The organism is Corynebacterium sp. LaCa_70 (genome assembly GCF_058182015.1).
This window is the reverse complement of sequence record NZ_CP190914.1, coordinates 690,540-748,210: the sequence shown is the minus strand read 5'-3', so window position 1 is coordinate 748,210 and position 57,671 is coordinate 690,540. Positions and strand designations below refer to the sequence as shown.

The 57,671-nt window shown below is 56.4% G+C and carries 44 protein-coding genes, 1 tRNA gene and 3 rRNA genes (2 of these 48 cut by a window edge); 26 read left to right on the top strand and 22 right to left on the bottom strand.

Annotated features, from left to right (window positions below):
* Window positions 1-656, bottom strand: the 5' portion of a protein-coding gene (locus ACP8MI_RS03350) for a cell division protein PerM (RefSeq protein WP_126844407.1). It extends 1,027 nt beyond the left edge of the window; the window shows 656 of its 1,683 coding nt (coding positions 1-656); the start codon lies at window positions 654-656; its stop codon lies beyond the left edge, outside the window.
* A 363-nt stretch (window positions 657-1,019) separates the two neighbouring features.
* Between ACP8MI_RS03350 and ACP8MI_RS03345 the strand changes: the two genes are divergently transcribed.
* Window positions 1,020-1,778 (top strand): M23 family metallopeptidase, encoded by a 759-nt coding sequence (locus ACP8MI_RS03345; protein WP_018121200.1) that lies wholly within the window; start codon window positions 1,020-1,022, stop codon window positions 1,776-1,778.
* 472 nt (window positions 1,779-2,250) lie between these two features.
* Window positions 2,251-3,030, top strand: coding sequence for a M23 family metallopeptidase (locus ACP8MI_RS03340; protein WP_018121199.1), 780 nt, complete (start codon window positions 2,251-2,253; stop codon window positions 3,028-3,030).
* Window positions 3,031-3,096: 66 nt separating this feature from the next.
* On the opposite strand, the gene ACP8MI_RS03335 is transcribed toward ACP8MI_RS03340, so the two are convergent.
* Window positions 3,097-5,748, bottom strand: a complete 2,652-nt coding sequence (locus ACP8MI_RS03335) for a UvrD-helicase domain-containing protein (protein ID WP_284589916.1) — start codon at window positions 5,746-5,748, stop codon at window positions 3,097-3,099.
* A gap of 96 nt (window positions 5,749-5,844) precedes the next feature.
* Here ACP8MI_RS03335 and ACP8MI_RS03330 point away from each other — a divergent pair, with 96 nt between their 5' ends.
* The 7 genes from ACP8MI_RS03330 (at window position 5,845) to pgi (ending at window position 13,988) form a co-directional block, all read left to right on the top strand.
* Window positions 5,845-6,159: a chorismate mutase gene (locus ACP8MI_RS03330; RefSeq protein WP_018121197.1), complete on the top strand. Its 315-nt coding sequence runs from the start codon at window positions 5,845-5,847 to the stop codon at window positions 6,157-6,159.
* A gap of 286 nt (window positions 6,160-6,445) precedes the next feature.
* Window positions 6,446-6,991, top strand: a complete 546-nt coding sequence (locus ACP8MI_RS03325) for an OsmC family protein (protein ID WP_018121196.1) — start codon at window positions 6,446-6,448, stop codon at window positions 6,989-6,991.
* Between the two features lie 100 nt (window positions 6,992-7,091).
* Window positions 7,092-8,147 (top strand): acyl-CoA dehydrogenase family protein, encoded by a 1,056-nt coding sequence (locus tag ACP8MI_RS03320; RefSeq protein ID WP_490290708.1) that lies wholly within the window; start codon window positions 7,092-7,094, stop codon window positions 8,145-8,147.
* A gap of 3 nt (window positions 8,148-8,150) precedes the next feature.
* Complete coding sequence (locus ACP8MI_RS03315; RefSeq protein ID WP_018121194.1) at window positions 8,151-8,678, top strand: flavin reductase family protein; 528 nt, start codon at window positions 8,151-8,153, stop codon at window positions 8,676-8,678.
* Between the two features lie 291 nt (window positions 8,679-8,969).
* Window positions 8,970-11,165 carry an N-acetylmuramoyl-L-alanine amidase gene (locus ACP8MI_RS03310; RefSeq protein ID WP_337891821.1) on the top strand — a complete coding sequence of 732 codons (2,196 nt, stop codon included), beginning with the start codon at window positions 8,970-8,972 and terminating at the stop codon, window positions 11,163-11,165.
* Between the two features lie 13 nt (window positions 11,166-11,178).
* Complete coding sequence (locus tag ACP8MI_RS03305) at window positions 11,179-12,327, top strand: cation diffusion facilitator family transporter (RefSeq protein WP_284589919.1); 1,149 nt, start codon at window positions 11,179-11,181, stop codon at window positions 12,325-12,327.
* Window positions 12,324-13,988, top strand: coding sequence for a glucose-6-phosphate isomerase (gene pgi / locus ACP8MI_RS03300; protein ID WP_420361716.1), 1,665 nt, complete (start codon window positions 12,324-12,326; stop codon window positions 13,986-13,988). The genes ACP8MI_RS03305 and pgi overlap by 4 nt, the downstream gene beginning before the upstream one ends.
* A gap of 22 nt (window positions 13,989-14,010) precedes the next feature.
* Here the strand turns inward: pgi and ACP8MI_RS03295 are convergent, their stop codons facing one another.
* Both ACP8MI_RS03295 and ACP8MI_RS03290 read right to left on the bottom strand, forming a co-directional pair.
* Window positions 14,011-14,862: a DNA-formamidopyrimidine glycosylase family protein gene (locus tag ACP8MI_RS03295; protein WP_239211809.1), complete on the bottom strand. Its 852-nt coding sequence runs from the start codon at window positions 14,860-14,862 to the stop codon at window positions 14,011-14,013.
* A gap of 97 nt (window positions 14,863-14,959) precedes the next feature.
* Window positions 14,960-19,909, bottom strand: coding sequence for an Lhr family helicase (locus tag ACP8MI_RS03290; RefSeq protein ID WP_284589920.1), 4,950 nt, complete (start codon window positions 19,907-19,909; stop codon window positions 14,960-14,962).
* 30 nt (window positions 19,910-19,939) lie between these two features.
* Between ACP8MI_RS03290 and ACP8MI_RS03285 the strand changes: the two genes are divergently transcribed.
* The 6 genes from ACP8MI_RS03285 to ACP8MI_RS03260 all read left to right on the top strand — a co-directional run bounded on the left by ACP8MI_RS03285 (window position 19,940) and on the right by ACP8MI_RS03260 (window position 23,830).
* A complete protein-coding gene (locus tag ACP8MI_RS03285; RefSeq protein ID WP_018121189.1) occupies window positions 19,940-20,698 on the top strand; it encodes a 3'(2'),5'-bisphosphate nucleotidase CysQ in 759 nt (252 codons plus the stop codon).
* A gap of 98 nt (window positions 20,699-20,796) precedes the next feature.
* Window positions 20,797-21,639: a thymidylate synthase gene (locus ACP8MI_RS03280; RefSeq protein WP_284589921.1), complete on the top strand. Its 843-nt coding sequence runs from the start codon at window positions 20,797-20,799 to the stop codon at window positions 21,637-21,639.
* Window positions 21,640-21,644: 5 nt separating this feature from the next.
* Window positions 21,645-22,184 (top strand): dihydrofolate reductase, encoded by a 540-nt coding sequence (locus ACP8MI_RS03275; protein WP_049150493.1) that lies wholly within the window; start codon window positions 21,645-21,647, stop codon window positions 22,182-22,184.
* Window positions 22,185-22,472 (top strand): glutaredoxin domain-containing protein, encoded by a 288-nt coding sequence (locus ACP8MI_RS03270; RefSeq protein ID WP_018121186.1) that lies wholly within the window; start codon window positions 22,185-22,187, stop codon window positions 22,470-22,472.
* A 116-nt stretch (window positions 22,473-22,588) separates the two neighbouring features.
* Window positions 22,589-22,661, top strand: a tRNA-Arg gene (locus ACP8MI_RS03265).
* Window positions 22,662-22,816: 155 nt separating this feature from the next.
* A complete protein-coding gene (locus ACP8MI_RS03260) occupies window positions 22,817-23,830 on the top strand; it encodes a DUF1906 domain-containing protein (RefSeq protein ID WP_239211817.1) in 1,014 nt (337 codons plus the stop codon).
* Window positions 23,831-23,874: 44 nt separating this feature from the next.
* On the opposite strand, the gene ACP8MI_RS03255 is transcribed toward ACP8MI_RS03260, so the two are convergent.
* The 10 genes from ACP8MI_RS03255 to ACP8MI_RS03210 all read right to left on the bottom strand — a co-directional run bounded on the left by ACP8MI_RS03255 (window position 23,875) and on the right by ACP8MI_RS03210 (window position 33,999).
* Window positions 23,875-24,522 (bottom strand): citrate/2-methylcitrate synthase, encoded by a 648-nt coding sequence (locus ACP8MI_RS03255; protein WP_490290707.1) that lies wholly within the window; start codon window positions 24,520-24,522, stop codon window positions 23,875-23,877.
* Complete coding sequence (locus ACP8MI_RS03250) at window positions 24,479-25,027, bottom strand: citrate/2-methylcitrate synthase (protein ID WP_490290706.1); 549 nt, start codon at window positions 25,025-25,027, stop codon at window positions 24,479-24,481. Before ACP8MI_RS03250 ends, ACP8MI_RS03255 begins: the two co-directional genes overlap by 44 nt.
* A 68-nt stretch (window positions 25,028-25,095) precedes the next feature.
* Complete coding sequence (prpB, locus tag ACP8MI_RS03245) at window positions 25,096-26,013, bottom strand: methylisocitrate lyase (protein WP_239211819.1); 918 nt, start codon at window positions 26,011-26,013, stop codon at window positions 25,096-25,098.
* On the bottom strand, window positions 26,013-27,524 hold the full coding sequence (prpD, locus tag ACP8MI_RS03240; protein WP_239211820.1) for a 2-methylcitrate dehydratase PrpD: 1,512 nt from the start codon (window positions 27,522-27,524) through the stop codon (window positions 26,013-26,015). The genes prpB and prpD overlap by 1 nt, the downstream gene beginning before the upstream one ends.
* A gap of 114 nt (window positions 27,525-27,638) precedes the next feature.
* The gene (locus ACP8MI_RS03235; RefSeq protein WP_249606413.1) at window positions 27,639-28,574 is read right to left on the bottom strand and encodes a hypothetical protein; all 936 of its coding nucleotides are present in this window, start codon (window positions 28,572-28,574) and stop codon (window positions 27,639-27,641) included.
* A 152-nt stretch (window positions 28,575-28,726) separates the two neighbouring features.
* Window positions 28,727-30,415: a solute symporter family protein gene (locus tag ACP8MI_RS03230; RefSeq protein ID WP_049150484.1), complete on the bottom strand. Its 1,689-nt coding sequence runs from the start codon at window positions 30,413-30,415 to the stop codon at window positions 28,727-28,729.
* A gap of 3 nt (window positions 30,416-30,418) precedes the next feature.
* Window positions 30,419-30,700 carry a DUF485 domain-containing protein gene (locus ACP8MI_RS03225; RefSeq protein WP_018121179.1) on the bottom strand — a complete coding sequence of 94 codons (282 nt, stop codon included), beginning with the start codon at window positions 30,698-30,700 and terminating at the stop codon, window positions 30,419-30,421.
* Between the two features lie 465 nt (window positions 30,701-31,165).
* Entirely contained in the window at window positions 31,166-32,017 is an 852-nt protein-coding gene (locus ACP8MI_RS03220; protein ID WP_049150482.1) for an aldo/keto reductase, read from the bottom strand.
* A 107-nt stretch (window positions 32,018-32,124) separates the two neighbouring features.
* Window positions 32,125-32,493 carry an FKBP-type peptidyl-prolyl cis-trans isomerase gene (locus ACP8MI_RS03215; protein WP_049150480.1) on the bottom strand — a complete coding sequence of 123 codons (369 nt, stop codon included), beginning with the start codon at window positions 32,491-32,493 and terminating at the stop codon, window positions 32,125-32,127.
* 210 nt (window positions 32,494-32,703) lie between these two features.
* Complete coding sequence (locus ACP8MI_RS03210; protein ID WP_284589926.1) at window positions 32,704-33,999, bottom strand: citrate synthase; 1,296 nt, start codon at window positions 33,997-33,999, stop codon at window positions 32,704-32,706.
* Window positions 34,000-34,321: 322 nt separating this feature from the next.
* On the opposite strand from ACP8MI_RS03210, the gene serC reads away from it, so the two are divergent.
* Genes serC through ACP8MI_RS03195 form a run of 3 tightly spaced genes read left to right on the top strand, consistent with a single transcriptional unit; the run spans window position 34,322 to window position 37,882 of the window.
* Complete coding sequence (gene serC / locus ACP8MI_RS03205) at window positions 34,322-35,455, top strand: phosphoserine transaminase (protein ID WP_284589922.1); 1,134 nt, start codon at window positions 34,322-34,324, stop codon at window positions 35,453-35,455.
* 36 nt (window positions 35,456-35,491) lie between these two features.
* Complete coding sequence (gene sepH, locus ACP8MI_RS03200) at window positions 35,492-36,937, top strand: septation protein SepH (protein ID WP_126844396.1); 1,446 nt, start codon at window positions 35,492-35,494, stop codon at window positions 36,935-36,937.
* 27 nt (window positions 36,938-36,964) lie between these two features.
* Window positions 36,965-37,882, top strand: coding sequence for a DUF6928 family protein (locus ACP8MI_RS03195; protein ID WP_126844394.1), 918 nt, complete (start codon window positions 36,965-36,967; stop codon window positions 37,880-37,882).
* On the opposite strand, the gene ACP8MI_RS03190 is transcribed toward ACP8MI_RS03195, so the two are convergent.
* Together ACP8MI_RS03190 and ACP8MI_RS03185 are read right to left on the bottom strand one after the other, a co-directional pair.
* On the bottom strand, window positions 37,879-38,880 hold the full coding sequence (locus tag ACP8MI_RS03190; RefSeq protein WP_126844392.1) for a TrmH family RNA methyltransferase: 1,002 nt from the start codon (window positions 38,878-38,880) through the stop codon (window positions 37,879-37,881). The genes ACP8MI_RS03195 and ACP8MI_RS03190 overlap by 4 nt on opposite strands.
* 15 nt (window positions 38,881-38,895) lie before the next feature.
* Window positions 38,896-40,461: an NCS2 family permease gene (locus ACP8MI_RS03185; protein ID WP_238635843.1), complete on the bottom strand. Its 1,566-nt coding sequence runs from the start codon at window positions 40,459-40,461 to the stop codon at window positions 38,896-38,898.
* 154 nt (window positions 40,462-40,615) lie between these two features.
* On the opposite strand from ACP8MI_RS03185, the gene ACP8MI_RS03180 reads away from it, so the two are divergent.
* On the top strand, window positions 40,616-41,440 hold the full coding sequence (locus ACP8MI_RS03180) for a glutaminyl-peptide cyclotransferase (protein WP_126844390.1): 825 nt from the start codon (window positions 40,616-40,618) through the stop codon (window positions 41,438-41,440).
* 106 nt (window positions 41,441-41,546) lie between these two features.
* Window positions 41,547-42,113 (top strand): DUF2771 domain-containing protein, encoded by a 567-nt coding sequence (locus tag ACP8MI_RS03175; RefSeq protein WP_026168004.1) that lies wholly within the window; start codon window positions 41,547-41,549, stop codon window positions 42,111-42,113.
* 21 nt (window positions 42,114-42,134) lie between these two features.
* On the opposite strand, the gene ACP8MI_RS03170 is transcribed toward ACP8MI_RS03175, so the two are convergent.
* Window positions 42,135-42,518, bottom strand: coding sequence for a cold-shock protein (locus ACP8MI_RS03170; protein ID WP_018121168.1), 384 nt, complete (start codon window positions 42,516-42,518; stop codon window positions 42,135-42,137).
* A 535-nt stretch (window positions 42,519-43,053) separates the two neighbouring features.
* Between ACP8MI_RS03170 and ACP8MI_RS03165 the strand changes: the two genes are divergently transcribed.
* Entirely contained in the window at window positions 43,054-43,734 is a 681-nt protein-coding gene (locus ACP8MI_RS03165) for a resuscitation-promoting factor Rpf1 domain-containing protein (protein WP_126844389.1), read from the top strand.
* A gap of 315 nt (window positions 43,735-44,049) precedes the next feature.
* On the opposite strand, the gene ACP8MI_RS03160 is transcribed toward ACP8MI_RS03165, so the two are convergent.
* A complete protein-coding gene (locus tag ACP8MI_RS03160; protein WP_018121166.1) occupies window positions 44,050-44,232 on the bottom strand; it encodes a hypothetical protein in 183 nt (60 codons plus the stop codon).
* A gap of 80 nt (window positions 44,233-44,312) precedes the next feature.
* Between ACP8MI_RS03160 and ACP8MI_RS03155 the strand changes: the two genes are divergently transcribed.
* The 5 genes from ACP8MI_RS03155 to ACP8MI_RS03135 all read left to right on the top strand — a co-directional run bounded on the left by ACP8MI_RS03155 (window position 44,313) and on the right by ACP8MI_RS03135 (window position 51,726).
* A complete protein-coding gene (locus ACP8MI_RS03155; protein WP_284589923.1) occupies window positions 44,313-47,081 on the top strand; it encodes a helicase-associated domain-containing protein in 2,769 nt (922 codons plus the stop codon).
* 424 nt (window positions 47,082-47,505) lie between these two features.
* Complete coding sequence (locus ACP8MI_RS03150; protein WP_249606410.1) at window positions 47,506-49,176, top strand: DNA repair helicase XPB; 1,671 nt, start codon at window positions 47,506-47,508, stop codon at window positions 49,174-49,176.
* Window positions 49,177-49,273: 97 nt separating this feature from the next.
* Entirely contained in the window at window positions 49,274-49,924 is a 651-nt protein-coding gene (locus ACP8MI_RS03145; protein WP_026168002.1) for a DUF3239 domain-containing protein, read from the top strand.
* 172 nt (window positions 49,925-50,096) lie between these two features.
* Window positions 50,097-50,630: a fibronectin type III domain-containing protein gene (locus ACP8MI_RS03140; protein WP_236588375.1), complete on the top strand. Its 534-nt coding sequence runs from the start codon at window positions 50,097-50,099 to the stop codon at window positions 50,628-50,630.
* Complete coding sequence (locus ACP8MI_RS03135; protein ID WP_249606409.1) at window positions 50,563-51,726, top strand: purple acid phosphatase family protein; 1,164 nt, start codon at window positions 50,563-50,565, stop codon at window positions 51,724-51,726. Before ACP8MI_RS03140 ends, ACP8MI_RS03135 begins: the two co-directional genes overlap by 68 nt.
* Before the next feature lie 341 nt (window positions 51,727-52,067).
* Here ACP8MI_RS03135 and ACP8MI_RS03130 read toward each other — a convergent pair whose 3' ends face one another.
* The 4 genes from ACP8MI_RS03130 to ACP8MI_RS03115 all read right to left on the bottom strand — a co-directional run.
* Complete coding sequence (locus ACP8MI_RS03130) at window positions 52,068-52,889, bottom strand: sulfite exporter TauE/SafE family protein (protein ID WP_126844385.1); 822 nt, start codon at window positions 52,887-52,889, stop codon at window positions 52,068-52,070.
* A 218-nt stretch (window positions 52,890-53,107) separates the two neighbouring features.
* Window positions 53,108-53,226 (bottom strand): 5S ribosomal RNA (gene rrf / locus ACP8MI_RS03125).
* Window positions 53,227-53,360: 134 nt separating this feature from the next.
* Window positions 53,361-56,426: ribosomal RNA gene (locus tag ACP8MI_RS03120) — 23S ribosomal RNA — on the bottom strand.
* Window positions 56,427-56,809: 383 nt separating this feature from the next.
* Window positions 56,810-57,671 (bottom strand): 16S ribosomal RNA (locus ACP8MI_RS03115); it runs 654 nt beyond the window's last position.
* Together the 16S, 23S and 5S rRNA genes form the textbook arrangement of a ribosomal RNA operon.

The following is a 57,671-nucleotide window of genomic DNA, read 5'->3' as shown; positions in this document are numbered from 1 at the left end:
AAACCAACCACAAACGCCATCAAGTGCACGAGAAGAACCGAAACCAGCACTGGTCCGATCGGCGGCACCGCCACGGGATACACCGTCTGAGCGTCGGCAAGCATCAATAAGGCAATTACCGTAAGCAGCAACGGCGTGCTTAAGCTCCAGGCGAAAACCATCAACAGATCAATAATGCTGAACCGTTTCCGTACGCTGGCATGCACTTGTCGGGCAGACAATGCGATCGTCAGCAATGCTGGTAATAACGGTACTGCGGCAATCACAACATCCTCGCCAGCCACTGGCGCAGCGTGAAAGACCAACCATGCCGTTGCGATGACCGTGGGCAACACCGCAATGGACGAGGAAGTCATCAGTAACGTCGCAACCGCTACGACGATGATCGACATGATGATCACCGCGTGTGGAATGGCAAGTGTGAGCCCAACTTTGCGGATTCGCTGGCCCATTGTTAGCTGCGCAGCAGCGGGTAGCGCAGTAGAGCTTGCCGACGTCTTCTTCCGACGCTGCGACCGTGTTGCATCACGACGCGTCACACCACGAGAGCGTCGGGCGCTACTCTGTAGCTCTGCATCGTGAGCAGAACCAGCAGTACGAGGGCGTCGTTGTGGACGTCGCGCGGGACGGGAATGCGGGCTCGAATTGCTATTCATCGTGTACTACTTTGCCATGTCCAACGAATAAGACCACCGTGGCGCGTCGAAAATCCCAATGCTATCGATACTCTTATGAAGTCCGATCTGGCAGCGTCCTGGAATTCACACCCAGCCCACAGGCCCCAGAATTTACAGTGGCACCATATTTTACGGTTAATTACACCCATGTAAGGGATAACACAGCTAACGGTGAAAATTTTTCCGAAATTGAGTTGATCGATCAGGGCCGAGACATTATTGTTACATTCGTTAGATAACAGACAGGTTACAATTCAACGCTCGTTTACTGGCCAGCATGCTGATCGGAAAACGATGCACCGAATTAGTCGAGAATTGCTGAAACAGGAACGGAAACTATTGATGCAAAGTTCTTCCATTCGCTCCCGTGGGGGCCGCCACCGCAAGGTTAACGCGTCACAAACCGCTAAGGGACGCATCGCCCTGGTCACGGTGGCAGCGGGAACCGTATCCTCCGCTGGTATCGGTGGCGCCACGGCTGCACAGATCAACGCCGCGGAAGTGACAGAGCAAGACGCAACCGTAGACGCTGGCACCACAGATGTGGACTACACCCTCGCCAACGACGCAGACACCTTCCTCCCAGAGGTCGGTGCAGCTCCGCAAATTCTAGAGATCAACGAATTCCGTCCTGTCGCCAACCTGGCCGAACAGCTCGACAAGGCGGTTGCTCACTCCACGGAACGCATCGCCGAGGACCTGAGTTCCCGCCTGCCAAGCGTCGTCAAGCCAGCCGAAGGCGCCTTCACTTCCGGTTTTGGCCCACGCTGGGGTTCTTTCCACAACGGCATCGACATCGCCAACGCAAACGGCACCCCAATTCTGGCAATCATGGACGGCACGGTTCTGGATTCCGGCCCAGCTTCCGGTTACGGCAACTGGATCCGTATTCAGCACGACGATGGAACCATTTCACTGTACGGCCACATGGAATCATTGGATGTTTCCACCGGGCAGCGCGTGCATGCTGGTCAAAAGATCGCGGGCATGGGCAACCTCGGCTTCTCCACTGGTACACACTTGCACTTCGAAGTACACCCAGGCGGTGGCGGCCCCGTAGACCCAGCTGCATGGCTGGCAGAACGTGGCATCCACGTTTAAGCACGCGTCCTGCACCAGGTATATCCGGGCTCTCTGAAACAAACTAGGAGGCCCCAACTTTTAACCGCTTATCCCGCAACTTGTCTGTATTTGTTCCTGCAGCGGGATAAGCGGTTTTTGCGTGCCATAAACTTTCTGGGCCCCAAGCTCCGCCAGCAATTCAGCATCCACCCCATTGATTCACCCCCATAAATCACCCCTAAAATACGCGCCATAAAATCACATTATTCACACAAGCCACACCAGCAACACGCCGCATGAGCTGGAATCTTTAGCGTTGTCGAGTAAATCAACCCATTAACCAGCGTTTATGGCATTGCTATCACAAATAAATAACGGTAGCTTAAACAATGTTCTGAACACGGCTCTAAATAAGGCTCTAAACAAGCCGAAGCCGGACGGGCAATCCATGGCCGTTCCTGGCAAGAGCCTTTCAGTAGTTGTAAGACTGCACGATTAGACAGGATCTTGTATGAAGCCTTCCCACCGCTTTCGACGGCTCACCCTTGGCGTGAGCGCCGCCGGCCTCGCGGTCGCTGTGAGCCTGCCGGGTTCCACACCAGCAGCCCACGCTGATCCAGCCCTGACCGCAACAGTCAACCCAGGCAGCGCCAAAGACCCCGTCATTAACGGTTATGATCTAGACGCTCTGCTCAAGGTTGCCGAAGGATTGGCATCCACTGTGCAGCAGCTCAACCAAGGTGGATCCCCGAGTCTCCAAAACAGCAGCGATGCCCTGGAGATCATTATTGACCCCCTCACCTCCCCGGAAGCAAAGCCTGCGGAGAAGGCAGCACAAGCTTCCCCATCGACGTCGTACATGACCGCGGAAAGAGGTACGACTGCCGACGGCCGCACCGTGGTCTTTCCTACCGAGGGAATTTTTACCTCACCATTCGGACCGCGCTGGGGCCGGATTCACCAAGGCATCGACATCGGAAATGGTATCGGCACCCCAATTTATTCCATTATGGATGGCACCGTTATCAGCGCCGGCCCGGCACAGGGATACGGCAAATGGGTACGTGTTCAGCACGACAATGGCGAAATCTCCGTATACGGTCACGTGAATTCATACAACGTGAGCGTTGGCCAAAAAGTTACCGCCGGCGAGCAGATCGCCACCATGGGCAACGAAGGCCACTCCACCGGCCCACACCTACACTTTGAGATCCGCCCAGACGGTGCCACCCCGGTAGACCCAGTCCCATGGTTCGCCAAGCAAGGCATCACCGTCCGAGGCGCTAAATAGCGCCCCGAGAGTTTTTCTCAAACTTTAGCGCCCCGGGAGCACTCCTAGAGTCTCGCTAGAGTTTTCCTAAAGTTTTTCCATAGGCGGCGCACCCACCAACATCAAGCGGATCGTTCCTGAAGAACCAAAGTCAATGGTCACGGTTGCCCGCGCACCTTGGCCATCCGCAGAAATCACGGTGCCCAAACCATATTTGGCGTGATTGACCTTGTCTCCAACGGCAAGATCTAATTTCGCGCCACCGGTTTTCTTTTCCGGAATACCGGAACGGTTCCGTTGCGAAGGGGAAGACGCAGCAGAACCACGCATCCGGCGCGAACGGCGTGCGCCGTACGACATTTCCGCCCAAGAATCGTCATCGCCTCCACCAAAGCTAGTGAAGCTAGAACCACCAGTGCCCCATCCAGTGCCCAGGCCTGCGGTGGGTTCTTCGCGTTTCCAGGTGATAACTTCCGACGGGATTTCTGCCAAAAACCGGCTCGCGGGGTTTTCCACCGGGCGGCCCCAAGCAGACCGCATCATTGCCCGGGTCAGATAGAGTTTCTTCCGCGCTCGAGTAATGCCCACATACGCCAGGCGGCGTTCTTCGGATAATTCGTGTGGATCACCAAGTGCACGCATGTGTGGAAATTGTCCGTCTTCCCAACCACTGACAAACACCACCGGAAATTCGAGTCCCTTGGCTGTGTGCAGGGTCATGAGGGTAACGACGCCATGCTCGTGGTCTGGAATCTGATCGGCATCAGCAACCAGGGATACCTTTTCCAGAAATGCGGCCAACGAGCCTGCTGGGGCTGCACCATCGTCCAGCCCATCGTCCAGCCCGTCGCCTGCAGCAGCGGAACCATTGGCAGCATTGATATCTGCTTCGTCTAATCCAGCGGCGTTGGCTGCATCAGAGGAAAATTCGCGCGCTACCGAAACCAACTCGTTCAGGTTGTCCAAACGGGTGCCATCTTGCGGGTCATTGGACGCTTCTAATTCCGCTTTGTAGCCGGTGACATCAAGAATCCGACCAATCAATTCACCGAGGTGCGGCTGGCCAGTGGCTTCATTAGTCATCGCAGGAATTTCTTCCCGCACGGTAGCGAGCATCTCGGCAAAACCACGCAGTGCATTCCGCGCCCGAGCACTGAGGCCAGCAATGTCTCCGTCAGCTGCTGCTTCCAGGGCTTTGCCGAAACTGATGTTGTGGTTTTCCGCGTGCACAGCGAGTTGCCCCTGGGCTTTATCACCAATGCCGCGCTTGGGAACATTGACGATTCGTCGCATGCTGACGGTGTCATCCGGGTTTTCCAATACACGCAGGTAGGCCACAATGTCGCGAATCTCTTTACGCTCGTAGAACTTCGTGCCACCGACCACCTTGTATGGGATACCGGAGCGGATGAAAATATCTTCCAATGCACGCGAGGCGTTATTCGTCCGGTACATCACCGAAATATCGTTGTAGCTATACCCTTGGTCGCTGAGCGTATCGATCTCGGAAGCGATAAACCGCGCCTCATCGTGCTCATTGTCCGCCACATACCCAATAATGTTTTCGCCTGCGCCCTGATCGGTCCACAGCTTTTTCTCTCTCCGCCCCGCATTATTAGTGATCACGGCATTGGCAGCGGTCAAAATATTCTGCGTTGAGCGGTAATTTTGCTCCAACAAAATCGCGCGTGCCTGCGGATAATCGCGTTCAAACTCTTCGATATTGCGGATGGTGGCGCCGCGGAAGGCATAGATCGACTGGTCAGAATCGCCAACCACGCATAACTCTGGGGCGCTCATGCGTTCCGGATTTGACTGCGCACCGCTGTTCTTGCCGACGAGCGCTGCCACCAGCGCGTACTGTGCATGGTTGGTGTCCTGATACTCGTCGATCAGCACGTGACGGAAGCGCCGCCGATAATATTCAGCGACTTGTTCGTGTTCCCGGAAAATCCGCACGACTTCTCCGATGAGATCGTCGAAGTCCACGGCATTCGCTGCCCGCAGACGACGTTGATATTCGGCGTAAACTTCTGCAACCGTAGTGTCGAAGGGATTTTTCGTGGTCGCTGCCGCAGAGGCCGCCGCGGCTGGATCCTGCAATTCATTCTTATGATGTGAGATCGCATTCGCCAGCACCCGGCCGGTAAATTTCTTCAGGTCTAAATTCATTTCCTTGGCGATCATCGACAGCAATCGGTGGGCATCGTCGCCGTCGTAAATGCTGAAATTCGTATTCAAGCCGTCGACAAGATGAGCGTGCTGACGTAAGATCCGCACGCACGTCGAGTGGAAAGTGGCCACCCACATGCGCTCAGCGACAGGGCCAACGAGCTGGCCGACGCGCTCGCGCATTTCTCGCGCAGCCTTATTGGTAAAGGTAATCGCCAAGATTTGGTGGGGTGCTACGCCCCGCTGCTGCATCAAATACGCAATGCGACGAGTCAACACCGCAGTTTTGCCCGAACCTGCGCCCGCAACGATCAACAGCGGGCTTCCAGAATGCTCCACTGCCTGCCGTTGTTGCTCGTTCAGCCCGGCAATAAGGTGCTCAGCCGATTGTGAGCTCGGTCTGGTTCTGTTGACGCCCTGCGATAGCTCGGTATCATGTGGCGGAAAACCACGGGGTTGTCTACCGCCGAATAACGATGGCTCAGGACTATATGCTGCAGGATTGTCTGGTGAATTGCTCTGTGCATCATTAGCTTGCGGGCGAGGCTGAAACGGCGATGAATTCATAATCTTCCAAACTACTATTTCGCCTACTATTTCACCGTTTTGCTGTGTCACCATCTCATTCCATCTTGTAACCGCCACCACAGTAGAATGCCCCGTATGAACCAGATGGACAACGTGGCTTCGAATTTCTCAGTGCGTACTCCGACCGGAACTGATGATCCGCTGTCGGATAAAGAAATTGAGACTTACCGCAAAGAGATCGACAAGATGAACGACATCATCCTCACTGCGGTAAAACGGCGCACTGAGGTGGCCCAGGCGATTGGTAAAACGCGTATGAGCTCCGGTGGCACCCGCTTGGTACACACCCGCGAGGTAGCGATCATCAATTTTTTCCGCGACGAGCTCGGTGCCGACGGCGTAGATATCGCAAATGCGCTGTTACGTTTGGGCCGAGGACATTTAGGGTAATTCACTTGCCCTAGCCCAGAGACACCGTCTGGCAAAGCCCAGAAGCACAGTGTGGCGCATAAAGGAACAGTGATAGGAAATTTTTATTCACCTATTTCGCCACCAATTTTGGGGACGAATCAACTTCCATTTATGCAGTACAACAACCCATTCTCCCACTTCTAACCCATTCCGTTCAGCAGACATAGACCGCTTTGTCTAACACAAGCAGACCAAGAGTGCTACCGTAGCGGTCATTCCACGTGGCAAGCAGGAGCGCCTGCCACAGCAATTCAAGGAGGTTCTCATGTCTGATCTGACTCCAAACCACAAGGCCGGCGAACCACTCGCACCAATCGATGGTGACAACCTGCAGGCAATGGCCAACAAGAACACCGAAAACCCTGAAGGCGGCAAGAAGGTCATCCGCACTCACACCGAGGCAGACGGCCAGTTCCGCAACTACACCCAGGTACGCGATCTGGAACCAACCTTGGTTGCCGAACCACCAAAACTGCTCGGCGATGATTCCGCACCTAACCCCACTGAGATCGCCCAGGCCGGTCTGGCTGCCTGCATCTCCGTCGGAATTCAGGCTATCGCTACCCACCGCAATATCACGTTGACCAAGATCAACATCGATATCGAATCCGATATCGACATCTCCCCAACCTGGGGTGTAAGCCCACGCGAGGACGCCCGCCCGGGTGTTTCCGACGTTCGTGTCAAGGTGGATATCGATGGTGATGCTGAACGCGAGACCCTCGAGAAAGTCGTCGCAGACGCTATCCAGTGGTCCCCAGTGGTCAACACCTACACCCGCCCAGCCAACCTGACCCACGAGCTGGTCTAGCCTCTCAGTCGGTTATCCACCCTGCTTATAGCGATTAGAACCCAGGGCAGCAGCCTAGGAAAAAATAGGCTGCTGCCCTACTGTTAATAAGGCGACTTTCATGACTACCGAAGCAAAAACTATTGAATTAGCTCCCTTGGACATTCCCGAGGATATCCGCACAACACTGCAGGAAAACGCTTCTGCTGTCGACAAAGGCGAAAAGTCAGCACGCTATGGCCTCGAACTTTTGGCTCAGCACGGCCTGCTTAACACCGACGACCTCGTTGCCACCGTTCGCTTGGTACGCGGTTTGGCCCGTGAGGATCTGTCTGTAGCTTTCAGTACCTGGGCAGACCTCATGGTTTTGACTTACTTGAAAGCCGCCGACAGCCAGCACCCACAGCTCATTGAAGCTATTGAAAATGGTACCCGCCCCGGCGTCACGGGCATGGCTTCAGTCTTTAAATATGCTGCCGGTGCCGGGGATCTTGATTTGCAGGCACAAGCAGTTAACGGAGGATATAAAGTATCCGGCAAGTTAAAGTGGGCCTCGAACTTGGCTGATGATTCCATCATTGTCTCTGGCGCACACTCCGATCAGGGCGGGCAGATTTTATTTGTCGTCGACGGCAACGCGGAAGGTCTCACCCTCGGCACCCCATTCAGGCTGTTGGGGCTCAATGCCACCGCTTCTGCATGGGTGGAATTCGACGAAGTCTTCGTTGCAGAAGAAAACATCCTGACTACAAGCTTTCCGGATTATCTGCCGCGGGTGCGCCCTACGTTCTTGCTTCTGCAGACCTCAGAATGCCTCGGGGTTGCAGAATCCGCGATTGCCGCAGCAAGCGGCAAAACGGTGGGCATCAACGAAGTTTTTGCCGATGACGTGGCACAGACCTATGACAAGATCACGGAGCTGATCTCCATCCAGGAATCCATTGCAGAAAAAGCCGCGTCCGGTGAGCAGGTAGCGTTCACGGATCTGCTACGCCTGCGTCTCAACGCGGCGGAAGCTGCCGTTCAGGCCGCCAATCTTGAGATCCGCGTTGCGGGCGGTGCTGGCTATGCACAGTCGTCCCCAGCATCCCGCCGCTACCGTGAAGCGACGTTTATTCCTGTACAGTCGCCTTCCGAAGGTCAGCTGAAATGGCAATTGGCACGCGAGGAAAGCTAAGCAGTGACAAATTCGAAAAGTTCGACTCGTGAGTTCAGCCTCAAAGACAAACTCCGCGGTGCATCGGGAGCCTTTCCGAAAGGAACCACGGTAGTGACCACGTTGCACGAGGGAGCAGATGCTGGAATGACAGTATCCGCTTTTTCGTCGCTCTCGTTGGATCCGCCGTTAGTGATGCTATCGGTCGGCAATCATTCATCATCGTTGCCGAAGCTCATCGAAGGTAACCCCATTGCAATTTCGGTGTTGGCGCAAGGCCAAGCACCACTGGCACAACAATTTGCCCGGAAAGGTATCGACCGCTTCGCCGGAGTGGATACCCACCGCACAGCACTGGATGTGCCGGTGATATCCGGGGCCGCATCTTGGTTTTCAGGCACCATCCAGTCCAAAACCCCCGCTGGCGATCACACCATCGTGATCGTCGAAGTCGAGGAATGTGATTCCGATGCCTCGGTATCTCCATTGCTTTACCAAGGCGGCGAGTTCCATTGCTGGCCAGAGGCCGGATGGCGCCCATCTTCTATCTAAGATCAACCAATTACGGTTGAGGTTTTATCCCTCGGCCACAACAACCGAATAATCAACGACCCGCAAGCATTCAGCTGAGTGCTTGCGGGTTTTTGCATGCTCACTCCAACCCTGGGATCTCAGAATTCACAATCTCTCGTGACTTCCGCAACAAAAATTCACGGCGTGTCGAAACATTAATAACATCAGCAACACTTGTAACTTCAGTTGCATGAACTAATTTGGCCAAACCTTACTGCACCTAAAAACACATCACTGATTACTTATTTCTCCAAGGAGTCCATCATGAGGATGCGCAGACATTTATCTCCTTCTCGGCCCCGCTGGATCACGCCTACCATTGCTCTGACAAGTACGTCAGCCCTCGTTCTAGCCGCGGCGTTCGGCGATAACCAGGTATTAAATACCCAAGGTGTCGGCCACAATTCGGTGGAAGCGACGCTCAAGACCACGAGCTTTTCCAGCGGAACCACCACCGTCGTCGATGACCCAGCTATCGCCACCCAAGGTGCCCATGACCACGGACACGGGCACGAACACGGGCACGACGATCTATCAGAGGGCGAGTCTCGCGCCGTCCAAGAATTCACCCAAGACGAAGAATTCGACTCATTCGCGCTGACCTGGGAAGGCGATCGCGACGTCCTCGCATTCTTCCGCGCCCAAGCCGCCGATGGCTCCTGGGGCCCGTGGTTGGAAACCCATCCACTACCCAACCCTGACGAAGCCAGCAAACAAGGCACCGAACTGATTTATGTCGCGCCGACCAACAAGGTCCAGGTTTCGCTCGCCGGCGTGGACCTTTACGACGGCCACGATGACCACCACAGCCATGACGAGCACGATAGCCACGACAGTCATGACGAGCACGATAGCCACGACAGCCATGACGAGCACGATAGCCACGACAGTCATGACGAGCACGATAGCCACGACACCCCGGACAGTCACGATGACCACCACAGCCATGACGATCACGACGGCCATAATGACCAGGGGCGCGAGATTTCTCCACAGGTAAGCACCCCGAAAGCGGGCTTGGAAACCTCGGAAGGAATCATCCAACCAGTCACCGATTCTGTAGACCTCACCCACACCGACAACGCCGTTGGCGTCGCACCGTTGCCGAAAGCGGAAGAGCTCAGCGCCGTTTTCGTCAATGGCCAAGAAGGTGCTACTCCCGCTGGTATCCAGCAGACCGCTAACCTTGCCGTGGGCATGCCCAGCGTGGTCACCCGCCAAGCTTGGGGCGCCAACGAGTCCTTCCGTGGTAACTGTGGGCCCACCGGCATGGATTACAAAGCAATGACGCTGCATCACACCGCTGGCGTGAACAATTACAGCCGTGAATCTGCGGCCGCCCAGGTGCGCGGTGCATACCAGTACCACACGCAGTCGTTGGGGTGGTGCGATATCGGATACCACGCGCTCGTCGACAAATTCGGCACCATTTACGAAGGCCGCCGCGATGGCTTAAACGCCGGTATTCTCGGCGCACACGCTGGTGGCTACAACACCGGCACCTTTGGCATCGCCATGATTGGTAACCACCAAATCGCTCCGGTTCCGCAGCCTACTATCAATTCCGTAGGTCAGATCGCGGGCTGGCGCGCGGCACAATCTGGCTTTGATCCTTCCGGTACCGTCTCCCTGACTTCCGAGGGCAGCCAGTACGCCCGCTACCCTGCCGGCGACACCCGCACATTTAACCGCTTCCATGGCCACCGCGACGTGGATAATACCGAATGCCCGGGCGACGAAGCCGTCAAACAATGGGCAGCAATCCGTGCGGCCACGAACCAGGCCTATAGCCAGGTCAAAAACATGATCGCTGGGAACCCCGGAAGCACTCCGGGGCAAACCCAGAACAATCAATCACAGTCGAACCAATCACAGGGCACTACTCCGCATCGCCCGTCGTCGCCAAGCGGTAATGGTGCCCCTGGTCAGAACCTTGCCACGCTAGCTGCCACCGCGATTGGCTTGATCGCACCGATCGTGATGAGACTGCTGAAAAACTCACAGACCAGCAGCCTGCCTGACAATGCCAATAATCTAGCTCAGGTCGAAGTCATTCCTGGGCTCAAGCTCGGCGATGTTCCCGGCCTGATCGGACGCGTCGTGCAGCTGACCGGAGATTCCACTATTGAGCAAACCTGGGCGCGGATCAACGCTCTATTGGGGCCGGTATTAGGCACGCCTATTACCGGAATCGGTACCGCAGGCGTGGGCGCCGGATTCGGTACAGACGTTGACTTCGCGGTGTTCGACAACGGAGTGATCGTCGATTCGGAAGAAACCGGCACGCAGGCGTTGTGGGGCGAGATCGCCCGCGTTTGGGCTAACGGTGCAGTAGAGACACTGGGCCTGCCGACAAGCACCCCGGAAAACTACGACGGAAACACCCCGATCCAGGTGAATTTCCAACACGGTTCCATCACCTATGACCCAAGCACTGGCCACATCGAAATCGTAGAAGACGACTAGAGGGGGTAACCCGATGACGACGATGCACCCTGTCACACGCCACAGCCACAGCCACAAGCACAACCACAGCGGCCAGCACAACCAGCACCACCATGGCCACAAGGGCGGTCATTGCCAGCACGGTTCGGCGACTGGCCTCCGCCTGGTAGCGGTCATCATTCTCACCACTACTATTTTGGTCGCAGAAATCGTGGGCGCATTCTGGTCTGGGTCCCTGGCTTTGCTTGCCGACGCCGGGCACATGGCCACGGACTCGGTCGGGTTAGTCATGGCAGGGCTTGCACTGTGGTGGGGGCAACGGAAAGCCACGCAACTGGCTACCTACGGGTTTTCGCGGGCGGAAGTCATCGCTTCTGCGCTGAACGCTTTGCTGGTTATGGCTATTGCGGTCTGGATTGTGTTCGCGGCAGTCCGTCGGATTCACGATCCCGCTGAGCTTTCTGCCGAGGTCATGCTCGTCGTCGCCACGATCGGCCTGCTGGCCAACTTGCTGGCGATGCTGGTGTTGCACAAACCGTCACAAGATTCGCTGAATATCAAGGGCGCTTATCTGCATATTGTGTCGGATATGCTCAGTTCTATTGGGGTAATTTTCGCTTCCGCCGTGGTGTGGGTGACCGGTTGGGGCGGCGTGGATATTGCGGTCTCCGTATTGATCCTGGCGGTTTTGTTGCCACGCTGTTGGCAGTTGTTGCGGCAGTCGTTGTCGGTGTTGATGCAGCACGCGCCGGCCGGACTAGATTATGTGACCATTCAGCGAGAACTTTTGCGTATTCCCGGCATCGAGCGCGTCTATGACCTGCACCTGTGGTCGCTGACCGGCTCGGATGCGGTCGCGACAGTACACGTTGTTATTACGCAACCAACCGCTGTCCACCAACCAGATTCCAGCCAGCGTGATGTTATGGACCACCATGAAACAGTCTTGCGCCGCGTGGAAGCTGTCTTGCGCGACACGTATGGGATCACACGCACCACAATCCAAATTGAGCTCGCGCCTCACCGCCACGTGGAACACGCTGACCGCGCAGCTGCACATCACCCGCATACTGCCGAACATCAGGGATGGCGCCTGTGGGAAAAAACTGCTGTAACATGCACCCGAAACTGGCGTGCACACACCGTCTCCGATAGCAAAAAGCAGTATCATATAACGGCGTGAGTTCTTTTACATCTATCTCCTCCACCGCGGAATGGCAACGACTGACCACCCTGGCCAGCGAGCAGGATTTTAACCTGCGCTCGCTATTCCACTCGGACCCCGACCGGGCCCTGCGGTGGTCGTTTTCCGCTGGTGAACTCCACATCGACTTATCCAAAAACTGGCTCGATGACACCGTCCATACGCACCTGGTGGAACTGGCAGAACGCGCAGGATTGCGCGAAGCCATCGAGAAGATGTATTCCGGCGCCCACATCAACAACACTGAAGACCGCGCCGTCTTGCACACGGCTTTGCGTGCACCGGGTGCTTTTTCCTCCCACGGCCAGCAGGATTTAGTAGTCGACGGACAAAACGTCACCCGCGATACCCACGCGGAGCTGGATAAAATGGAGCGCTTCGCCAATTCACTGCGCGATGGCACCCGGATTGGTTTTACCGGGAAGAAAATCCGCACCATCGTCAATATCGGTATCGGCGGTTCGGATCTCGGCCCGGCCTTTGCCGCACTTGCACTGCAGGAATACAACACTGCAGGCATCCACGCCGAATACGTTTCCAACGTGGATCCAGCCGATATGAGCGATACCTTGGCCGTGGTGGATCCAGAAACCACGCTGTTTATCGTCAGCTCGAAATCTTTCGGTACCCAGGAGACCTTGTCCAATGCCACTGCTGCCCGGCGGTGGCTCGTCGACAAGCTCGGTAGCTCTGATGCTGTGTCGCATCATTTCATTGCGGTGTCGACGAACGAGGACAAGGTCAAGGAATTCGGCATCGACCCGGACAACATGTTTGTGTTCTGGGACTGGGTCGGCGGGCGCTATTCGGTGCCTTCTGCCATTGGCCTTTCTCTGATGCTCACCATCGGACCGGAGGATTTCCGCCGCTTCTTAGCTGGTTTCCACGCCATCGATGACTACTTTTATCGCACCGACCTTCGTGACAACGTCGTCGCCCTCATGGGTTTGCTGGGTGTGTGGTACACCAACTTCCACGGTGCCGCGAGCCACGCGATTTTGCCATACTCACAGCATTTGCGGCGCTTCCCGACGTATCTGCAGCAGCTGACCATGGAATCCAACGGCAAATCTGTCCGCCGCGATGGCGCGAGCATCGACTATGCCACCGGTGAGATTTACTGGGGCCAAGCCGGCACCAACGGCCAACACGCATTTTTCCAGCTGTTGCACCAGGGCAAACACCTCGTCCCGGCGGATTTCATTGGCTTTGCTCGCCCGCATCAAGACTTGGCTGCGATCGACGGCGAAGGCTCATTACATGATCTGCTGATGAGCAACTTCTTTGCCCAATCCAAGGTGATGGCTTTCGGTAAAACCGCCGAGGAAGTTGCCGCGGAAGGCGTAGCCGAAGAACTCATCCCCCACCTGGTCATGCCAGGTAACCGTCCGACCACGACGATCCTTGCTCCACAGCTAACCCCGTCGGTGTTGGGCAGCTTGATCGCGTTGTATGAGCACATCACCTTCGTACAAGGCGTGATCTGGGGTGTGAATTCCTTTGACCAGTGGGGTGTGGAACTGGGTAAGAAACAGGCCGACGCATTGTTGCCCGCCATTTCCGGCGCCGAAGCAATTGATTCCGGCGATAGCTCGACGGACGAGCTGATCCGCTGGTACCGCAGGCAACGCGAGGCTTAACCAGCCCGGACCAACCCGCGACTTAATCTGTTTGGGGGCCGACCAACGGCTGGCAGTGCGGACACCACCAGATGATGCGTTCTAGCTCGCCATCGATCCCGCCGCGAGTTTTCTGGTCCGGCCCGCCCAAAGAATCGTGCTTGATCAGGGTTCGGCAGCGCCGACACGGCCGGTTGTTACGACCGAACACGTAGGTTGTCTCCCCAGCACGCTTGATTCCGGTGGTCACACGCACCGGTTCGTTTCTATTCACCCACATGATGCGGCGTGCAATATCCAGGATCTCGGACACTCGCGCCGTATCTAGCACGCCGACGCGGCTAGCTGGGTGCAGGCCAGCAAGAAAACACACCTCTGCACGGTATTCGTTGCCGATACCCACCAGGTTGGTTTGATCCAATAACGCGGTACCAATCGGGCGCTGCGGTTGCGCCACAATGCGGCGCAGCGCTTCGACTTTGCCGTGGTTATCCCAGTCGTCGGCAAGAATATCCGGGCCGAGATCACCAATAAACCGCTCGTATTCTGTTGCCGGGAATACCCGCACCAATCCCAACTGGTGCCCCACGACTTCGATATCGCGCGGTTGATGAGCAAACCGCAGCACCACCCGGGCGGTATGGGCTGGTTGGCGCCACCTGTCCCCAGCTAAATGCATCGCCCACGAACCCTCCATTTTCAAGTGGGTGGCCAGGATCTGTTGATCGAAGAGCATGAACAGATACTTTCCATACGGCCAGATCTTCTGGCACTGGGCACCGGAAAAATCGTGGTTCGCGAAGCGCGGGGTGCGGATCGAGGTACGCGTGACGGTCTTGCCGACGAGAAACTGCAGCCTCTGCGACAACTGCAGTACGGAATCGCCTTCTGGCATTGTGCGCGCACCTCCTGGTGTAGTAATTCACAGCTTTACCGGCTCGGTTCTTGGCTGCTGCACCGGCTTCAGACATCAGCTCAGGCACCGGCTTCAGTCACCTGCTCAACCGCAGCCCCTTCGGGCTGAGTTTAGCGCCGTATTTACGCATCGCTAGCGCTAATGGGGTTCCCAGGATGGCCGCGCCGTTCGCCTTTTCAATGGTCAGCGGGCGGATCCATTCCGCATCCAGCGCAGCATGCACAGCGTCGACAAGCAACTGTGCCGGATCGGCATCGATGCCTTCCGGGAGTGCGTCGAAAAACGTCGTCAAGGTTTTCCCGCCGCGACTCAAGTGCGCCAGGCACAGCCCGTCGGCAAGCACCACTAGGCTCCCGGCAGACCGTGCAGGACGTGAGCCGGTACGAGCAGCACCGCTTTCACCAGAATCAGCGCTGTCACCAGCACCATCAGCCTGTGGCCAGTCCAGTGCCGCGCCATACGGGTTGGCTGGATCGGTCGCAGCAAGAACGACGACATCAGGGTCTGTGGTCCCGGAGGGCCACCCGTGCACATCTGGGGCATCATCGGCACCGCGCAACCGGTCTACCACAGAGGGCGTAGAAAACTGCGCGGCACCCAACCCCTCAACGAAATACCCGCGCTGAGCCTTTCCCGCGGCTTCAAACTCGCTGAGCACTTTATACGCCAAGGCGAATCCACCGGTGACGTCCTCGGCGACCACGCTTCCCCGGGTGAGAACCCCATAACGATCCAACCAGGCCTCACCCTGGGCCACCGAACGCGCAGTGGCGTCGCGATCCGGCTGCACCGTCAGCGCCCACCGCCCGACCATATCCGGCGGTGTGGACTGACCGGAACGCGCATGCTGGCTGGTAGCAAAACTAGTACGCCCCATCCGCAGCCGCGAACGCCGCGGTTGCCGCTTTGCCTTGTGCGCCCGGCTTGCCCCACCAGCTAATCGCGTGCGCAATGGCGCAAAACTATCGGGGCTCACCATTCCCAGATCCACTAATTCCCACAGTGCCGCGCGCACGGTCTCGCTGGTGAATTGCTGCGGTGCCGGCGTGCTGTGTGCAGAATGATCATCGAAACTCAGCGTCCCTGCGCGGTTTACCTGTTCGACGATGTCAGCAAATAAATAACCGCCGCCATTGCTCAAAACCATCACGATGGCTTCTTGCACGTGCGTCAGCCCAGACGTATCGGATGATGCGTCGTCCAGCGGGGCGAGTTGGGCGGCGTATTCGGCGGGCAGCAGCATAATCCACGGATCGTTGCGCCCAGCTTGGCCCACCCCGCGGATCAAGACTTCGCCATTATTAGTCAGCTCATCCAAAAACCGCGGGCTATAGCCTGGCACGCGGGCAGGCAACACCAATTGTTCCCAGGCGCTGGCTGGCAGGCGTACCCCGGCTAGCTGTTCGATGGCGGCAAATACTGCATCCTCCCCGCCCAGCTCGGACGGTGCATCGGTGATCTGGTGCCAGCTGAGCAAAAAGCGTGCGAAGCCGGACGCGCTGACCGGGCGCAGCGCCTTACGGGCTGCCGCTAATGAGCGCGAGCGGATGCGCTTGAGCACCCCGGCTGCGCAATACTCCAGCTCGTCGATGCCTTGGCGGTAGTGACCTTCTACCAATTCGCCGCTGCCGGAAAGTGTTTGCACGATATGCCAGGCGCTGGAAATGCTGATTCCGAAGGCATCCGCGGCATCGCGCAACACGAACGGCCCGCGCGAGCGCGCCCAGCGTTTCAGTAGTTGTGCTAGCGCATCGTCGATAGTTTCTGTTTGTGCGGGTATCCCGGGTGGCACCGGGATGCCCAAACCATCGCGCAATAATGCTGCATCGTTGCTCTGTGCTAGGTGGTCGTGCCCGACCATGCGCAGCACCATCACGCGCGCACCCAGTTCGCGTTGGGCCTGTTCCAGGGAGATCTCGGCATGCTCGGCGAGTTGGTCAACCGGGATCGGGCCAATCCGGCGCAGTATATCGGCGAGTTGTTCGGCTGTGTGTGCCCGACGCTCCGGGGTGGTGTGCTGCAGGGCTTGGTGCACCTCCACGATGACATCGGGGTCCAGCAATTCCCGCAGCTCCACGGTGCCCAACAGCTTTGCCAACAAACTCGGGTCCAGTGACAGCGCAGCAGCGCGCTTTTCCGCCAGCGGGCTATCGCCTTCGTACATGAATGCGCCGGTGTAATTGAACAATAGCGACGAGGAAAACGGCGACGGCTGCTCGGTTGTAACTTCCGCGATGCGGATGGTGCGCTGAGCAATCGACCGGGTGACCTCATGCAAGGCTGGCAGGTCATAGACATCTTGCAAGCATTCACGCACGGTTTCCAGGATGATGGGAAATGACGGGTACTTGCGGGCTACATCAAGCAGTTGCTCGGCTTTTTGTCGCTGTTGCCACAGCGGTGCGCGCTTGCCCGGGTCATACCGGGGCAACAACAACGCACGGGCCGCGCATTCGCGAAACCGTGAGGCAAACAGCGCCGAATTGCCCACCTGGGTAGTCACGATTTCTTCGATTTCATCGTCGTCAAAAATAAATAACGAAGCATCGGGATCGTGGTCGCCTTCCGGCACGCGCAACACGATGCCGTCATCACCAGCGACAGCTTGGGCGTCCATGCCGGTGTTTTCTGCAATCCGCGCGCCTACCGCCAGCGCCCACGCAGCATTCACGCCGCGGCCAAACGGGGTGTGCAAGACGACGCGCCAATCCCCCAGTTCATCGCGGAAACGCTCCAGGACCAGTGTTTTCTCATCCGGGATCAACCCGGTGGACTCGTACTGCTCATCCAGATAGCCCAGCAGGTTGGTGCGTGCGCGCTCTTCCAGCGGCAAGTCAGCTAAGGCTTTGTCACGCTCACGGTGGGCATGGCGTCGAAAAGCCCCCAGAGCCAGGCCGAGCTCGTAGGGGCGGCCTAATTGATCGCCGCTCCAAAACGGCAGACGTCCGGTATGGCCCGGGGCAGGGGTAACCAGCACCTGATCACGAGTGATGTCTTCGATGCGCCAGCTACTTGCCCCCAGGGTGAATACGTCGCCCACGCGGGATTCGTAGACCATTTCCTCATCGAGCTCACCGACCCGGCGCGGGATAGGTTTGCCAGCTCCACTGGCACCGGTGCCAGCCGCGCCCGTGGAATCCCCCGTCGTACCAGCCAAAAAGACGCCAAACATGCCGCGGTCCGGGATGGTACCGCCACTGGTGACGGCCACGCGCTGTGACCCTGGCCGGGCGGACAAGGTGTTGTCGACTCGATCAACAACGATCCGGGGTTTGAGCTCTGCGAAATCGGTGCTGGGATAGATTCCACTGGCTAAATCCAGCACGGAGTCATAGACGTCGCGGTCCAAGTCCCGGTACGGGTAGGCGCGGCAAATAGTGGAAAACCACTCGTCGACGTCGAGGTCTTCTACCGCCACCGCAGCGATGGTCTGTTGCACCAACACGTCCAGCGGGTTGCGCGGAACATGGATCTTTTCAATCAAACCGGGTTGCACCCTGCCGACGGTCACCGCAGTTTGCACCAAATCCGCGCGATGTTTCGGGTAAAAATCCCCCCGAGATACCGCACCAACGCTATGGCCTGCGCGCCCGACTCGCTGCAGCGCAGAAGCCACCGACGGCGGAGATTCTACTTGCACCACCTGGTCGACTGCCCCCATATCAATGCCAAGTTCCAGCGAGCTGGTAGCCACCACGGCTTTCAACGCACCTTGCTTGAGCAGTGATTCTGTCTGGGCGCGCTCGTCTTTCGAGACTGAACCATGGTGCGCGCGGGCAATCACCGATGCGGCGGCACCGGCGGTATCGGTGTGCTTCATCAATTGCGCGGGATCCCGGCGCGTGGGCGCCGACAGCAATTCCGGGGCATGCTCAGCGGCATATAGCTCGTTGATCCGCGAGGTCAGCCGTTCTGCGGTCCGCCGGGAGTTGACGAACACCAAAGTGGAATTTTGCCCCATGATGGTCTGGTAGAGCTCGGCTTCAATATGTGGCCAGATGGATTTCGCCGTCGGCAAGGCGGAATCGCTCGCAAAAGACGGTGTCTCCTCTCCGGCCCCCGCCGCACCGTTGTCCGCCGCACCGTTGCCCGCACCGGGTGCGCCACCGCTGCTCAAGCCCAGCGGATCGTCCACGGTCATCTCCCCGATCGTGGAGGCCTGTTCCGGCACCGGCAGATCCGCCATGTTGTCCACCGGCACCCGCACGGCCAGCTCCCACGATTTTTTCGCTGGCGGGGCGACGATTTCTACCTCACGGTCGCCCCCGAGAAACTGCGCCACGGTCTCGATCGGGCGCACCGTAGCCGACAGCCCGATACGTTGCGGGTCGCCAGCCACACGTGCCAAGCGTTCCAGCGTCAACGCCAGGTGTACACCGCGCTTACTACCTGCTAGCGCGTGGATTTCGTCCACGATGACGGTGGTGACGGTAGAAAGAATGCCCGCGGCTTTGCCTGTGAGCATGAGATAAGCCGATTCTGGGGTGGTGATCAAAATATCCGGCGGGCGGCGTAGCTGCCGGGCTCGTTCTGCTTGCGGGGTATCACCACTGCGCACACCGACGCTGACCGACGGCACATCGTGGCCCATGCGCTGTGCGACGCGGCCGATGCCTGTCAGCGGGGCGTGCAAGTTTCGTTCGACGTCCACACCCAGGGCTTTCAGCGGAGAAATATACAGCACTGTGACGCCGGGCTTAGCTGCGATCCCGGACTTAGAAGCGCCATCGGGCTCGTCGGCTTTCCCGGGCGTTTCGGAGCCCCCGGGCTTGTCGGCGTCGGCAAGCGATGTCTTCGTGTCTGCGACCGGCAGGGTTAACTGCCCACCAGCAGTGCTCAACCCGTTAAGAGCCCACAAAAACGCCGCCAGGGTTTTACCGGAACCAGTCGGCGCCACCACCAGCGCGTTTTTCCCTTCCGAGACCGCCTGCCAGGCTTGGCGCTGGACGTCGGTGGGCTGCGCAAAAACTTCACGAAACCAGCTTGCTACCGGCGGGCTGAAACGGGACAGGACGTCATCGGACATGATGACTACTCTACGGCTACAGTATGGGGCATGACAGGCGCGTTATCAGATGTCCGGCTGACCAACCTTTTAGCCCAAGGGTCCGGGGAAATCCTCAAAGGGATCCGCGGGGTTGGTTTGCTGCGCGATAAGGAACTCGCCGAGGCTGGCGACGAGCTGGCGCAAAATTGGATCGCACGCGTGCTCGCGCAACACCGCCCAGACGACGGCTTTTTATCGGAAGAAGCCAAGGATAATCCCGAGCGGCTACAGAAAAGACGCGTCTGGATCGTCGACCCGTTGGATGGCACGAAGGAGTTTGCCACTGGGCGGCAAGATTGGGCGGTGCATATCGCGTTGGTCGAAGACGGGGTGCCATTGCATGCTGCCGTCGGACTGCCGGATCTCGGAGTGGTGTTCCGCTCGTCAGATGTCCGCGCGGTATCCGGCCCGTTTTCACGGCGCATCGTGGTGTCGCGCAACCGCCCGCCAGAAATTGCTGACTACGTCGGCAAGCACATGGACCTAGAGACCGTACGGCTGGGCTCTGCCGGGGCAAAAGCAATGAAAGTACTGCTTGGCGACGTCGACGCGTATATCCATTCCGGCGGACAGTTCGAATGGGATCAGGCTGCCCCAGTCGGTGTGGCGCAGGCTGCCGGTTTGCACGTCAGCCGCTTGGACGGTTCACAGCACCGGTTCAACCGAGCCGATACCTATATTCCAGATTTGTTGATCTGCCGCAAAGAGCTTGCCGACGACATGCTCGGACATATCGCGGACTACCAGGCAGCCAACGGCAGCTATTGAGATGTTGTCGGCGTCGCATGAGCGGTGGGTCTGCTGCGCACGAGCGGTGGATCTATTGAGAGCACACGGCCTGGCCACACGCTAGTAAACTATGGCCCATGACTACGCCGTCGACGACCCCTAATAATAACCGCACCAGCACCGCAATCCCCACTCCCTACGAGGATCTGCTGCGTGATGTCCTAGACAACGGCACCGCTAAGCACGACCGCACGGGCACCGGGACTACCAGCGTGTTTGGCCGGCAACTGCGGTACAACTTGGCGGAATCTTTCCCACTGTTGACCACGAAGAAGGTGTATTTCCACGCGGTGATCGGCGAACTGCTGTGGTTTCTGCGTGGTGATTCTAACGTGGAATGGTTGCGCGATAACGGTGTACGTATCTGGAACGAATGGGCTGATGACAACGGTGAATTAGGCCCGGTGTATGGCGTGCAATGGCGCTCGTGGCCAACCCCAGACGGCGGACACATTGACCAGATTGCCCAAGCAGTACAGGATCTGCGCGAGAACCCAGATTCACGCCGGATGGTGGTGAGCGCGTGGAATGTTGCCGAACTCGATGATATGGCGTTGATGCCGTGCCACCTGCTGTTTCAGCTCTACGTCGCCGACGGCAAGCTCTCGCTGCAGGTGTACCAGCGCAGTGCGGACCTATTTTTGGGAGTGCCGTTTAATATCGCTTCCTACGCACTGCTGGCGCACATGTTCGCCCAGCAAGCTGGCCTGGACGTCGGCGAGCTGATCTGGACCGGTGGCGACTGCCATATTTACAACGACCATGTTGAGCAGGTTCGCGAGCAACTGCGCCGCAGCCCGCGCGCCTACCCACAGCTGCGTCTAAACCAGGCGGCCAGCATTTTCGATTACGATTTTTCCGATATCTCCGTCGACGGTTATGACCCGCACCCAGCGATCACAGCCCAGGTTTCGGTGTAACGGCGATGTTGGGAGCAATTTGGGCGCAATCACTCGACGGGATCATTGGCGATGGCGTGGCGATGCCGTGGCACGTGCCGGAGGATCTCGCGCATTTCAAAGAAATCACCACGGGTGCGCCGGTGATCATGGGACGCAAGACGTGGCAGTCGCTCCCCGAGCGTTTCCGTCCGCTGCCCGGCCGGGATAATTACGTGTTGTCATCGGCAAGCCCCGGAACCTGGTCGGCTGGCGCGGAGGTTATTCGTGCTCTTGCCGACGTCGCGCAGCTGCACACCGCCTGGATTATGGGAGGTGGCAAAGTCTACGAAGCTACCTTGGGCGATGTCGATCGTGTGGAGATCACCCTGATGGGGGCAAATATTGGTAGCATTTACGGGCAGCGGGCCGTGTATGCCCCGGACATTCCCGAAGATTTCGGGTTAGTTGCAGACAGTGACTGGCAGGTCTCCGCACACGGGCACCTGCAGATTCCGGGACATGAGCCCAGTGATTTACCACTGAAATATCGATTCTTAACCTACGAACGAAAGGCCGCAGCCTAAATGTCTGACGTACAAACCCCAGAAACCTCCCACGATGTCACCGTCTTCGCTGCCAGCTGGTGCCCGTTTTGCCGCAAGCTGATCGGTGATTTGGAAGCCAACGGCACCCCATTTGCGGTGATCGATCCAGACTCGGAAGAAGGCCAAGCCAAAAACGCCAACCCGTGGATCGAGTCTGTCAACGACGGCAACCGCATCATCCCAACGGTGCTGTTTTCCGACGGCTCCTCAATGACCAACCCACCTGCCGGTGACGTAGCGAAGAAGCTGGAAGAACTCCAAGGCTAAAATTTTACTGCCTGCCGCGAAGAGTGTGGCTTGCGCCGGCGGCACACCGGTGCATTCGCCCGGATTTTTCACGTGCGCTAAGCTAATGGCTGGCCGGGGATGACCGGCCAGTGTTGGCCCCAGTAGCTCAGGGGATAGAGCACGGCTCTCCTAAAGCCGGTGTCGGAAGTTCGAATCTTCTCTGGGGCACATTTTCTTTTTCTCTGGGATTCTTTATCTTCATCCCGCCTCCCAAGTCTGGTATCGCACAACTTAGTGCGCCAATATTCGCGTTTTAACCCCGAAACTTCTGTTACTACTGTTATTGTTGTGGCGAATGTTTATTCCTGATTGGAGAAATCTCGATGAATAGCCCGCGCAATTTCAGCCGACGTTCCTTATTCCGCACCACCGGCGCCCTCGCGATTGCTGGTGCCTTCGCCACCGCTGGCACCGGCATTACCGCCCCACGTGCTGCAGCGGCGAACGGCCCTGGCCCGGTTGTGGGCCGAGTACTGGACTACGCAGCCGGTGTACCGTCGGCACGTTCCATTAAAGACGGTGGATTCCTCGGCGCCGTGCGTTACGTATCGGAGCGCCGCCCCGGTGCAGATTGGATGCTTGGTAAACCCGTCAGCGCTACCGAAACCACCAACCTGGCAGCACTCGGCCTGGAAACCGCCTCGGTATATCAATTCGGCCGCGCCGAAACCGCGGACTGGAAACAGGGAGCTTTGGGCGCTGCGACGCACGCACCAAAAGCAATCGCGCTGCACCGCAGCGCAGGTGGTCCCACCGGCCGTCCTATCTATATCGCGATTGACGACAATCCCACCCGCGCGCAATACGATTCTTTGATCGCACCCTACCTACGGGCCTTCGAAGCTTTGCTGAAAGCATCCGGTTATTCCGCCGGAATCTACGGCAACTACAACGTCATCGACTGGGCCATCGCAGACGGCATCGGATCGTATTTCTGGATGCATGACTGGGGCTCGGGCGGCAAGATTCACCCGCGCACCACGATTCATCAGCTGCCGCAGAATAAGCAGCAAACCATCGGCGGTGTGGTCTGCGACATCAACAACGTCTATGCCCGGGATTGGGGCCAATGGAAGCCAGGCGTTCCTTCGGGTGCTGGTCAGGGCGCACAGAATAACCAGAGCAACGGCAACAACCAGGCGCGCCCACAGGGCCAACAGCCTGGCCAGCCGGGCCCTTCCCCTGCTATCCCAGGCAGCTCAAACGTAATCCCTAGCGCTGCCGAATTGCAGAAACTTAGTTCCGACCCTGCACTACAACAAGGTGCGCGCACCCTGCAGGAGTTGCTAAAACTCGCACAGGATAACGCGCACCTCGCGAAGCAGTTTGGGCTGTAGGCTACTAGACTACAAGCCTCTGCTGGGCAGCTGCAGAGTGTCTGCTAAGCAGCTGGAGCAGCTGGCACTGAGCGTTCTTCCGGCCCGTTGTAGGCAGACAGCGGCCGGATCAGGGAGTTGTTCTCGTACTGTTCCAAAATGTGAGCGGTCCAGCCGGTGATACGAGCCATCACAAAGATCGGGGTGAAGAACTCAATTTCCAGGCCCAGCAGGTAATAGGCCGGGCCAGCTGGGAAGTCCAGGTTTGGTTTGATCTTGATGGACGTGTTTTCTTCCATCGTCTTGGCCATGATGTCGTACATTTCGACCCATTTGTCCGCACCAGGAGTGTTAGCCGCGAGCTTCTTGAACGCGGCTTCCATCGTCGGCACGCGGGAGTCCCCAGTTTTATACACGCGGTGCCCAAACCCCATGACCACTTGCTTGTTGTCCAAGCGGTTCTTGCACCACTCCTCTGCCTGAGCTGGATCACCAATCTCCAGCATATTGTGCATCACGGCTTCGTTTGCGCCACCGTGCAGTGGGCCCTTCAGCGCACCAATACCACCGGTGACGGCAGAATATACGTCGGAAGTCGTCGAGGTAATCACGCGCGAGCTAAACGTCGAGGCGTTAAAAGAGTGCTCAGCGTAGAGAATCAACGACTGGTCAAAAAGCCTGAATGGCTTCTTTTTGCAACGCGGGAGAATCATCGTCATCACCGAAAACCATCCACAAGAAGTTCTCCGCGAAGCCTTTATCCTTTGCTGGCTCGACATATCCTTTGCCCTTACGGCGGCGGATATCCAATGCGACTGCCGTGGGGAATTTCGCGAGCAGACGCAACCCAATCTCACGGATATGGTCGGCATCGCGTGTGAAATGTTCATCGAACTGCCCCACGAACGAAGTAAACGTGCGCAGCGTGTCCATCGGGTGGGCATCTTTCGGCATCGATTCAATCAAGTTGATCTCTGCATCGCTCAGGCCGCGTAATTCACGCTCGGAAGCAGCAAATTCTTCCAGCTGCCCGGAGTCAGGTAGCTCACCGTTCCACAGCAAATAGGCTACTTCTTCAAAACTGCAGTGCTTCGCCAACTCTTGCACCGGATAGCCAGCATAAGTCAACGAGTTGGTCTCTGGCATTACCTTCGAGACCGCGGTGTAATCTGCCACGACCCCGTACAGGCCCTTACGAATTTCAGAATTGGTAGTCATTACAAGCTCCTTCCTGAGCTTTTGCTAGAACGGCGATGCTGACCTGCACGCCGTGTTGATCGTTTAGATCACAGGTTCTGCTCCGGTGAATAGGTGAATACGTCTTGGTCGAAAGCGTTGTAGTCCTCGTAGCGCACGAGTTCGTACAGCCGCGATCGGTGCTGCATATCGTCCAACCAGGATTTCTGGTCGCCGCCCTCGTTGAGGTCGCGCAGGAAGCGTTCGGTCGCCCCCATAGCAACCCGGAACGACGAAACCGGCCAGATCACGGCGTTGTAGCCAATGGATTCCAACGTTGTAGCGTTGTGCAGCTCGGTCTTGCCAAATTCCGTCATATTCGCCAGCAAAGGCGTGTCGACGGCCGCACGGAATTTCTCGAAGTCTTCCGTGGTACGCAACGCCTCGGTGAAAATCAGATCTGCCCCGGCTTCGGCATAGGCCTTCGCCCGATCAATAGCATCATCGATGCCGTTGACCCCCGCGGCGTCAGTCCGGGCACAGATCACGAAATCTTCATCGCGCCGCTGGCCGACAGCTGCTGAGATGCGGCGCACCATCAACTCCGTCGACACAACTTCTTTGCCGTCCAGGTGTCCGCAGCGCTTCGGGTTGACCTGGTCTTCCAGGTGGCAACCTGCCAGTCCTGCGTCTTCCAGCGCGGCGATCGTGCGGGCTGCCGACATGGGTTCACCAAAACCGGTATCAGCATCAACCAGCACCGGGAGCTCAGTCGCCCGCGCGATCTGGCCAGAACGCTGTGCGACCTCGGTGAGCGTCGTCAAGCCAATATCTGGCAATCCAAGGTCATTAGCAAGCACAGCACCGGAAACATAAACGCCCGAGAAGCCACCAATGTCTTCAATGAGTTTCGCAGTCAACGGGTTAAAGGCTCCCGGCAACGTAGTGATCTGCGGTGCATTCAGAGATTCACGAAAATTTTTCCGCTTCTGGTTTGCAGTGGTCTCGGAAGAAAATAGTCCTGCCATTAGAAAATCCCCTTCGGAGTCTGTGGCGCCTGAGCCAGCACGTCATCAGAAACCTGAATATTCAGCTCCCGCAGATCGGTGAGGTTTTCTAGGTTGTCGACGGCGGCCAGGAAACGTTCTTGTTCTTCTTCAGAAACGATTCCTTTTGCTAGGGTGCGGAACTTCGTGCGGTAGTTCTCCCGCTCAAATGGACGGGCGCCAAGTGGGTGGGCATCGGCGACAGCCATTTCATCTTCCACAACCGTGCCGTCGTGAAAAGTAATGACAGCTTTGGCACCAAACGCTTTTTCGTTCGGGTCAGTCGAATGGTAACGCTTCGTCCACGCTGGGTCCTCCACGGTCGAGACCTTGTGCCACAGCTCGACGGTGTCCTCCCGCTGCGCACGCTCAGGTGCGTAGCTGTCGATGTGATGCCAGTCGCCGTCCTGCAGTGCTACCGCGAAGATGTACATGATCGAGTGATCCAAGGTCTCGCGAGACGCATGCGGATCCATTTTCTGTGGATCGTTGGCACCGGTACCAATGACATAGTGGGTGTGGTGCGAGGTGTGCAGCACGATAGATTCGATATCGGCGATATCCAGGCCCTTGTCTTCCAAGGTCTTTTTCATCCGACGGGCCAGGTCAATCGGTGCCTGCGATTGATATTCCGCGGAGTGCTCCTTGGTATAGGTTTCCAGGATTGCACGCTTTTCTTCGCCCTTATCCGGCAGCGGAACCGTATAAGTCTTGTCTGGAGAATGCAACATCCAGGCGATAAATCCGTCTTCGCCTTCCCAGATCGGCGCCGGTGCACCCTCCCCACGCATAGTACGGTCGACAGCTTCGATTGCCATCTTGCCGGCAAATGCTGGGGCATAGGCTTTCCAGGACGAGATCAAGCCCTTGCGAGACTGGCGGGTGGCCGTGGTGGTGTGTAGCGCCTGGCCAATAGCCTGGTAAATAGTGTCGACGTCCAGGTTCAGCATGGTTCCGATGCCTGCGGCTACAGAAGGCCCGAGATGTGCAACGTGGTCGATCTTGAACTCGTGCAAGCAGATGCCCTTGACCAGGTTGACCTGGATTTCATATCCGGTAGCGATACCGCGGATCAAGGCTTTGCCGTCGAGCCCCTTGTGCTGGGCGACAGCCAAAATCGGTGGAATATTATCGCCTGGATGCGAGTATTCCGCAGCCAAGAAAGTGTCGTGGAAGTCCAGCTCACGCACCGCGGTGCCGTTAGCTAGAGCAGCCCACTCTGCAGAGTAGGTGCCGTCCACACCGAACACTGTCGCTCCCCCATCGCTGACCGGGTGCGCGGTGGCCATGGTGCGCGCCGAGGTAACAGGACGACGAACTAGTGAAGCCATCGCGACCGATGCGTTATCGATCAGCCTGTTCTTGATCATCTCAGCGGTGTCGGCCGGAACCTCTACTGGATCAGCTGCAACCGTGGCGATCTTGTGCGCCAAGTGCTCCTCATACGGGAAGTCTTCTGCAGAAGGCCTAGTTCGCACTTCGTGTTCGATCATGATGTGACGCGAATCCTTTCGGGTCTAAATATGATGTGGATTACAAATTTATCCTAACATCATTTAGCCCGCAATGAATCCGTCCGGATCGACAGCAGCCAGGGGTGAACAGCGTTATTTCAAATACGAAATAAACTGCTTCTCGGCGATTTCGGACAGATCATCGGCACTGCCAGTGATGGCTGCGGCTGCGACAAAATCTTTTCCGAACGATACCGAAGAGTGCAAAGTCCGATCATCCGACCAGCCCCACTTTGAGCCCTGCACGCCTGGTAGCTTCGCGGTGCCGAAATCCTGCTCATAACCATCCGCAGCAACGGGAACCGTGCGTTTCATCATCTCTAACAGCGGATGCTTCGGGTCTTCATCCTTTAATTGCGCAATAAAACTCACGACGTCATACGTGGAGGTCACCGAAAATCCCCATCGATCACCGGCGCGGGTAGAAAACAGCCGGTAATCTTCTGCTACTTCATCGATTGCTTCTGGATAAAGTGCCCACAGTTGATCAGCGGCGGCATCGCTAGATTCTGTGATCATCGCATCAACAAGCTCTTTTTCGGCAGCGGTACCGTTGTCCAGGACATATTCGGCGATAAACAGCTTCGCAAGTGACAGCGCAGGGCGCGCCATACGGTCGCTAGTGCTACCCAACTTCGAATTATCCGAGAAGCGATACAGAGTGAATTGGCTCCCCTGCTGATTTTCCACAAAATCAATCTTTGTTGGCCGCAAGATATTGCTGTCTGCGGTCAGCTCGGAACTACCACGTGAGTCACGGGAATTACGCTGTGCAGACGAAGATTCCGAATTTTGAGCTGCGGAATTTGCTTGCGAGGTAGCATCGATGGCGCGTGAATCCGAAAGTTGTCCGTTGGGGCTAATCGCAAGATGTGAGGCGCTGGTGCCGCTGTGTGTACCCGTGGTTGCGGCCACAATAAAAACCACCACGGCAACAACCAAGCAGAGCCAACTCAAGCCCTTGACACCCGATAACAGTGGGCTGGTCGAAGTCTGGCGTGGCCTCTTTGAACTATTTGAACGCGTCACAAATACATATCCTACAAAAGCGCGAATCCCTTAGCGCAGATCTACGCTAAGGGATTCGCGAAACAGATGGCTATGAGCAAGCCATTGTGGCAACCAGTTTTGCTTACCGGCTCGGGCGCTCAACCGCAGCTTTCTGCTTGCCGATCACCTACTTAGTGATCAACTGGTGCTTCAACGCCAACACCGGTCATCGAACGAACTTCCATTTCGGCTGCCAAGTGATCCAGGTTGTCCGGCTTGGACCATACGGTGCCCAGGTAACCGGCGAGGAAGGCCAACGGAATGGAGACCAGACCCGGCGAGGTCAATGGGAAAATTGCCCAGTCCGCACCAGGAACCATGGATGAAGGCGTACCGGAAACCGCTGGCGACAAGAAGATCAGCAGTAACGAGCTGATCAAACCGGTATACATCGAGGCAACGGCGCCATTCGTGCTGAACTTACGCCAATACAACGAGTACAAAATCGTCGGCAAGTTTGCAGAAGCCGCGATAGCGAAAGCCAGCGAGACCAAGAATGCCACGTTTTGTTCCATAGCCAAGATACCCAGGATGACAGAGGCAACACCCATGATGATTACCGTAATGCGCGAAACGCGCACCTGGGCTTCTTCCGAAGCTTCGCCGTCACGCAACACAGCGTCATAAATATCGTGTGCCACGGACGCGGAGGCGGTAATCGTCAGCCCCGCGACCACGGCCAACACGGTAGCGAAGGCAACTGCAGCAACCACGGCCATAAAGATTGGTCCTGCCAGCTCCAATGCCAGCAGTGGAGCAGCTGCGTTAGCGGTACCTGGTGCATCCATGATGGCATCCGGACCAACCAATGCAGCCGCACCGTAGCCCAGAACCAGGGTCATCAGGTAGAAGGAGCCGATGATAACGATCGCCCAGGTCACGGAGCGACGAGCCTCAACCGCAGTTGGAACCGTGTAGAAGCGCATCAACACGTGCGGCAGACCACCAACACCGAAGATCAAGGAAACGCCCAGAGAAATGAAGTCCAGCTGCGTCCAGATATCCGTGCCGTATTTCAGGCCAGGCTTCATGATGTCTTCTGCCTCATAGGCACGTTCTGCCAGGTACGCGGAGTTGCGGTGCGTTTCCACTGCCTGGTCGAACAGGGTGGTAAACCCGCCACCAGCAATAATGAAGGTCAGAATGATCATGATGACAACGGCGGTTACCAACAACACGGCCTTGATCATCTGCACATAGGTGGTGCCTTTCATTCCGCCGATCAACACGTAGGCAGTCATGACCAGACCAACGATGCCGACGGTCACATACTGCCACACCTTGTCGTCGAGCCCCAGGAGAACCGAGACCAGCGAACCTGCGCCGGCCATCTGTGCGACCAGGTAGAACAACGAAACGAACACGGTCGCAATAGCGGCTGCCAGGCGTACCGGCTTTTGCCGCAAGCGGAACGAGAGCACGTCCGCCATGGTAAACCGACCGACGTTACGCATTGGCTCTGCGACGAGCAGCAAAGCGAACAGCCAGGCGACGAAGAATCCAATGGAATATAGGAATCCGTCGTAGCCGTGCAACGCGATGGCACCAACAATTCCCAGGAAGGATGCGGCCGAGAGATAGTCACCAGAAATCGCCAGACCATTCTGGCGTCCGGAGAACTGTCCACCACCGGTATAGAAGTCCGATGCCTCCGAGGTGGTTTTACCAACGCAGGTCACGATTGTCATCGTGATAATAATGAATGCCGCAAACACGGCAATATTGATCAACGGGTTACCAGCGTCAAGGCCTTCGTCAGCTGCTGCCTGGGCCACGGTGGAGACGTTCGTGCTTGCTTGTGCAAGCGAAGCGGTAAACATAGTTTAGCCCTCCATTTTCTCGCGGATAGCCGCCTGCCGCGGTTCCAGGTTTTTATTAGCGAATTTCACATACATCCAGGTAATCACGAAGGTCGTAACAAATTGAAGGATGCCGAGTACTAAGCCAATGTTGAAGCCACCGCCCATTTCAATCGCCATTGCTTCTGGGAAAAACGTAGCGACAACAAGGAAGGCGAAAAACCACAACAGCGCGATGATGATCGCAGGGAAAGTAAACCCCCGAAAACGGGTCTTCAGATCAGCAAATTCTTCTGATTTGCTCATCTCAATAAATTCCTCGGACGTAGCTTTACGCCGGGGTTGATTGGAAGGAGCTCCTGCCATTTTCTCTCCTATTACTTCTGGTGCGACGATTACACGTCACGTTCCTGTTCACGTCACTGTGAAACACCACTCACACAATTGCGTGAGTGCGGCAATTTCCTGCGACACACATGTTACCTTTCTTACAGATTGAGGAATAACTTAACCCCTATCACAGAAAAGTTTCCTAAAAGAAATCACCCCCGCCAATCCTGCGACCTGCACAAACCTGTTCCCACCCCTCCCCCATCTGGAGCCTCAACTCAAGCTAAAAAATATATGTGAGTCCCCTGACAAAAATGCGATCGAGCTTAACGCGAATCGAAGAGTTTTACTCTAAAACATTAGCCCGCCCGGGAACTACGTCCTGGGCGGGCTAATACCGTGCAAATTCTAGCGTTGCAGCGACTACCTCTGCTTCAACGATTACGACTCGTGCGGGAACACCTCCGGGTCGCCAAAGATACGGCCAAAGCCTGGCATACCGGCCAAGGAATCAATCGTTTCCGTATCTTGCGCGGACAACTGCACAGCTAACGCACCAGCGTTTTGCTCCAAGCGTTCACGCGACGAGGCTTTCGGAACCACGGACACGCCTTTATCCAACAGGTAGCGCAGAACGACCTGGGCTACGCTCGCCCCGACGTTGTCTGCAATCGCTTCCAGTTGTGGATTGTTCAGCACAATGCCTCGTGCCAGCGGCGACCACGCTTCTACGCGTGTACCCAACTGTTCATTAGCAGCCAACTGCTCTGGCTGGTGAAAGCCCGGGTGCAATTCAATCTGGTTGAGGCTTGGCGCAGTATTGGTGGCATCAACCAGCGCTTGCAGGTGTTCAGCATTAAAGTTCGCCACACCTGCAGAAACCAATTCATCGGTCTCGCGAATCTCCAAGAGCGATTCCCAGGTTTCCACGTACTTCCCACCCTGTGGGTAGGGCCAGTGGATCAGGAAGTTGTCAAGATAACCGAGGTCCAGTTTGCGCAACGATTCCGCAAAGCCCTGTTTAGCTTCTTTATTACCGTGCTGATCGTGCCACAGCTTGCTGACGACATACAGTTCTTCGCGTTTGACATCACCAGCTTTGATCGCGTCGTTCAATGCACGCCCAACAGCTTCTTCATTGTTGTAGAGACGTGCGGTGTCGAAGTGCCGGTAGCCAAGCTCGACGGCTGTGCGCACGATTCGTCCCACGTCTTCGGAATCCATTTTGTAGGTTCCCAAACCAAGCTGCGGCATGGTCGTGGAATCATTCAGAGTAAAGGTTGGGATAGTCATACCCCCAATGATGCCATCAAAAACAAAAATGGCGCCACGGCCATAAAAATGATCGCGGCGCCTTGAGCGCTTTCAGGCCACGGGCCTGCTATAACCAAGCGAAACGCTTAGTGAGCATCACCGACCGAGAGAAGGTCGATCATGAAGACCAACGTGCGTCCAGAGAGTGGGTGTCCGCCTCCTGCTGGACCATATGCTTTGTCCGGCGGGATGATCAGCTGCCGACGTCCGCCGACTTTCATCCCGGGAATACCTTCTTGCCAGCCAGCGATTAAACCTTGCAGCGGAAATTCAATGGTTTGGCCGCGGTCCCATGAGGAATCGAATTCCTGGCCAGTTTCATAGTCGACACCGACATAGTGGACTTCCACTACTCCACCGGCAGCGGCTTCGGCACCGTCTCCGATGACGATGTCTTCAGATGCGAGATCAGTCGGTGCCGGGCCCGAAAATTCTGCAATCTCGGGTTTTTCCATTGCCATAATTCTCCTTGTGAACTGGGAAATATCTTCACGTTGCCAAAAAGACGTCAAACGATCGTCGTAACAAACCACGTCTTGCTTTGGCACTCATCACCAGTGATGAAATGCGGCAGCCAAAAAGGCTGGACCTAGTGTGACTAGATCCAGCCTAGGCGCTACGCAGGCTTTCGCCAAGAGTGACGCGCCTGCGGCACGCAGAAAGGTTTAGCGCTGATCCAGCGATGGGACGTCACGGCGACCTTCGCCGGTATAAATCTGGCGTGGTCGGTTGATCTTGGTCTGCTCGGTCAACTGCTCACGGTACTGTGCAATCCAGCCTGGGAGACGGCCCATAGCAAACAAAACGGTGAAGAAATCCGTTGGGAAGCCCATAGCGCGGTAGATCAGCCCGGTGTAGAAGTCTACGTTCGGGTACAGCTTGCGCTCGACGAAGTAATCGTCGTTCAGAGCGATTTCCTCAAGCTTCATGGCCAAGTCCAGCATTGGATCTCCGCCCAGGTGCTCCAGAATCTCGTGAGCGGATTCTTTGACGATAGCCGCGCGTGGATCGTAGTTCTTGTACACGCGGTGCCCGAAGCCCATCAGGCGAACGCCTTTTTCTTTGTTCTTCACGCGGTTCATGAACTCGGTCGCATCACCATCGTGGTTGTTCTGAATGTCATCCAACATCTCCAGAACTGCCTGGTTAGCACCACCGTGCAGTGGGCCAGACAAAGCGTTGATGCCGCCAGCGATGGAGACGAACATATTAGCCTGCGCAGAACCAACCATGCGAACGGTGGAAGTCGAGCAGTTCTGCTCGTGATCAGCGTGCAGGATAAGCAGCTTGTCCAGAGCCTTGGCCAGGACTGGGTCTACTTCGTATTCCTCAGTTGGGTAACCGAACATCATGCGCAGGAAGTTCGAGGCTGGATCCAAGGAGTTATCTGGATACATATACGGCTTGCCCTGGGAGGCACGATAAGCGTACGCAGCCAACATCGGAACCTTAGCCAGCAGGCGGATTGTTGCCTTGTCCAGCTGCTTTTCATCCAGCGGGTTCAGCTCGTTCTGGTAGTAGGTCGACAAAATGTTGACCGAAGAAGCCAAAACCGCCATTGGGTGAGCATCACGTGGGAAGATGTTGAACTGTGCCTTGAAATCTTCATCCAACAAGGTATGGCGCAAGATATCGTTATTCCACGCATCCAGCTGTTCCTTGTTTGGCAGCTCACCCTTGATCAGCAGGTAAGCAACTTCGTTGAAGCTACAGTTGTTGGCCAAGTCCGCGATGTCATATCCACGGTGGCGCAGAATTCCTTCATCACCATTAATAAAGGTGATCTTCGATTCAGTAGAACCGGTGGATACGTAGCCTGGATCATAAGTTACATAGCCGGTCTCGCCGAGCATCTTGCCCAGGGCCAGGCCTGAGTTTCCCTCGGTTGCTTTAACGATCGGCAGTTCGTATCCACCACCAGGGTAGTGAAGTACAGCCTTGTCATTATTGTCAGAAGCCACAATGAACCTTTCGCTAATTGGTTGAATCGCAATAATCGATAATACGGAAAACGACTCACCGATGGCGGATCCGGCCAATTCCGACCGCATCCTGGTGGCACTCATATTACCAAACTGTGTGATGCCATCAACATTATTTCCGCAATAGTGGCCCAAAACTCCAGCCACTAGCCGCACGCTCACCGGTCACAGCCTATAGTGAAAGGGCACGGTGGACACAGCCAGTAGTGCTAGCAGTGCCAGCAGTGCCTGCATACAAGAACCGCAGACGCGAACCGAACTAACTGCACTTAACGTCGTAATGAAGAAAGGCCTTTTGAACATGGATTCTGCATCCCAACTGACTCTGCCTGAACACTTAATTCCGTCGGACGGACGCTTTGGCTGCGGCCCTTCCAAGGTGCAGCCAGCCCAAATTCAAGCTGTCGTCGACGGCGCTAGCACCATCATTGGAACTTCCCACCGCCAACCAGCAGTCAAAGATGTCGTTGGAAATATTCGCGATGGACTTGCCCAATTATTCAACATCCCAGAAGGTTACGAAGTCGTCATGTCAGTCGGCGGCGCCACCGCTTTTTGGGATGCCGCCACCTTTGGTCTGATCAAAAAGAAGTCTGGCCACGTGAGCTTCGGTGAGTTTTCCGCAAAATTCGCCAAGGCCTCGCAGCAGGCGCCGTGGTTGGACGAGCCCACGGTCATCAAGGAAGAGCCTGGGAGCGCTCCTACCCCACAGGCTATGGATGACTGCGATGTCATCGCGTGGGCACACAACGAAACCTCAACCGGCGCAATGGTCCCGGTACAACGTCCAGAAGGCAGCGATGCACTCGTCGTCGTCGACGCCACCTCCGGCGCTGGCGGCCTTGAGGTCGATATCGCAGAAACAGATGTCTACTATTTCTCACCACAGAAGTGCTTCGCTTCTGATGGTGGATTGTGGTGCGCAATCATGTCGCCAGCAGCGATTGAGCGCATCAAAGAAATCAAGGATTCCGGTCGCTTCATCCCGGCCTTTTTGGATTTGCAGACAGCTGTGGAGAACTCGCGCAAAAACCAAACCTACAACACTCCGGCGGTCGCAACCTTGCTTATGCTGGATGCGCAAATCACATGGATGAATAACAACGGCGGCTTGGCCGGCATGGTAGAACGAACCCGCGAATCGTCCCAGATTCTCTACGACTGGGCTACCGAACGCAAAGAAGCTAGCCCGTTTGTCGGCAACGCCGATAACCGTTCCCTCGTCGTCGGCACGATTGACTTCGACGATTCCGTCGATGCGGCCCAGCTAGCAAAAACCTTGCGTGCTAACGGCATTCTGGATGTGGAGCCATACCGCAAGCTGGGACGCAATCAGCTGCGCGTCGGCATGTTCCCTGCCATAGAGCCGGGCGATGTCTCTGTGCTCACGCGTGCTATCGATTATATTCTCGATAACGGTAGCGAAAACCGGTAAGATTTTCGGCAGCTACTGCACACTAAGGAGTCAGTTATGCACCAGTTAGCATTCGAAGGCCACGACCTCCAAGCCTCGGTTTTGTACTTTCGCGACGAGGACGGCCAAAGTTACGAGCTTCCCGTCAGTGACGAGCTTCTGCGCGTCTTAGGAGCGCACGCTGCCCCGTCGCAGACAGCTGGTGCTACTGGTTCTGCTTCTCATTCTGGTTCTGATTCTGCAGTCACGATCATCGAGCAGGTAGATCCGACTGACACAGCTACGGATACTGCTCAGGACACAGAACGGGCCAACAATGCCCTGTCAGCGAGCTCCCAGGACCACCACGCAGGCACGGACAACGAGCACGACGGCAACACCGCTCCGAACCTAGCGGCCATGCCGTCGTCTAGCTCTACCACTAACGAGAACTCCGATGGCAGCACGGATGGGGCGGCGCACATGCCGGACGCCAACTCGTCTGCGCAGCAGGAGCCCAAGCCAGAAATTCCGCACATGGTTCCTACTGGCGGTAACCAGGGGGCTAGCGGTGGCGGCCGTGGCATGGCTGATCGTGATCGATCGCGTAATCAGCCTATGTCGATGCGTCCGAACCAAATTCAACAACGAATCCGGGCCGGTGCCAGCGCACAGGAACTTGCCGACGAAATGGGCGTCGATGTCTCCCGGGTGGAGCCTTTCGCACACCCAGTCATTTTGGAGCGCGAACGTATCGCGGAAATGGCAAAACAAGCCCACCCTGTCCGGGATGGTGGCCCAGACCGGCTCACCTTGTGGGAGGTACTAGCTACCTCGTTTGCTGCGCGCGGACATTCGCTGGCGGATGCACACTGGGATGCACACCGCAGTGTGGCCGGAGAACCCTGGACCATTGAGGTGACGTGGACTGCCGGTTTATCTCAGAATTCCGCGCAATGGCTCTTCCACCGCCACCCTACTTCCGCCGATACTGTCGAACCCCGTAACCCCGTGGCTGCGGATCTCGTCGATCCCGATTTCATCCAGCCGGTCCGCTCAGTGACATCGTTAACCCGTCCCCAACGAGTCGGTGACGATGCCCGCGATGCATACAACGCAGGTTTCGACGGCCTCATCTCAGGCGATCAGCTTCCAGAAGACGAACTATCCGCGCATAAACAACGCAAGCGCGCAGGTTCGCACCCATTACAGACCGCAGATACCTCGCGAAACGCGATCGATAATCCTGGCAGTCGTTCAGGCGACGAAGAAGACACCCGCGATGACATCCCAGTCGTGGCAGACGGGGACGGAACCGCGGATGAGACTTCTGATCGGACGGATCGCACAGACACAGAACAAACAAACGGCGATCCAGCAAACGACGGCCAAGCACAAGACAACGAGTTTCTGCAACACCCAGACTCCGAAGCACCGAAAAAACGCCGTCGCAAAGCAACCACCCCACACTGGGAAGATGTTTTGCTCGGCGTACGGGCCAATACCAAACGCCCCCGCCGCTAACCCCAACTATCGCATCGAAGGTTTGCTATGACGCAGTACGAGGCTCGCCAACCCGGCACCCCGGATCCACTTTCCGACGGCTCACAACCAGCAGACCGCTCTGCAGTGGTCACACTGTGGTTCCTCGATGCTGCAGACCAGCCAGCCCAGATTTTGGCCAATAATCCCGTCGCTGACCGCGGTTTTGGCCGGAAATATCTTGCCCAAATGTACCCTTCAGCACCAATCACTTTGCTGGGGCAATTCCCTTTGAACCGCTCTGCCCAGGTCTCTGCCGAGGAATACTATATCGGTGCTTACCCGGGAATCACCGTGGTACAAACCATCATCGATGATGCCCTGGAGTTATCTAAGCTATCGCCGCGCTTACGGGAATCTCTTCCAGCACAAGACGTCTACGCCTTTGCCTTCAATGGTGAGACTGGGTTTGGTGGTATTGCACACTGGCATGAAGGCGAGCTTTATCGCAGCCTCACCGCGACTCGCTATGCAACTTTCGAAAACGAGGGCCTGCCCGATGGTTTTGAGGCACCACTGTGGGCTGGCGAACGCAGCCCACAGCTCGGCGGCATTGCTTTGCCCTTCGCGCCAGCTGATTTGCTTGCCGACGCCCACAAAGCCTGGCTCGGCATTGATTTTTCTGCGGAAGGCCCAGATATCGACGTCGTCGGCTTCGCACTCGACGGCCGCCCGGAACCCAAATTCGCCCGCGGCCGCACGGGCGGCTCACATGCACTGGTAGAAACCACCGAGAAAACTGAAAACTACGACGACTACGAAAATCACGCAGCAAACGCCGAACAATCATCAATTACCTCGACGTTTATGACTGGCGCAACCACCACCGCCCGTATCGTGGGCAAGCTCGGAAAAGTTGCAGCGCGACAGACGCGCACTGGCTGGGCGAAACTACGCGAGCAGTTGCGCCACCTCGACCGCAATTAATCTCGCGCGCGCCAACGTTCATAAAGACAACACGCGGCAGTCGTCGCGACATTAAGAGAATCTGCGCCGGCCGCCATGGGGATAACCGCTCTGCTATCGGCAGCTGCCATGGCGTGGCTGCTCAGCCCGGGCCCCTCAGCCCCCAGCAAAAACGCGACTTTCTCCCGGCCCGTGCCATCATCGTGCACGAGGCTTTGACGAAGTTCTACTGAACCATGTCCGGGGCTCAAAGCAACGACATGAAATCCACCCTCTTGTAAACCAGCGAGGCCATGGTGCCAATCGTTGGGCCCGCCAGCAATGCGAATACTAGGCACGCGTAATGCTTGGCCTAGGGAGACCCGAATAACGCGGCGGTCCCACAAATCACTACAGCCAGCACCAACCAGGATCGCATCAGCCCCCAGCGATGCTGCGGAACGAAAAATCGCACCAATGTTATCAGGGTCGCCGACTCCTTCTAGGATGACGACGGTGCGGGCACCGTGAAGAATCCCCGAAGCGGAAGAAATTTCAGGTCCAGACGTTGCGCGCCCGGATAGTTGTTGTAGATCCGGGATTGCTGGCCGTGGCGCCACACCGAGTAGCCCGCGGTGCAAATCGAACCCCACTACTTCGCGCAATAACGCGGCGGGAACGTCATACACTGGGATCTCTGCTGCCACGATCGCGTCCCACTCCCCCGGGTAGTCTGCAGCAAATTGCGCTAGTTTTTCTCGCCGCCCAAAAATGGCCGTTGGTGCAACCACTGCATCTTGTGCGCACATGCGCGCTAGCGGTAGCGCGCCGTCGGCAAGCACGACAGGCGAGCGCTTCGCTGGTACATACTCCCCCTTCACGCCCACTGCTAAGCGCGGTTGGCGATCCGGCCGCAGCCGCGGGTGATTCAGCAGCCGGATATCAGCGAAGACCGGATCATCTACAGAAACCCCTGCCGTATTAGTCGCTACTTTATCTACGGAGGCGGTAGCCGCAGAGTTGTTTCCACTCGGCGCCATGGGAAAGCCTGCGTCCTAACCCACAACCGCACGTAGCGGTTCAATGGCGAAAAAGATGATGAACAAACCGGTAAGCAGCCACATGATCCAGTGGGTCTTTGCGCCTTTTCCAGCAAACAGGTTCATGACAGTAAAGGCAATCACTCCTACTCCGATTCCGTTGACGATGGAATAGGTAAAAGGCATCACCAGAATCGTCAAAAAGGCAGGCAACGCAATGTGGAATTTATCCCAATCAATGTCTTTCACCTGGCCCATCATCAGCACACCGACGACAACCAGGACGGGTGCAGCAGCTTCCATCGGCACGATTTCATACAACGGGGTCAAAAACATCGCGGCCAAAAACAGCAGGCCCGTAACAACGTTTGCTAAACCTGTGCGTGCACCATCGGCGACACCGGCGGCGGAATCGGCATACACGGTGTTCGACGACGACGAAGTAACGCCACCAACCACAGCACCGAAACCTTCAACAACCAGTGCCTTCTTCAAATTCGGCAGGTTGCCATCGTCGTCGACAAGCTGGCCTTGCTTACCCAGGGCGGTCATCGTGCCCATCGCATCGAAGAAGTTCGCGAGCACCAGCGCAAATACCAGCAACGTGGCCGCCAATGCGCCAACTTGCGTGAAAGCGCCCACGACATCGATCGCGCCAACTAATGAAAGATCAGGCATACCGCCCAAAGAATCTGGGACCGACGGTACGGCCAAGTTCCAGCCGGTGGGATTGGCTTCGCCTTGGTCATCGACGGAGGGACCGGCCTCAGCGATAGCTTCGACGATCACGGCGATAACGGTGGTAGCAACGATTCCGATGAACAGGCCACCGCGAATTCCGCGAACCATCATGAATCCGCAGATCAGCAGACCAATGACGAAAACCAGGGTGGGCCAGCTAGCAATGGAGCCGTCGATTCCGAGCTGGACAGGAACTGTGGTTCCGGCGGCATCCGGGATACGGCGCACGAAGCCGGCGTCGACCATGCCGATCATGGTGATAAACAATCCAATGCCGACACCGATAGCGGATTTCATCGCCGCCGGAATGGCATGGAAAACGGCCTCCCGGAAACCGGTGATGGCCAGAATGACGATGATAATACCGTCGATGACCACCAAGCCCATGGCTTGCGGCCAGGTCAGCCCTTCTCCCATGACCAGGGTGACCGCAACCAGGGTGTTGATGCCCAACCCGGCCGCGAAGCCGAACGGGTATTTTGCAATTACCCCGAACAGGATGGTCATGACGCCAGCCGCCAGTGCGGTCACGGCAGCGACCTGTGGAATGCCCAGGACCGTGCCTTCTGCATCTTCCGTGGTGCCTAAGATCAGTGGGTTCAGGATGATGATGTAGGCCATGGCGAAAAAGGTCACGACCCCGGCGCGGATTTCGCTCGGGATCGTCGTTCCTCGTTCGCTGATGTGGAAGTAGCGGTCCAGGAATCCACGCTCAGCCTGTGCGTGTGCTGTGGAGTTTTCTGCGCTGCTTTCTAGGCTGTTTTCTGGGGTGGTTTCTGCCGCGGAATCTGCGTGTTGACCTGTTGCAGAGTGCGCTGGCTGTGAAGGCGGTCTTGTCATGTCCCCATTATGAACCACATGCGGCACAATAAACGACATGGGTCCCCGTACTATATTCACAGCAGGCTGCCATTCTCCCCGCAGGAGCGTTCTCGCTGCGGGATTAGCCGTGGCGGTGCTAGCGACAGGTTGCAGTAATGCAGAGGAATCTGCCGTGCCAAAAACCGCTGAGTCCGCTGCTCCGGCCGCAGGTGAGGCAACCGGTCGGACAACGGCACAGGCAGAATCCGCCGATAATTCTGTCCTTAGCTCAGCAGCCATGAACTCCGGAGACGTTAAAAAACTCGTGCCAAAGGTGCTTGCCACGCACCCGTTTTCTCCGGAGTCTTTTACCCAGGGTTTGGAATTTGACGACGATGGTTCCTTGCTGGTGGGCACTGGGAAGTGGGGGCAGTCGCGCATCTACCGTGCCAATCTCGCTGACCATTCCATTGCCGAGCATGCTGAGCTTGCCGACGAGTTTTTCGGTGAAGGTATCACCCGCTCTGGCGATATCATCTGGCAGTTAACTTGGCAGGCCGGCGAGGCCATTGCACGCGATCCACACACGCTCGCAGAAACCACACGCGTGCACTACGACGGCGAGGGATGGGGTGTCTGCGCACGCGAGGGAGAACTATTGGTTTCTGACGGCTCGGATACCATCAGCAAACGCGATCCGGTGACTTTTGCACCACGCGCTGGTGAGGAGCTACGGGTTACAGCGGCTGGCACGCCCGTCGGCAAGATTAATGAGCTGGAATGCGTCGGCGATGATGTCTACGCGAATATCTTTTTATCTGATGAGATCATTCGCTTTTCGGCGGAAACCGGGGAAGTGGACGCCGTGATCGATGCCTCGGGCTTGGAGAATAATGCCACAGCTGATCCCAATCACGTGCTCAACGGCATCGCGTTCCAGGACAGCACTGGTCATTTCTTTGTTACTGGGAAGCGCTGGCCTGATTTATACGAGGTGGAGTTTGTCCCAGCCGGTTAAACCGAGTTCTGCCGGTTCTAGCATGCTATGCGGGGTAAGCATGTTAGGGCGGTAAAAATTCGTCCCCGCTGCTTAATGTATAACGCCGAAAAGTATGCTGGTGGGCATGGCTACCCGTAAAGAAGCGAAGCGGAAATCGCTGATTCAGGTTTTGGTGCTCATCGTCGCGGTCGTTGTTGTCGCCGTTGCTGCCCTCGTGTTCCAAAACTGGTGGCAAAACCGTCCGGGGGCGGAGCCAAGCGAGATCACCGTGCATGCCAGCGTCGGAGACCGCGAAGCCGAGATCACCCCGTATCTCGTATGCGAATTGGGTGAGGAATGCCCCGAGGGCGAAGTAAATGAGTTGCTTGTCGACGCCGACGAGACGTTACGGCTGGAAATCCCCGAGGAAATTTATAGTACGCAGTGGCGAGTACTGCAGATCTATGATGACCCAGCCGCTAATGATGAGATCTTGCATGGTTCCTATGACACCGATTCGGTAGAAATTTCCGGGTCCGCCGATGATGCCCGCCTGCTCGTCGTAGAAATTTCCACTGTTGTGGTGGGCACTGACGACGAGGGCGAGGAAACTCCGTATTCAGTCGTGTGGTCCATTTCGACGATGGACGGTGCGGATCTTCCGTACGACGAGGAGGGCGAGACCGACGGAGGCGAGGCTCCGGCGAACTAGGCACACTAAGTTGCGGAAATACTAGGCGTCGAGGTCTTTCGCAATCGCGCGCAAAATTTCTGAGACGTGGCGTCCGGTTTTCCGGTCCGGGTAGCGCCCATTTTCCAGCGCTGGCTGTACTTGGCTTTCGAGCACTGTCATCACATCCGAGACCAGAGAGTGCAGTTCTTCTGGTTTCCGTGCGATTCCAGCCTTCCGCCGCGGGTTATCCAGCACCTTGACGCGAAGCGCCTGCGGCCCCCTGCGCCCAGCCGCGAAGTCAAATTCAATGCGCTGGCCCGGCAAAAGCTCGTCAACGCCGTCGGGCAGGACATTCTTGCCGACGAATACGTCCGCATCGCCTGGATTAGAGGCGAAGCCGAATCCTTTTTTTGCGTCGTACCATTTCACTTTTCCAATCGGCACGATTCCACCACCTTCGTTATTATTTCTCGTTCTGTGTCGTTGATCTTTGTGTGCGCGGGTATCTGTTGTAAATGCGCGTAAAGTCTCTATTATATCCGGGCTAATTTTAGCCCACCAACCTTAACGCGAAACGAGAACTGTAGGCACAGACGCATGGCGGTTGTGGTGTCACCAATGATGCCGAAACCAGCGGTGCCAATGACACCGATAGCGGAGACAGCAATGCCGTGGGAAGGCTGGTCCTATGCCCTCACCACATTACTGTGACTTAGTTCATATGGCACGTTCACCTGCAGTTTCTTTCTCTGTAGTTTCACATTCACCACATTCATCACGATTTTGTGTCCATTTTTGCGCCAAAGCGTGACACATTCGTTATAAATCGCTAGTCTTTCTAGGCAGGCACACGGTCACCATCGCGCACTTGCCACAACCAAGACCGCACTACGAACCCGAGCAGGGCGCGATACGACCACCACGATCTGTGCAGCAATCGTTACACACGGGTTCAGTATGCGGCACAAGGAGAAATCCAATGGGACGCCACAGCAACGTGAAAAGCAAGCGCATGACCAAACTTGCAGCAGCCACCGCCGCCGTGGGCGCTTCTGCTGCACTGTTTAGCCCAGCTGCCGATGCCGCACCCATCTCCGACTGGGAACGCTTGGCAGAATGCGAAGCAGGCGGCGACTGGTCCATCAACACTGGTAACGGCTTCTCTGGTGGCCTACAGTTCACCAATTCCACCTGGCACGCCTTCGGCGGCGGACAGTTCGCCCCTGCTGCACACCAGGCAACCAAGTCGCAGCAGATTTGGGTTGCAGAGCGCACCCTGGCTGGCCAAGGATGGGGCGCTTGGCCTGCATGCTCCGCCAAGCTGGGCTTGAACTCCGCACCTAACTTGGACCGCTCACCAAATGGCGCTGCCGCTGCCGCTGCCCCAGCTCCAGCCCCAGCAGCTGCTCCTGCGCAGTACACCGGAGAGCGCGCCGCAACCGGCCCAGCCACAGGCAACGCTTTCCAGCCGGTGGAAGATCTATACCAGCAAATCGAGTCCACCTTGGCAAACTACGGTCTGGCTGTTCCAGCACCAATCGCAGACGCCTACCAGCATGCACTGGCTCAGGCCAAGGGTGCCGTCGCTGGAGTTCCTAACGTCGATGAGTTCTACCGGGCTAATGCGGGCGCTATCGATTCCATCCTGAACCTGCGCTAAAAGCCCATAAGCCCTCAACGGCTCTGATAGGTTCTTGTCAGGCTTAAAGCGCCCAAGCTAAGGCGCCCAAGCTAAGCTACGGCACACTGTAACAAGCCCTAGAATCCAAGCCGCTGTAAGAAACAGAAAACCTCCAGTACTGAAGCAAACGAGTACCGGAGGTTTTGCTATGTCAGAAAGTCACGTGCAGGCAGAGCAAACCGCGTAAACCGCGGCTGCGCTGAAAGCGTGTTCGGAACCAACCGTGACCACAACGTCGCTAGCCGTGACCGCAGGGGCTTTGCACCCTAGTGTGCAAAGCCCTGTGCCTAATACTTATTTATTAATACGCGTGTACGGGTGCACGTAGTTGAGCTTTTCGGCAGGAATCGGCAGCACCAAATCATCGCCGAAAGGACTGGAAGCGCCAGTCAATTTGGAATGCAGCTCAGTAACCGGGTGATCACCATCTTCCAGGTGAGTCGGCCATGCAGGGTTAAATTTTTCTACGTTCGCCATAAACCTTATTCTGCCAAAAATCTCCGCAAAAAGTAAGCGGACCAACTATGAACCTCAACAGCGTAAAATCTGGCAGTATTATGGCTGATCACCCAATCACACGCTCGCCGGCTGAACTCGTCGAACAGTGGCTACACAGCCGCACAAACCAGCAGCTCGCCACGGTTTTACAGGCCCGCTCTGATATCGCGATACCGCAGCCACATGACCTCCACACACTCGCCCACCGGCTGCTGCTCCCGGCTTCGCTCGCCCGTGCCATTGAACAGCGCAATGCCACCGAACTCGCAATTCTCGAAGCCTTACTGGCCACAGGTGCACATACTCAACCGGTCTCCCGGAAAGATGTAGTCCGGGTTTTAGCAGGCACCCAGTTAGAGAATGCGCACCAGGATCCACCACCGCGTGCCGACGCATCCGTCGAAGGAAACTATGCAGTAGACGTCGACAAGCAACACAGCGTCACCGCAACCAACTCCACGGCCGATCTGCTGTCGCAAACTCTGCAGCAACTCCGTGATCACGCGCTGGTCTTCCCCTACTCTGCTACGGAGAAGACCCCAATCGCCGAGGGCGCTGAGGACGCTGCGGACACCGACGTCCCTCAGGCCCCTGAGGACACTGAGGACACTTCCCTCATGTGGATTCCGGCTCGGGTAGACAAGCTTCTTTCCCACCGTGACCGGCTTTTATACCAAGAATCGGTGCCCGCCGACGTCGTCGACAAGCTTCCCGAAAAACACCAAGAAATATTGCGGCGCATCCACGCCGGTGGCGGGCTGGGAACCACCAAACACGCCCGCAGCGATGACCCGGAACATCCGATCACGCAGATGATCAACTCCGGCGTGCTACGCGCCATTGACGATTCCACAGTCACCCTGCCAGTATCAGTCAACCGCATTGTGAGCGGACTACCGGCCACCGATGTACACTTGCTACCTTCTTCGCGGATATCCTCTGAGCTGTGGGACAGCGATGCGGCCGTTGCTGCGCATTATCTGCCTGCACGGAATCCCTCGGAGTCCGAGCTCTCTGCGGACTCGTCGAATAGTGCCACCACCGCACAAGAGACCACCGATTCCGGGGCCACTGCCACCGGGCTAGAAGCCTGCCGGGAAATCTCCAGCCTCCTCGACCTTTTAGACACGCACCCGGTGCCGATGCTGAAAAACGGTGGTCTGGGACAACGCAGCAGCAAACTTCTCGCCCAGCACCTGGAGCGGACCACAGCCGAGGTCTATCGCGTGGTCGCGCTGGCCCATGCTGCCGGGGTCATCGGCACGGGAGAGCCACACCCCCTGCCTGCTGAGGGCGAAGGCAATTACCTGGCCCCAACCCGGCGCGCCGATGAGTGGCAGGAAGCTGATTTGCCGACGCGCTGGACCATGCTGCTACGCGGATGGCTCGATTCACTATGGCCGTGGTGGACTTTGCTGCCAGATACTGGTGGCACCACACAATTCGGCGGCACAGAAGCTCATCAGAGGCTGCTACATCCGGAATTTAGCCACCATCGCCTGGCGTTTTATCGTCGGCTAGTGGTCCGAGGTTATGCCCGTAGTAGCGCACGTGGCCCCATCACCGCGCACGAGTTGTGGCAGGATCTGCTGTTTTTGTACCCCAAGCTGATCACGCAGCAAACCCAAGCACTGCTTACTCCCCTGCTGCAGGAGGCAGAATGGGTCGGTGCCATCAGTAACGGCCGCCTGAGCACGCCTGCATTGGCATTGCTTGCCGACGAAAACCGTACCGAGCAACAGCGTACCGGCGACCACAACCACAGCAGCGCATCTTCTGCCGGGATCACCACCGCGCGGAGTTCCACTGCACGAACTTCCACTGCCGTGGAAGAAGAACCAACCGACCCGGTGTTGAGCGCAGCGCACAAGCTTTGCCCCGCGACGGTGAGTGAGTTCATCGTGCAAGCTGATTTCACCGTCATGTGCCCCGGACCGCTGGAATACGCGGTACGTAGCGAGCTCGAACTCATCGCAAAGCTTGAATCGCCAGGCCTGGCCAGCCTGTATCGCATAGAAGAATCATCGGTGCGCCGCGGGTTGGATGCGGGCCGTTCCGGTGAACAAATAATTGCGTTTTTGCGCGAGCACAGTCTCACGCCGGTGCCGGATTCCATGATTTCTGTGATTCGCGAGCTTGCCCGGCACCACGGTGGTTTGCGGGGCGGTCCGGCAGTATCCTATCTGCGCTGTGACGATCCCGAGACCTTAGACCTGCTAGAGCATTCCGCCGTGGCCGAGGAAATCGCCATCCATCGCATCGCTCCCACGGTGCTGATTTCACAGCGGCCGCTGGCGGCGGTCGTGCAGGTTTTGGCGCAACACAATTTTTATGCGGTAGCCGAAGACAGCAGTGGACACGGCGTAGACATTCGCCTCAGCCCGGCCCGTGTTCCGCAACCACGCGCAAAGCCGACATCTGCACCGCGGGTAGATGCTGCGCGTATCGCAGGAATCGTCGACAAGCTAGGGTCACACGACAGGGGATCTTCTGCAGGCTCGTCCACGGAATCCTCCGCCGTCGCCGGTGTGGCGTCGCCACAAACGCCCAGAAAGACGGCGTCGATAAACACGACATCGACAAGCAGGGCGTCGACAAACGCGGCACCGGCCACCTCTACCGCAGAAATCAGCAATACCGTGGAGCTCGCCCAACGCAGCGGGCGGTTACTCGCGGTGGGCTATGCCAATAAATCAGGCGAACGTCAGCAGGTTCGTGCCACCGTGCTCTCCATTTTTGGCGGCAATGTTGATATCAGGGTGGCTGGTGATGGTAGCGTGCGGCGGATTCCCCTGCACCGCATTATCGATGTCGCGCACGCTGACTAAACGGTATCCCGAGGTTCATGCCGCACCAGACTGCGCCACTGGCGCTGAGGTGCTAAGAGCTGAGCCGCTAAGAACTAAGAGCAAGCTAGCGGACGCTAGGCCACTAGAATGGAGACCTGGTCGTGCCCACATTCCGCGCAGCCCTGGGCAGGATCGGCGAATCCTACGTGGTGGCACCGCTGACACTCAACGACGGCATCAAATACTCCTGGCACGGGTTTCTCCTCCCTGACATGACAACCCTCTATTACCGTGTGGTTGCACACATTAACCCGAACGCATTGATCGCGCTAGTTTCCCAGATGCGTGCCCGACCGTCGTCAAGCGTCTCATTTGTCACACCGCAGCGGTGCATGCAGGCGAGTACCATAGGAAAGACTGTGTGTTCGAGGTGTTCGAGGTGTTCGAGAAAGGAGCAACATTCGTGTCCTTCGGCGATGGCCCGTTGATCGTGCAATCGGATAAGACCTGTTTGCTCGAAGTCGCTCATCCACAAGCAGATGCCGCCCGGGTTGCGCTTTCGCCTTTTGCGGAGCTCGAAAAAGCCCCCGAGCATGTGCATACCTACCGTATTACCCCGCTCGCTTTGTGGAATGCGCGGGCCGCAGGCTTCGATGCTGAGCAAGTTGTCGACGTCCTGGAAACCTACTCAAAGTTCCCGGTTCCGCAATCGCTGCTGGTTGATACCGCCGAAACCATGTCCCGTTATGGGCGGCTGCGTCTGCAGAACCACCCCACCCAGGGGCTGATTCTAGAAACTACTGAGCGCCCCGTGCTCGAGGAGATCTCCCGGCACCGCACCATTTCGGAGATGTTGGGCGCGCGCATCGACGCCGACACATTTTCGGTTCCGCCTTCAGAGCGGGGGCGGCTCAAACAAGAGCTACTGAAAGTTGGCTGGCCGGTAGAAGATCTCGCCGGCTACGTCGACGGCGAATCCCACCCCATGGCGTTGTCGACAGAAAACGTCGACTGGCGGCTGCGCGACTACCAGCGCTATGCCACCGAATCATTCTGGCAAGGCGGTTCCGGTGTCGTCGTACTGCCGTGCGGTGCGGGTAAAACAATGGTCGGTGCAGCAGCAATGGCCAAGGCCCAAGCAACAACGCTTATTCTCGTGACCAGCACGATTGCCGGGCGACAATGGCGCGATGAGTTGCTTCGCCGCACGAGTCTGACTCCCGAAGAAATTGGGGAATATTCCGGCGAAAAGAAAGAAATCAAGCCAGTCACCATCGCCACCTACCAGGTGGTGACCCGCAAAACCCAAGGTGAATACCGAGCGCTCGAACTGTTTGATTCCCGCGACTGGGGATTGATCATCTACGACGAGGTGCACCTGCTTCCGGCCCCGGTCTTCCGGATGGCCGCGGACCTGCAATCCCGGCGCCGCTTGGGATTAACAGCCACCCTCATTCGCGAAGATGGCCGCGAAGGCGATGTGTTTTCGTTGATCGGCCCGAAGCGTTACGACGCCCCGTGGAAAGAGTTGGAAGCACAAGGTTTTATCGCCACCGCAGAATGCATCGAGGTGCGGGCAGATATGCCGAGTGCCGAGAAGATGGAATACGCCACCGCCTCATCTAAGGACCGCTACCGTCTGGCGGCCTGCTCGACGGTGAAGTTCGACGTCGTCGACAAGATCTTGGCCAAACACAGAGGCAAACAGACCTTGTTGATCGGTGCATATTTGGACCAGCTGAAAGCCCTGGCACAACGCACCGGTGCTCCCCTAATCGATGGCCGCACCTCAGCGGCGAAGCGCGAAAAATTATTTGCGCAATTCCGGGCTGGTGAGATTACGACCCTGGTGGTTTCCAAAGTGGCGAATTTCTCGATCGATCTGCCGGATACTGCCGTTGTCGTGCAGGTCTCCGGCACGTTTGGCTCCCGGCAGGAAGAAGCCCAACGGCTGGGACGGCTGCTACGGCCAAAATCAACGGGCGAGGTGGCCTATTTTTACACCGTGGTCACCCGCGATACTGTCGATGCAACATTCGCCCTGCACCGGCAACGTTTTCTGGCAGAGCAGGGCTACGGCTACCGGCTGGTCGACGCCGGTGATATTCCGGCATTGCAGCTTCTCGACGAATAACTGATGCTCGGCTCATCCACGCAGCTAAGCGCATGAGCACACAAGCACACGAACCCCACGAGACACGAACTACACACCGAAGGATCCTTCCATGGGAATGAAAGTATTTAAATTCGAGGTTGATGAGGCATTTGCGAAGCAACACAACGAGATGCTGCGCGATTCTCGGAGGCTTTTAGTCTCTGGTCTGTTGTTCGGCGGCATTCTCGTTGTCGCTGGTGTACTAGTGACGTGGTTGGTACAGCCAACCTGGAGCATCACCGTCGGAATCGCTTTGATCCTATTCGGCATCATCATGGCCATCGTGGGTGTAGCAGGTTCCAAGAAAGTAGGCACCGCGCAGCAGCTCTATGACCGGTACCCGCTGGCCCCGGCGGTCATCGCAAAGGTCAATGAACGCGACGTCATACTGATGGCGCTGGTCAACGCCGCTATTGATCCGCAGGCAGAACCACAGCCAGCTTTGGCGTTGCGCACCGTGACAGATATTCCTGGTTTAGAACACAAAAAAGTCGGAGCCCAAGTACCCGTTGCGGCGGTCGCGGGGCGATTGCAGCGAAATTCTTCTGGGCCGGATACTTGGGCGCAAATCAGCCCCATGCCGATTGCCTGGGGTACCCCTGAAGCAGAGGTAGTACGTATCGCGCGCACGTCTATTCCGCATGATCAATGGACCACGTTGCAGAAGAATATTGATCGGCTAGACGAGGTACAAGACACCCGCTTTGACCTGTTGCGCCTAAGTTAAGTGTGCGGCCCAGCAATCTGTGCCGCCCAGTAATCTGTACGGTCTCGCCAAGCTTCACCACAGGGTTAATGAAAGTTCATGTCGCGATTGCTGTGATGTAACCCGCAGTCAATCCCACCACGGCACACTATGACGTGTCCACGCACACAGTTTGAGAAGGGATCCGATTTTCGTGGTGAAGAACAAGACGGCAAACCGTTCGCTCATTGCAGTGACGATCTGCGCATTATTACTGGGTGGTTGCACAACATCAGCCAACGATGGTGTAGCAGGCGGCGACGGGGCTGCCGCTAGCGCGGATTCCGCCGCAGTAACGCAGGCAACGAACGGTGGCCACGATGGAACCGCGGAGATTGGTTCGCAAACCGTGGAACTTTCGGCAGAAAAACCCGAGGTGGCGCCGGTAGCAAAAAATAATGAGCCGAACCGTATCGCGATGAATCTGCCCGAAGACCCGTCGACGAAAATGTCGTTTAACTGGTACACCACTGACGATGTGCCGGGATCGATGGTGCGTGTGTCCACAGATGCGGGCATGGCGGAACCACTTGAATTCCCGGCCGAGACCACGGAAGTCACCAGTGAGTACGCCGAACGCGACAAAGATGGTTTCTATATCTATGCTGACATCGCCACCAATGACGATGGCGATTTTTTTGCTTGCCGACGACGGTACGCCGCAAGAAGTACATGGCTATTTCACTGATGAGCAGCTCGATCGCAGCAACACGGAGTGGACTAGCGCTGGCTCAGACCTCGGTTTTCTCGAGCTCCACGAGGTCACAGAGCACACGAATAAAGCGACCGCGACGGGCTTAGAACCCGGAACTGAGTACTTTTTCGAGGTCGGTTGCGAAGAAGAAGGCTTTTCAGAGGTTGGAAGTTTCCGTACTTCCGCCGCGGATTCCGAAGAATTTAGCTTTATTCACTATACCGATACGCAAAACACTTATTGGAACGCCAACGTGAATAATGAGGCGGCTTACGGCGCGAATACTTTGGAATTGGCCCGTGAGACTGCACCTAAGGCTTTGTTTGCGTTGCATACCGGCGATTTCGTCGAAACCGCTGCGGTCGAAGATGAGTGGGTAGACAACCTGGATTTGTCCCAGAAATCAAATCTGCGGCTTCCGCATGCTTATACCCCGGGGAACCACGACGAATACCGTCTGCGCTACCAGGACGGTAAGAGTTTGGAGTCGTTTAACAATCACACCAATGTGCCTATCACCAACGACGCAGTCACCGGTGGCTCCTACTACTCTTTTGATCATTCCGGTGCGCACTTTGTCATACTCAACACCAATGACAATAAAGCATCCGAAGACAACCCGGAGCAAGGCGCCATTGGTCAGAAACAAATGAAATGGGCAAAACAGGATATTGCACAGGCCCGCGAGAACGGCGCCAATTGGGTCGTGCTGGCTTATCATAAGCCGGTATATTCCGCCTCGTACCACGCACTCCAAGATGAGGACGTGCAGGTAACCCGCGAAGATTTCGTTCAGCTTGCCGACGAGCTCGGCGTCGACGTCGTCATGCAAGGCCATGATCACAACCTCACGCGCACGAAGTCGTTGGTATATACTCCCGATAACTTCGCGTATGGAGCAGTCGAAGATACCGAAAAGAAAACAATCGATGGCGTCGAGCATCACGTGAACCCTGATGGGGTAACCTACGTGATCCCGAATACTTCTGGGACGAAAGCCTATGCCGCTATCTATCAAAAAGGTGCCGACCACGTCGCGAAGGTTCGTCCCAAGCTCGACTGGATGGACGAAGCCGACACCGACTACTAGAGCAGCCTGTTTGATATTGCTGAGCAACCAGATACATCGACTGATTTCGCAGAATCACATTCCAATAATCGTCAGTCGCAGCACCAACACTTTGCTGTGTATACGGTTACTGACAGCACGTTCAAGATTGACTTTTACAGCGTTGAGGGCGATGTCCACGGGGACGGTAAACGAACCGTGACACTTCGTGATTCGTATGGAATCTCCAAAGATTAATATGTGACTGCCTCCCAGGAAACAACGCAGCAGCACCGGCGCCAGCGGCCCAGGTTATGGGTAAAATACACGCGGAGCCTAATGATTCGTGTACGCAGCAATAATTAGGTCAGGTTAACCCGTAGTTAAACGAATTGGCGCACCAATGCCACTAGCGCAACTACCACTATGACTGCCTTCAGTACGTGGTTGGAGACTTTCTTGGCTATGCGTGCGCCCACCACGCCGCCGAGAAGTCCCCCACAGGCCAAAATAACAACGCCAATCCACAGGACCTCGGAGCCGAAGAAGAAAAACGCGATGATGTAAACGGCTGCCGCTGTCACGTTCACAATCATGGAAAGGAAATTCTTGGCCGGGTTGACGTCTTTAAAGGAGCGTCCGGTACCGACCCCGAGAATCGCCATGTAGAGGATACCTTGGGCAGCGGTGAAAAAGCCGCCATACATAGCCGCAAGCCCCATTGGTGCGATGAGACCGGGCTTTCGATATACGCTGCCCACTGGCTCGTGTAGTTCAGCACTTGGTTCAGCTTGGGTCTCAACTGTTTTACTACGCGAGCTGCATCGGGATAGCACGCGAATAATCTGTTGCTGGAAGATAACAAGAGCGAGCGCGAATACAATCAGAACCGGAATAACGAAGTCAAGCGCACGTGTAGAAGCCCCAAGCAACAAAATTGAACCGAGAGCTGAAAACACGATGGTGGCAATGCTCATGGGAACCAAATGTGGAAGTTCGCGGGCGATCTCTTTGCGGAACCCGTAGACCGTCCCGAATGACGCGAACATCATGCCAATGGTGTTGGTTCGAACTGCTACCCCAGGTGGAATGCCTACTGCTAGGAGGACTGGGAGAGTTAACAAGGAACCAGAGCCGACAGCGGAATTAATTATTCCAGCCAATATTCCCATACTAAAAAGTAAAACCCCGGAAATAGGCTCCACGGTGCCTCCTATATGGTGCGAACGCCAGTAACCTGTACGAGCGTACCTGATGAGCAACGTGGACTATCGCACCGCCGCAAACTATGCCGGGTGTTCCCAACGGTTTGGGTGTTTATAGATACACAAGAATGGGCCTGCCAACCGCGGTAACCACCACACACCCACAGGGTGCACACAGTGTAACCACAGCCAACAGGCCCAAACATGAAATTATAAAGTGTCGGCAGCAACCTACTCTCCCACACCCTCCCGAGTGCAGTACCATCAGCGCGACGCAGGCTTAGCTTCCGGGTTCGGAAAGGGACCGGGCGTTTCCCTGCCGCTATAAACCACCGACACAACCAACCAGACAACACAAACAAGCGTTAATCCGTCAACCACACACACCAGTGTGGAGTGTCAAACACTGCATAGTGGACGCAAACAACAAACAATCATTTTCTTTACACGCAACACCAACCAACGATTGGCGTGTTGTAGTAGTTCGGCGAATTAGTACCAGTCACCTCCACGCCTTACAACGCTTCCAGATCTAGCCTATCAACCCCATAATCTCTAGGGCACCTCAAACGAAACCTCATCTCAAAACAGGCTTCCCGCTTAGATGCTTTCAGCGGTTATCCCTTCTACACGTAGCCAACCAGCCATGCCACGGGCGTGACAACTGGCACACTAGAGGTGTATCCATCCCGGTCCTCTCGTACTAGGGACAGCCTTTTTCAAGTTTCTACGCGCGCGGCGGATAGAGACCGAACTGTCTCACGACGTTCTGAACCCAGCTCGCGTGCCGCTTTAATGGGCGAACAGCCCAACCCTTGGGACCTACTCCAGCCCCAGGATGCGACGAGCCGACATCGAGGTGCCAAACCATCCCGTCGATATGGACTCTTGGGGAAGATCAGCCTGTTATCCCCGGGGTACCTTTTATCCGTTGAGCGACACCACATCCACAAGTAGGTGCCGGATCACTAGTCCCGACTTTCGTCCCTGCTCGAGCAGTCACTCTCACAGTCAAGCTTCCTTGTGCACTTACACTCAAAACCTGATTGCCAACCAGGCTGAGGAAACCTTTGGGCGCCTCCGTTACTCTTTAGGAGGCAACCGCCCCAGTTAAACTACCCACCAGGCACTGTCCCCAACCCAGATCATGGGCCAAGGTTCAGGTATCCGATCAAGCCAGAGTGGTATTTCAACAACGACTCCACACACACTAGCGTGCATACTTCACAGTCTCCCACCTATCCTACACAAGCCAAACCGAACACCAATACCAAGCTATAGTGAAGGTCCCGGGGTCTTTTCGTCCTGCCGCGCGTAACGAGCATCTTTACTCGTACTGCAATTTCACCGGGCCTGTGGTTGAGACAGCAGGGGTCTCGTTACGCCATTCGTGCAGGTCGGAACTTACCCGACAAGGAATTTCGCTACCTTAGGATGGTTATAGTTACCACCGCCGTTTACTGGGGCTTAAATTCTCCGCTTCGACCACAAAAGGTCTAACAGGTCCTCTTAACCTTCCAGCACCGGGCAGGCGTCAGTCCATATACATCAACTTCACGTTTTCGCATGGACCTGTGTTTTTGATAAACAGTCGGACCCCTCTATTCTCTGCGGCCCCACCAGCCTATACAACCAGTGAGGCTCCCCTTCTCCCGAAGTTACGGGGACATTTTGCCGAGTTCCTTAACCACAGTTCACCCGAACGCCTTAGTATTCTCAACCTGACTACCTGTGTCGGTTTAGGGTACGGGCCGAATATGCACTCGCTAGAGGCTTTTCTCGACAGCACAAGCACACCACATTCACCCTGTACGGGCTATGCATCACGCCTTAGATACAGCACCCGGATTTACCAATGGCACCAACCTCAACGCTTACACCAACAATCCACTAAGCGGCGTGGCTGCCCTACTGCGTCACCCCATCACTTGGACCACGGATCAGGCCCCACAAACTCAACCTATCAACACACCCAAAAAGGGCATAATCAATAAGTCTCGAACATGGTTAGTATCACTGCTTTACCATTGACGCACACACTCGGGTACCAGAATATCAACTGGTTATCCATCGACTACGCCTGTCGGCCTCGCCTTAGGTCCCGACTCACCCTGGGAAGACGAACTTGACCCAGGAACCCTTAGTCATCCGGCGGTAAGGATTCTCACCTTACAATTCGTTACTCATGCCTGCATTCTCACTCGCACACAATCCACACGTGTTCACACTCATGCTTCACCTCATGCACGACGCTCCCCTACCCAACCATCCATCAAAGATGGTTGCCGCGGCTTCGGCGGTGTACTTGAGCCCCACTACATTATCGGCGCAGAACCACTCGACCAGTGAGCTATTACGCACTCTTTCAAGGATGGCTGCTTCTAAGCCAACCTCCTGGCTGTCATCGCGATCCCACATCCTTTTCCACTTAGTACACCCTTAGGGGCCTTAGCCGGCGATCTGGGCTGTTTCCCTCTCGACTATGAAGCTTATCCCCCACAGTCTCACTGCCGTAGAACACTTACATGGCATTCGGAGTTTGTCTGATGTTGCTAAGATGATAGTCCCGCTCAACCAAACAGTAGCTCTACCTCCACAAAGCTCAACTACGACGCTGCACCTAAATGCATTTCGGGGAGAACCAGCTATCACGGAGTTTGATTGGCCTTTCACCCCTACCCACAGCTCATCCCCGCAGTTTTCAACCTACGTGGGTTCGCGCCTCCACAACCTCTTACAGCTGCTTCACACTGGCCATGGGTAGATCACCCCGCTTCGGGTCCAGGACATGCCACTAACAACACCCAATTAGGATTCGCTTTCGCTACGACTACCCCACACGGGTTAACCTCGCGACATGCCGCTGACTCGCAGGCTCATTCTTCAAAAGGCACGCCATCACACAACAAAAGGTGCTCTGACGGATTGTAAGCACATGGTTTCAGGAACTATTTCACTCCCCTCCCGGGGTACTTTTCACCATTCCCTCACGGTACTATCCGCTATCGGTCACACTAAGTATTTAGGCTTACCGGGTGGTCCCGGCAGATTCACGGCAGATTCCACGAGCCCGCCGCTACTCGGGAAACAATCAACCAACACACACATGCCTTCAGCTACAGGACTCTCACCCACTCCGGTGGGCCATTCCAAACCACTTCACCTAACACGCGCACATCAGCACAACCATGGTAGTAGTCATACAATCGCTCCCAACAACCCCGCACATGCAACCTCTACCAAGTATCACACACATACGGTTTAGCCACCATTCGCTTTCGCTCGCCGCTACTCACGAAATCACATATTGTTTCCTTCTCCTACGGGTACTGAGATGTTTCACTTCCCCGCGTAACCCCCATACTAGCTATATATTCACCAGCAGGTGACTGCGAATAACCACAGCCGGGTTTCCCCATTCGGACATCCTCGGATCAACGCTCGATTGACAACTCCCCGAGGCATAACGCAGCCTTCCACGTCCTTCATCGGCTTAGCATGCCAAGGCATCCACCATGCGCCCTTACAACACACAACAAAATAAACACATAAAGAAAAAATCACAGCACACACAACACAACAACAAAGCTGCATCATGCGTACAGATGCTCGCGTCCACTATACAGTTCTCACACACCACACCAACCACAACCACAAGCAAACGATCAAAGCATTCACCCGCGGTAAATGATGGTCAACGAACAACACACAGTGCTGCCCGAGACACCCAACAACGCGCCAACACACAAACAAACCTTTGATACAAACCCAACCAAGTGTAAAGAAGGATGCACACCCAAAAAAACAAAAAATAATCAGCTGCAACCCACACACCCACATACGGTGCATGAACACAATCACAGCCACACCAACCACCCACAACTGTGGAAGCAGTCAGTGTGATAATAAAAACTCCTTAGAAAGGAGGTGATCCAGCCGCACCTTCCGGTACGGCTACCTTGTTACGACTTCGTCCCAATCGCCGATCCCACCTTCGACGGCTCCCTAAACGAGTTTGAGCCACCGGCTTCGGGTGTTACCAACTTTCATGACGTGACGGGCGGTGTGTACAAGGCCCGGGAACGTATTCACCGCAGCATTGCTGATCTGCGATTACTAGCGACTCCGACTTCATGGGGTCGAGTTGCAGACCCCAATCCGAACTAAGACCAGCTTTAAGCGATTAGCTCACCCTCACAGGCTCGCTGCGCATTGTACCGGCCATTGTAGCATGTGTGAAGCCCTGGACATAAGGGGCATGATGACTTGACGTCGTCCCCACCTTCCTCCGAGTTAACCCCGGCAGTCTCTCATGAGTCCCCACCATAACGTGCTGGCAACATAAGACAAGGGTTGCGCTCGTTGCGGGACTTAACCCAACATCTCACGACACGAGCTGACGACAGCCATGCACCACCTGTACACCAGCCACAAGGGAAACTACATCTCTGCAGCGATCCGGTGTATGTCAAGCCCAGGTAAGGTTCTTCGCGTTGCATCGAATTAATCCACATGCTCCGCCGCTTGTGCGGGCCCCCGTCAATTCCTTTGAGTTTTAGCCTTGCGGCCGTACTCCCCAGGCGGGGCGCTTAATGCGTTAGCTACGGCACAGAAACCCCAAAAGGCCCCTACACCTAGCGCCCACCGTTTACGGCATGGACTACCAGGGTATCTAATCCTGTTTGCTACCCATGCTTTCGCTCCTCAGCGTCAGTAACTGCCCAGTAACCTGCCTTCGCCATCGGTGTTCCTCCTGATATCTGCGCATTTCACCGCTACACC

What these genes read in the sequence shown, in the direction of transcription:
- ACP8MI_RS03345 (WP_018121200.1), top strand. Translation starts at nt 1,020, where the DNA reads ATGCAAAGTTCTTCCATTCGCTCCCGTGGGGGCCGCCACCGCAAGGTT.
- ACP8MI_RS03340 (WP_018121199.1), top strand. Translation starts at nt 2,251, where the DNA reads ATGAAGCCTTCCCACCGCTTTCGACGGCTCACCCTTGGCGTGAGCGCC.
- ACP8MI_RS03335 (WP_284589916.1), bottom strand. Translation starts at nt 5,748, where the DNA reads ATGAATTCATCGCCGTTTCAGCCTCGCCCGCAAGCTAATGATGCACAG.
- ACP8MI_RS03330 (WP_018121197.1), top strand. Translation starts at nt 5,845, where the DNA reads ATGAACCAGATGGACAACGTGGCTTCGAATTTCTCAGTGCGTACTCCG.
- ACP8MI_RS03325 (WP_018121196.1), top strand. Translation starts at nt 6,446, where the DNA reads ATGTCTGATCTGACTCCAAACCACAAGGCCGGCGAACCACTCGCACCA.
- ACP8MI_RS03320 (WP_490290708.1), top strand. Translation starts at nt 7,092, where the DNA reads ATGACTACCGAAGCAAAAACTATTGAATTAGCTCCCTTGGACATTCCC.
- ACP8MI_RS03310 (WP_337891821.1), top strand. Translation starts at nt 8,970, where the DNA reads ATGCGCAGACATTTATCTCCTTCTCGGCCCCGCTGGATCACGCCTACC.
- ACP8MI_RS03305 (WP_284589919.1), top strand. Translation starts at nt 11,179, where the DNA reads ATGACGACGATGCACCCTGTCACACGCCACAGCCACAGCCACAAGCAC.
- ACP8MI_RS03295 (WP_239211809.1), bottom strand. Translation starts at nt 14,862, where the DNA reads ATGCCAGAAGGCGATTCCGTACTGCAGTTGTCGCAGAGGCTGCAGTTT.
- ACP8MI_RS03290 (WP_284589920.1), bottom strand. Translation starts at nt 19,909, where the DNA reads ATGTCCGATGACGTCCTGTCCCGTTTCAGCCCGCCGGTAGCAAGCTGG.
- ACP8MI_RS03285 (WP_018121189.1), top strand. Translation starts at nt 19,940, where the DNA reads ATGACAGGCGCGTTATCAGATGTCCGGCTGACCAACCTTTTAGCCCAA.
- ACP8MI_RS03280 (WP_284589921.1), top strand. Translation starts at nt 20,797, where the DNA reads ATGACTACGCCGTCGACGACCCCTAATAATAACCGCACCAGCACCGCA.
- ACP8MI_RS03275 (WP_049150493.1), top strand. Translation starts at nt 21,645, where the DNA reads ATGTTGGGAGCAATTTGGGCGCAATCACTCGACGGGATCATTGGCGAT.
- ACP8MI_RS03270 (WP_018121186.1), top strand. Translation starts at nt 22,185, where the DNA reads ATGTCTGACGTACAAACCCCAGAAACCTCCCACGATGTCACCGTCTTC.
- ACP8MI_RS03260 (WP_239211817.1), top strand. Translation starts at nt 22,817, where the DNA reads ATGAATAGCCCGCGCAATTTCAGCCGACGTTCCTTATTCCGCACCACC.
- ACP8MI_RS03255 (WP_490290707.1), bottom strand. Translation starts at nt 24,522, where the DNA reads ATGATTCTCCCGCGTTGCAAAAAGAAGCCATTCAGGCTTTTTGACCAG.
- ACP8MI_RS03250 (WP_490290706.1), bottom strand. Translation starts at nt 25,027, where the DNA reads ATGACTACCAATTCTGAAATTCGTAAGGGCCTGTACGGGGTCGTGGCA.
- prpB (WP_239211819.1), bottom strand. Translation starts at nt 26,013, where the DNA reads ATGGCAGGACTATTTTCTTCCGAGACCACTGCAAACCAGAAGCGGAAA.
- prpD (WP_239211820.1), bottom strand. Translation starts at nt 27,524, where the DNA reads ATGATCGAACACGAAGTGCGAACTAGGCCTTCTGCAGAAGACTTCCCG.
- ACP8MI_RS03230 (WP_049150484.1), bottom strand. Translation starts at nt 30,415, where the DNA reads ATGTTTACCGCTTCGCTTGCACAAGCAAGCACGAACGTCTCCACCGTG.
- ACP8MI_RS03225 (WP_018121179.1), bottom strand. Translation starts at nt 30,700, where the DNA reads ATGAGCAAATCAGAAGAATTTGCTGATCTGAAGACCCGTTTTCGGGGG.
- ACP8MI_RS03220 (WP_049150482.1), bottom strand. Translation starts at nt 32,017, where the DNA reads ATGACTATCCCAACCTTTACTCTGAATGATTCCACGACCATGCCGCAG.
- ACP8MI_RS03215 (WP_049150480.1), bottom strand. Translation starts at nt 32,493, where the DNA reads ATGGAAAAACCCGAGATTGCAGAATTTTCGGGCCCGGCACCGACTGAT.
- serC (WP_284589922.1), top strand. Translation starts at nt 34,322, where the DNA reads ATGGATTCTGCATCCCAACTGACTCTGCCTGAACACTTAATTCCGTCG.
- sepH (WP_126844396.1), top strand. Translation starts at nt 35,492, where the DNA reads ATGCACCAGTTAGCATTCGAAGGCCACGACCTCCAAGCCTCGGTTTTG.
- ACP8MI_RS03195 (WP_126844394.1), top strand. Translation starts at nt 36,965, where the DNA reads ATGACGCAGTACGAGGCTCGCCAACCCGGCACCCCGGATCCACTTTCC.
- ACP8MI_RS03190 (WP_126844392.1), bottom strand. Translation starts at nt 38,880, where the DNA reads ATGGCGCCGAGTGGAAACAACTCTGCGGCTACCGCCTCCGTAGATAAA.
- ACP8MI_RS03185 (WP_238635843.1), bottom strand. Translation starts at nt 40,461, where the DNA reads ATGACAAGACCGCCTTCACAGCCAGCGCACTCTGCAACAGGTCAACAC.
- ACP8MI_RS03175 (WP_026168004.1), top strand. Translation starts at nt 41,547, where the DNA reads ATGGCTACCCGTAAAGAAGCGAAGCGGAAATCGCTGATTCAGGTTTTG.
- ACP8MI_RS03165 (WP_126844389.1), top strand. Translation starts at nt 43,054, where the DNA reads ATGGGACGCCACAGCAACGTGAAAAGCAAGCGCATGACCAAACTTGCA.
- ACP8MI_RS03160 (WP_018121166.1), bottom strand. Translation starts at nt 44,232, where the DNA reads ATGGCGAACGTAGAAAAATTTAACCCTGCATGGCCGACTCACCTGGAA.
- ACP8MI_RS03155 (WP_284589923.1), top strand. Translation starts at nt 44,313, where the DNA reads ATGGCTGATCACCCAATCACACGCTCGCCGGCTGAACTCGTCGAACAG.
- ACP8MI_RS03145 (WP_026168002.1), top strand. Translation starts at nt 49,274, where the DNA reads ATGAAAGTATTTAAATTCGAGGTTGATGAGGCATTTGCGAAGCAACAC.
- ACP8MI_RS03135 (WP_249606409.1), top strand. Translation starts at nt 50,563, where the DNA reads ATGACGATGGCGATTTTTTTGCTTGCCGACGACGGTACGCCGCAAGAA.